This is a genomic window from Flavivirga aquimarina (assembly GCF_030540835.1).
GTDB lineage: Bacteria > Bacteroidota > Bacteroidia > Flavobacteriales > Flavobacteriaceae > Flavivirga > Flavivirga aquimarina.
On the sequence record NZ_JAUOEK010000117.1, the window covers coordinates 1 to 57,671 of the forward strand.

Sequence of the window (57,671 nt, forward strand, 5' to 3'; positions counted from 1 at the left end):
TCGTGAAATATGGTAAAACTGAATTCGTGTGAATTCGTGAAACCTGCCAGCCGGCAGGCTGGTTCGTGTCAAAAGTTTTTAGAAGCTGAAAGCGACATACACTAAAGTACATAGTTTTAACTCCATTTGAGACCAATAAAAAAAACCTAAGCAGAACACTTAGGTTTTTTACATTCAAAAATATTGTTATATAATAGCATCGTTTCCTTGTACGCCCGTACTAAGCCGTATGGCATCCTCAACGTTATAAATAAATATTTTACCGTCTCCTACTTTATTTTCAGAGGCATTTTTTTTAATAACATCAATACATTTTTCTAAATGGTTATCACTTATAACACAAATAATCATAACACGGCTATGTAAAATCATAGATTGTTCGGTTCCTCTATAGCGTTCAGAATAACTTGTTTGTAATCCAGTTCCTTTTACAGGAACAACCGTAATACAAGGAATTTCTGCTTCTTTTAGTCCACGTTGAACTGCTTTTAATTTTGAGGGTCTTATAATGGCTTCTACTTTTTTCATGTAAATGTTTTAAATTTCGTTTAAACTAATTATTCAAAAGTGGTATAAGCTTCAACACCAAAAGAAGCTGCATCAATACCTGCTGTTTCTTCAGAACGGTCTACTCGTATTCCTATTGTTTTCTTTAAAATAGTTAAAATAATAAAAGTAACCGCAAAAGAAAATATACCTATTACAAATACACCTGTAGCCTGAGTTATTAATAAATCTGTACCTCCGCCAAAAAACAATCCGCTTTCAGCAGCAAATAACCCAACGGCTATAGTACCAAAAAATCCATTTACTCCATGTACTGCAATAGCACCAACTGGGTCGTCAATCTGCATCTTATCAATAAAGATTACAGCCACATCTACTAAAACACCAGCTATCAACCCTATTATTATAGCAGAACCTGGTTCTACCACATTGCAACCAGCAGTAACAGCTACTAATCCTGCAAGCACACCATTTATAGTCATAGTTACATCAATTTGCCCATACTTAAAGTAAGTATATACGATTGTTGATATTCCACCAGCAGCCGAAGCTAAAAAAGTATTAGTTGCAACACTACCTATCAATTCCCAATTACCTACAGCTCCTAAGGTAGAGCCTGGATTAAAACCAAACCAACCAAACCAAAGAATAAATCCTCCAACAGCTGCCAAGGGTAAGTTATGACCTGGAATTGCTACAGGTTTACCATTTTGATCGTATTTGCCAATACGTGCTCCTAATACAATTGCTGCTGCTAAAGCTGCAAAACCTCCCATAGCATGAACTGCTGCAGAACCTGCAAAATCATTAAACCCTTTTACGGCTAACCACCCATTAGGGTTCCATACCCAATTTGCTACCAAAGGGTACAAAACTGCGCAAAATAGTATCACAAAAATGGCATACGCCCAAACTTTCATACGTTCTGCTACTGCACCAGAAACTATTGAAATAGCAGCTATTGCAAAACCTAATTGAATAAACCAAAATAATTTATTTGATACAGTTAGTCCCAGCCCTAAATCTGCATCTGTTATTCCTGTGTCAAATGCAAACCAACCATTAGATGCACCGTAGGCAATGCCAAAACCAACAGCGTAAAATGCTACGCCTCCAAAAGTAATATCTATAATGACCTTGGCTATGATACTCATGGCATTTTTTGCCCGTACAAAACCTGCTTCAAGTAAGGCAAAGCCTCCTTCCATTAAAAAAATAATTGCTGCGCATATTGAAACCCAAACGGTATCAATTGCTGAAATAATTTCTGTTTGCGCTATGGCAACAGTAGTAATATCTTGCATAAATTAGTGTTTTGATAAGTTAACAAATACTCAGTTTTTCATAAAAAAACACCAATATATAAAAAATAACCACTGCATTTTTTACGGATTTAATAAAAAAAAAAATCACTTTATTGATAAATCTCATTTTTCACTAAATCGTTAATTATTTTTTAACGTTTAAACAGGATAAGCTAAAAATCCATATCGAAATTGAACAAAAAAATCTCATGTAAAAAGCTGTACATTAATTTTAAAGTCTAATCATTTTATAGCTCTACCGCGAATTTGTGAAACAATAGGAATGAATGGAGAATACAAATTATAGCTTACTAATTTTAAACTACTAAACCCCGCCAGTTCTAATACCTGTTTAGTATCTCGATTGGTATGACAACCTTCAAAAAACCAATGCCATGGTTTATGCATTATATTCTGTATCCATCTTAAAATTGAATTCTTTTGAGCTTTTACATGTTCAATAAAAATAAATGTCCCAGATGGTTTTAATATGCGTTTAATTTGTTTTACACACTGTTCTGGACTCTTTACTGTACAAAGTACCAAGGTGCTAACAACAAAATCACAGGAATTATCAGCTAAATCGATTAACTCTCCTTTAATCGCTTTAATCTCTAAGTTAATACCATATTTATCAGCACTCTTTTTTAAATTGGCATGCATATGGATATTAGGTTCGATAGCTATTAAAGTTGTTCCTGGTTTTAAATAACGCATATTAGCTCCTGTTCCTGAACCGATTTCTACTACTGTTTCTGGATGGTTTCTAAAAAGTTGTCGTTTTGATTTTCCAAATAATCTATCCATATAACCAGATAATACTTTAAACATAAAGGCATTAATAGGACCACGAATAGCGTTATTTTTAAAGTCATTATTCATTTATCTGTATGTAACTTATTAATTAGATTTAAGTGCTGGACTCGATAATAAAGCATGACGCCCTAAATGGTTTTTTAAAACATAATGCATACGAGCAATTTGATCATTTGTAAATACATTCATTACTTCATCGTCGGACCAATTCATATAATTATTAACCATCACAGGGTCTCCTTCACATCCCGTAAAAGGGATATTATATACTGGTTTATGTACGGCAGGTGTGTCATCACAATAATCATTAGTCTCACAAGCTCCACCAGCCCAGGGGTGCAATAATCCTAAATAATGTCCCATTTCATGCGTTAGAGTTCTGCCGTACCTTGCTTGACAATCAATATCTGATTCTCCGAAATGATACCGACTAATTATAATGCCTTCTTTATCATCTGGCCCTGGAACTGCTAATAAATATGCTCCAGGTAAATCTATATCTGGCCCTGTGGCTAAGCCAAGGGCTAAACACATGGAATCTTCTGGTAAAGCTGTTGTCCAAATATTAATATATTGACTAGTATCCCAATAGTCATATTGTGCAAAATGATTTGTATTATAGCCTAGAGTTGGTACATCTACTTTATTTTGGTCTATCCTATTTATACCATTTATTGGGTTTCCATTTGGGTCTTGTTTTGCTAAAACAAACTCAATTTTTGAATCTCCTCCGTCTGGATGATCGTTGTAACCTCTGGTACCAAATTTTCTTCTGTAATCTTCATTAAGTATTTCAATCTGTCTATAAATGCGTTCTTCAGAAAGGTTTGCACCCTCGCCAACAGATTCTCCTTTATGCATAACATGAACAACCACCGGAAGATAAAACACCTCATCATCTGGGTTTATGATTATTTGGTTATCATCGTTTGAACAGGAGCCAAACAATAAAGATATTAGCGCCATAGCAAACAGGTTTTTAAAATAAATTTTATTAAGGGTTTTCATAATTTTAATGTAATAATTGAATTGATTGAATAATACGTTAGCTATGGGTTTGTAATTTCTTCTAAAACTCTATTACCCCATCCTCCATAACTACCTAAACTTTCACTATAATTAGCTAGTTCGGCATCACTATAAGCACAGCCATCATAGATTTCAATTCCTAATTCAACCATTTCCCATGAGTCTTCAACAAAATGCCAATTAAATGCATGTGTTGCATTCTTATTGTAACCGGAACTTCCCTTTTCAATTTTACCTAAAGGAAAAAGTCCTCTAGATGCTACAGGCAATTTTAACTGATCCAAACATTGCTCTATAACTATTGGGTTAGATGTTGCTGCCACAAATGAAGTGTCTTGCCAATTACCATGGCTGCTTTCTGGGCAACTATTAAATCTAAAATAACGTTTTGTTGATATATTCTTTTCGTCATCATTACTACAAGATGCTAGAAACAGACCTGTAGCACATAAAATTATACTTAAATTAAAAATTACTTTTTTCATATTTATTTTTTTAAAAGGTGTATTATTTCTTATTTGAAACATCTCTGAATAGCAGCATATCTATAATGCGATTGGAAGCTCCTAAATAATAACCTGTTTCATGCTCAAAATTTTTAGGGTTTTTAAATGTGCCGAATAACATGTCTATAATCGGTAAGTCTGTATAATTATATTTATGAATCCCTTTAGCATGATGAATAGTATGACTTTCTGGTCGTTGAATAATATAGCCTATCCATCTTGGAGTATGGATGTTTGCGTGCTGAAAAACACCCAAAAAAGTAAGTGATAGAATGATAATGGTGATGGCTTGAGGCGCTAGCCCCATTAAAAATGCAAAAGTAATTGAACCAACAAGAGATAACCCTATCATATCATTAATACTAAACATAAAAGCACTAGATACATCTAATCGTTCTGCACTGTGATGTATTTGATGAGAGATTCTAAACAAAAAATTTGATTTATGCATGCTTATATGCCATCCATATTGCACTAGTTCAAATAAAAACACACCCAAAACAACTTGTGCTGTTAAGCTTAAATTGCTAAAATCTACTAACTGAAAAGACGCAAAAAAATCGTCCCATAGTAAAGGTATATAGGTAGTAAGTAACATATAGGCTAAAAAGAATAGTAGGCCTCTAAGTTTCCAAAATTTAATACTTGGTAACGCTCTTGCAGGGAATAATTGTTCCCAAATAAATAAACCTCCAAAAATAGCATAAACGATTAACGATACTGGATCGGTTAAAATCTCTAAAGGACTTGGTAATTGTGACATAATAATTTCTAAATTCATAGCTTTTAAAGTTTTTTCACAAAATTACACGCTGTTTAAAAAGGAAACTAAAAATTGCCCTTGACCTATGTTAGGAAATTGATTTTTAAAGCGTTAACAAAGCACTAAAAAAAGGGTATATTTAAATATTCTTTATATTTGTTGTTGCTAACTTTTCTAATATTTATTAGAAAACCCAAATTATAACCTACTTACTATGAAATACTATACACTATTATTCGTATTATTTATTGCGTTTTCGTGTTCGGAAAAAGAGGATGATCTATCACCTCAAAGTGATGTGCCTGAACAAAATGAAAATGATCAAGACGACACCACTGATGACAATCAAGACAACAACACTACTACAGGCTTTGTTGATAATTTTGAGGGCACTGGAGCATTAGTTAATTACGTAACTAACAATGCATCGGCATTACCAGATGTATTAAGAGTATCGGGAAGATACAGTGCAGCGCTAACAGATAATACTGATAATAAAACGCTGCATTACAACCAAGATCAAGGTCGGTTAGATGCAAAATTAGTCACTTTTCCTTTTGAGTTTATTGCAAGGAATATTGGTATTGGTACTATAGAGAACTCACAAATAGCGCCTTCATCAGAAAATAATCCTTATAATTTTTCGGGTGTTCAAGTTCATGTAGAAGATTTTAATTCTATAAATTCATCTCATGTTGTTGTTGGACATAGAGGTGCTACAGGCTTTACAATTGAAGGAAAAAACACTTTAAATGGCGATTCTTCTGTAAATGATATTGGTGCAAACACAGTTCCAGAAGGAAGAGCTGACATACGTATTGTTGGTAACGAAAATAATACGCTTACTGTATATTGGCAACTCCCTAATCTAACAGGTAATAGTACTTCTGATGATTGGGTACTTTATAACGGAACTGGTAATTTACCAGGAACAGCTCCAACGTATGGCAATACTGTTTATGTTGGACTTATTACTTACGCTTTCTATACAACGGGTGTTCCTTTTGTGGGAACTTGCGATGCTATTGAAATTAAATAACAGAGTTAAAGTCATATCATATTTAAGAATGTATTTTTTTTCTAATTCTGCTTAAACTTTCTGGGTGAATCCCCAGATATTTAGCTATTTTATTAACTGGAATATTAGAGATATAATCTGGTTTGTTTTTAAACATTTCAACATAAATCTCTTCGGCTGTTTTTGTTAAAAGTGCTTTTTCTCTATTAGATTTTCTTATATAACCATGTTCGGTCATAATTCTTCCAAACTTATTTACATCAAATGAATCATTATAAGCTTGCATCAAATCTTCACGTTTAATGACTTCAACATCACAATCCATTAATGCCATTACCCGAACATCTCCGGGTTGTTGATTCAGAAAAGAAGTAAAACAGCAAAAAAACTCTTTTTCAAAAAAGAAGTCTATTATTTTTTCAGACACATAACTTTTTATAGTAATTTCGGCAATCCCCCTATTCATAAAATACAAAGAGTCCTCCACTTGTCCATATTCGGTAACGATCTCACCTTTTTTTAAAAAACTCTTTTTTACAGGAAAAGGTAAATCTTCGTATGAGGGTGTAGAGATATTTAAAGTTCTATTAAAAAATTCCAGAAAAGTCATTTTTAAAAACAGGTTTAGTTTTAGGGTTACAATTTAACTCAATATAAATAGTTGAGTGAATTTCTATAAAGCACAAATACAATATAATAGATGCTATTCTTAATTAATAGTTGCGTTAAATTATAAGAAATATGATATCAAAAAAAATCCCAAGCCAAAGCTCAGGATTTATTTTATAAATTAATATTGGTTTAAACTTTATCCCTCAGGATGCATAAAGCGTTGCTTAGCTAGCAACTCTTCTTCTGTTTCTACAACATCTTCATCTGGCACACAACAGTCTACAGGGCAAACCGCTGCACACTGTGGCTCATCATGAAAGCCTTTACATTCTGTACATTTATCGGGAACGATATAATAAATTTCATCACTTACAGGTTCTTGAGCCTCATCCGCATCTACTTCATTCCCATTCGTTAAGACAACAGTACCATCCAGACTTGTACCATCTTTATAACGCCAATCATCGGCGCCTTCATATATTGCTGTATTTGGACACTCCGGTTCGCAAGCACCACAATTTATACATTCATCTGTTATTATAATAGCCATACCTTATTTTTCTCTTGAGTTTGCTTAAATTTGCAAACACAAAAATAGCGCCAAAACCATTCATAACCAAATACAGAATGAATTTACAACAAAGAATTAACGCTTTTGTAAAATTAGGAGATTTTTTAAGCCAATTTTCTAACGAAGTGATTCTAAAAAAAGATAATATTGAACACAACGATATATTCTTTGATGGTTTTAAGCATCAATTAAAATTAGCCGAAGAACATAATGGTTGGTTTACAAAAGAAAATATTCGGTTTTCACTTGAAGGTTGGGTACAATCCTTAACACCAGACAACCTAAACACATGGCTAAAATCTTATCAAATTAATATAACCAAGCCTAAACAAGTTGCCATCATCATGGCCGGAAACATACCATTGGTAGGCTTTCATGATTTTTTGTCGGTACTCATTTCTGGACACCGTGTTTTAGTAAAACAATCATCAAACGATAAACACCTATTACCCTACTTGACAAAATATTTAGAATTTGTTGAACCGGGATTTAAAGGCCTCATAACATTTACCGAAGACAAAATAGAAAATTTTGATGCCGTAATAGCTACAGGAAGCAATAATACAGCACGTTATTTTGAACACTATTTTAAAAATAAACCGTCCATTATAAGAAACAACCGAAATTCGGTAGCTGTTTTAAACGGAAAAGAATCTACAGAAGAGCTCAAAACACTCTCCGAAGATATTTTTAGATATTATGGCTTAGGGTGTAGAAACGTATCTAAAATATTTGTTCCTAAAAATTACAATTTTGATGCTTTTTTTGAAGCGATGTACCATTGGCATCCCATAATTGAAAAAGCTAAGTATGCAAATAATTACGACTATAACAAAGCTGTATATTTAATGAGTGAATTTGATATGCTAGAAAATGGATTTTTAATGATAAAAGAAGATAAAAGCTATGCATCTCCTATCGCTACCGTTTTTTATGAATATTACGATTCTGCACAACAATTGAAAGAAAAATTAGACCTAGAAAAACAGCAAATACAATGTATTGTCTCTAATGGATTTACAGAAAATGAAATCTCTTTTGGAGCGACTCAAAAACCGCAGCTTTGGGATTATGCAGATCGAGTGGATTCTATTGAATTTTTATTATCAATTTGATGAAAAAATTATCAATTTTATAACATAAAATCCCTAATTAATTAGCAACTTTGCATCTTTAAATTTCATCTCATCCTTTAATCCTTCACCATGAGAATAAAGGTTGGAGTTAAAACTAATATTAACTAAAAATTCGCCCATAAAATTCCCTTTTTTAAGGAAAGGGTTAGGGATAGGAAAATGAAAAAACACAACTTCAGTGCAGGACCATCTATTTTACCACCAGAAGTATTATTAAAAGCTTCGCAAGCAGTTGTCGATTTAGACAATAGTGGTTTATCTCTAATCGAAATATCTCATAGAAGTAAAGCTTTTGTGGATATTATGGAAAATGCCAGAGCTTTAGCTTTAGAATTACTTGGTTTAGAAGGTAAAGGATATAAAGCTTTATTTTTACAAGGTGGTGCCAGTACGCAATTTTTAATGGTTGCATTAAATCTTTTAGAAAAAAGAGCAGGCTATTTAAATTCTGGTTCTTGGGCTGCTAAATCGATTAAAGAAGCTAAAATTTACGACGACATATACGAAGTAGGATCATCTAAAGACGCCAACTATAATTATATTCCTAAAGGTTATGAAATTCCTGAAGATTATGATTATTTCCATTGTACGTCAAACAATACCATTTACGGTACACAAATGAAATCGTTTCCAAAAACCGATATTCCTTTGGTTTGTGATATGAGCAGCGATATTTTTTCTCGTACTTTAGATTTTACTCAGTTTGATTTAATATATGCAGGTGCCCAAAAAAACATGGGACCTTCAGGAACTACTTTGGTAGTTGTTAAAGAAGATATTTTAGGGAAAGTATCTCGTAAAATCCCATCAATGATGGATTATAAAGTACATATAGACAAAGGAAGCATGTTCAACACGCCTCCAGTTTTTCCAGTTTATACATCCATGTTAACACTTCAATGGTTAAAAGATCTTGGTGGTATTGCTGCCATAGAGAAAGAAAACGAAAAGAAATCGCGTTTAATGTATTCTGAAATAGATTTAAACCCATTATTTAAAGGCTTTGCTGCTAAAGAAGATCGTTCGGACATGAACGCAACATTTACTTTAGAAAATGAAAACCTAAAAGAAACATTTGAAACGATGCTTAAAGAAGCAGGAATAAGTGCTGTAAACGGACACCGAAGTGTTGGCGGTTACAGAGCTTCTATGTACAATGCATTGCCACTAGATAGTGTTAAAGCGTTGGTTGAAGTGATGAGCGAATTAGAAAGTAAAGCTTAAAACAGTTTGCAGTAGGCAGTGGCAGTTTTCAGTGCTTACTCAAAACTTTAAAAAATTAATAGTCATTTTGAACAACTTGTGTTGAACATAGTCGAAGTAAGTATAAGAATCTTATTAAAAAAGATTGCCACGTCATACTTCCTCGCAATGACAAAAAAATAAAATTTAATAAGAAAGATTCCCTCCTTCGAGGGAATAACAAAAATAAAATTTCAATGAAAGTATTAGCAAATGACGGTGTTTCTCAAAGCGGAATTGATGCACTAGAAAAAGCAGGTTACGAGGTTATAACAACGACAGTAGCTCAAGAACAATTAATAAACTACATAAACGAAAAAGAGATTTCTGTTTTATTAGTTAGAAGTGCTACAACAGTTCGTAAAGATTTAATTGATGCTTGCCCTAACTTAAAAATCATTGGTCGTGGTGGTGTTGGTATGGACAATATTGATGTAGAATACGCTCGCGAAAAAGGACTATCTGTAATTAATACGCCAGCAGCTTCTTCGCATTCGGTTGCAGAATTGGTATTTGGTCATTTATACGGATTAGCACGTTTTTTACATAACTCTAACAGAGAAATGCCTCTTGAGGGAGATAGCAACTTTAAAGGCTTAAAGAAAGCCTATGCTAAAGGTACCGAATTAAAAGGAAAAACTTTAGGCGTGTTAGGTTTTGGTCGTATTGGTCAAGCTACAGCAAAAGTAGCTCTTGGAGCTGGTATGAAAGTAATTGCTTTCGATCCGTTCTTAGAAAAAGCTAATTTAGAATTAGACTTTTTTGACGGACAAAAAGTAAACTTCGATATTGAAACTATTTCTAAAGAAGATGTTTTAAAACAAGCCGATTTTATAACATTACATGTTCCCGCACAAAAAGAGTATGTTATTGATGAAGCTGAGTTTAACATTATGAAAGATGGTGTTATTATCGCAAATGCAGCTCGTGGAGGTGTCCTTAACGAAGTAGCCCTTGTTAAAGCTATTGAAAGTGGTAAAGTTGCCAGAGCAGCTTTAGATGTTTTTGAAAAAGAACCAAAACCAGAAATCCAGTTATTAATGAATCAAGCGTTATCATTAACACCGCATACAGGTGCTGCAACTAATGAAGCTCAAGATAGAATTGGTACAGAATTAGCGTCACAGATTATTAGTATTCTCGGATAGGTATTAAACCTGAGATTCCGCTAATCCCGATAGCTATCGGGACAACTATCTGTTTTGAATACATTACTTCGTAATTTTTCAAAACAGAATTTCACTAATAAAATGTGACTTAAAAGTTATATTTGAGTCCTAACTATATGTTGGGACTTTTTTTGTACCTTCAAAATCCATTTTTAACATATATAATTAAAAACAATAATCATGTCTGGAATTTTAGATTTATTAAACAGCGATCTGGGAAAAACTATTATTAATGGTGTTGCTGGTCAAACCAAACAACCACAAAGCAAAACGCAAGATGTTTTAACTATGGCATTACCTGTTTTAATGCAAGCAATGAAACGTAATACTTCTTCTCCCCAAGGCGCCGAAGGTTTATTAAGTGCATTAAACGGTAAACATGATGGGAGTATACTTGATAATTTAGGAGGCTTATTTAGCGGTGGTGTAGACGATAATGTTCTAAATGATGGGAGTAAAATATTAGGTCATGTTTTAGGTAGCAAACAACAAAATGTAGAAAACGCATTGGGAGCAAAAGCAGGTATGGATGCTGGTTCTGTTGGACAAATACTAAAAGTAGCGGCTCCTATTTTAATGGGTGTTTTAGGTAAACAATCCAGACAACAAAATGTTAGTAGTTCAAATGGAATAGGTGACTTATTAGGTGGATTACTAAGCGGAAACTCACCTCAGCAAGAACAAAGCTTTTTAGAGTCTATTCTTGATGCAGATGGAGATGGAAGTGTTATTGACGATGTAGCAGGCATGGTATTAGGTGGTAGCAAAAAGAAAGGCGGTCTAGGCGGGTTACTTGGCGGACTTTTTGGAGGAAAATAAGTTATTAAATTATATAAATACCAAAACGTCGAACATTGCTGTTTGACGTTTTTTTTGTTAAAACAACTCAAAAACAGCTATTTAAGGTATGATTTTTGTAAATTTATTTAAAAACTAACATATCTTAAAAGATGCTATAACTCAATGAGACTATTAGTTAACTCATTCTTGTTTTTATAAAAAAAAGTAGTAGCATACTTTTAAAGTATATTATCGAAATCCATTGAAAGTTATGAAAAAAGTTATTTACATAGTATTCCTCTCTGTATTTGTTTTTAATTGTAATACATATAAGCCTACTGCATCTCATAAAAACGAATCTGAAAAAGCCCTTGCAGAAGTAAACAGTGATACTGTTACCATTGCCAATGATGAGTTAGAATACGAAATTATTATTATTGAACCTGGTTTTAATACCTGGTTGGTAAGCGTTGCCAAACCCGAAGGTTATTATTCGCAACAATATCTGGAAAGCAGAAACAATATTTACGTCATAGAATGGAATCAAAGAGTACTTCAACCACAGCGTTTTAATCCTAATTTGTACGAAATGCGAATTGATTACGAATCTGGTATTGATTACGGTTATGATGTTAATTATAAGCTCTTTAATTACTTTATCTATTTTCAATTAACATATAATGAACGATTAGCCGGATTTGTTCCCAGAATTTAAAGTCTTTTATTTATTTTAGCAAATAAATTGCATTTGTGAAAAAATTAAAAGAACGTTGGGATATAGAATCTAATTGGCAATTTCTATTTCTTTTTTTGGGATTAATAGGTTTAACTTATTCATCTTATAAGCTATCGCTTTTGTTCGTTGAGCACTCTCATATATTATATTTATTTGTGATAAATCTCATAATATTTTTTTTGTTATTAAAACTAACACTTTATATTTTTTCTAAATTAGAAAAGAAATGGGAAGTAAGTTATAGATGGGAGATGATCAATATTTTTCTCGTATTTGCTATTACTGGATCTTCATCTGTATTTATTAGTAAACCAATAATTAAATTAATTGGAATTACAAAAGAAAATCTTTCGCCTGTACTATATTGGATACTATATATAGTTATTGGATTTATCTTTTACCAAATACTGCTTATATGTATAGGGTGGCTTTTTGGACAATATAAATTCTTCTGGAATTTCGAAAAGAAAATGCTTCGCCGAATAGGTTTTAAACGTTTTTTAGATTAGTGAATCAAATAAAACAACATATTATATTTAGAATAGCAACCTTATTACTGGTTGTTTCTTTATTAGTACCAACTGTTGTTAAATTTGCGCATATCTTTGCACATCACAAACACGAAGTTTGTTTAGGAGAAAAAGCAACACACTTACATGAAATCGATCTGGATTGTGAGTTTTACAAGTTCAAATTAAATAACCAATATTTATATACATTTAAATATAATGAGATAGTCAATATTTCATTTTATTTTAAAATTCCAATTTTAACATACAAATTTCTTGATAATCATCGGCAATTATCTTTTTCTCTTCGAGGTCCGCCTGCTTTAATTTAAAGTGTCTATTCTTTAAACTAAAACATATTTATAATAATGAAACATTATATATTGATTGTGGCTTGTTGTTTCATCAACATAGCTTACAGTCATAATTGCAACTCCAAGTTTTATGGAGAAGTTCATGATTTTCATGATGGTTCGCCTATTGTAGCTGCCACCATTTACATCGAAACACTTAATAAATATATTGTCACAGATATCAATGGAAAATTTTCTATTGACAGCCTCTGTGATGGTAAAATAATCGTTCATGTATCTCATTTAGCATGTGAGACAAAACGATTAGAAATTCAAATAAAAGGTGATACATTTTATGTAATTAATTTAGAACATCATATTGAAGAACTTAATGAAATTGAAGTTAAGGGAACATCAAGCACTAAATTGACCAAAACATCACAAGAAACACTTCTAAAAACGGAAGATATTGAACGTTTCAGTGCTTTTAACCTTGGTGATGCGTTAAAACAAATTAGTGGCGTATCGTCGATTAATACAGGTAATACCATAGTAAAACCAGTAATTAATGGTTTGCATAGTAGTCGAGTTCTAGTAATAACCAATGGTGTGCGTTTGCAAGACCAAGAATGGGGTATCGAACATGCACCAAATATAGACTTGAATGCTTCTGGTAGTATTAACGTAATAAAAGGTGCTAATGCATTAGCCTATGGTGGTGATGCTATTGGTGGTGTTGTTATTTTAAAACCTCCAAGTATTAGTTTAAAAGATTCGCTTTACGGAAAAACAATTATTAGTGGACAAACCAATGGCAGAGGTGTTAGTGTAAATTCATCAGTAACAAAAACCTATCAAAAAGGATGGTATGTTGGAGCTCAAGCTTCCATGAAACGCTTTGGTGATTTTGAAGCACCAGATTATATCCTTACTAATACTGGTTTGAATTCAAAAGGTTTTTCTGTAAATACAGGCTATAAAACTTTTGAGCAGGGGTTTAATATGTTTTATAGTTTTTTAAACAATGAAATAGGCATATTAAGAGCCTCACATATTGGAAATATTGAAGATTTAGTGAATGCTATTAATAGTCAACAACTATTAGTGACCGATGCTTTTAGCTATGATATCAATGCGCCTCGTCAAGATGTAACGCATCAGATTGTAAAAGCTGATTTTTACAAACGCTTTAAAAAGTTTGGACGCTTAGATGTACAATATGATTTTCAAAATAACAAACGTTTAGAATATGACTTGCGAATAGGTGATGATAGATTCAAGCCTGCTATTGATTTGACTTTAAAAACACACACCGTAAGAACAAATTTAAAAATAGATGCTAAAAGTAATATAACTCATGAATTTGGGGTTAATGTTGGCTATCAAAACAATTTTGCAAATCCTGATACGGACATAAGACGCTTGATTCCTGATTACGATAAATATGATGCCGGCTTTTTTGCTATTTCTAATTTAAGATTAAACGATAACATTAATTTAGATTTAGGCATTCGCTATGATTTTAATCGTATAGATGCCAAAAAATTCTATCTCACCAGTCGTTGGGAAGAACGTGGTTATGATGAAGACTTTGACGATATTGTAATCGAAGATGCGGGGAATCAATTGCTTACAAATCCCGTTTTTAATTATCACAATATATCTGCTTCAGCAGGAATGGCATATCAACTAAATGATAACAGTTCGTTTATATTCAATTATGGATTATCAAACAGAGCACCAAATTCATCTGAATTGTTTAGTGATGGCTTACACCATTCGGCAGCAAGAATAGAGTTGGGAGGTTTACATATAAAACAAGAAACATCAAACCGTGTTTCAGGTACTTATAAATATAACCATGATACGTTTTCTATCAACCTCGAGGGGTTTTATAATCACATAAACGATTATATTTTTATAGAGCCTACAGGAACAGAAGTCACTATTAGAGGGGAGTTCCCTGTTTGGAGTTATAACCAAACCAATGCATCATTATTTGGTTTAGATGTAACGGGGCAATACAACCTAAACGAACAATGGTTTTTAAATACTAAATCCTCATTTATAAAAGGTAGGGATTTAAGTAAAAAAGAGGGGTTGATTGATATGCCTTCGTTTAAAACTGTTAACATTTTAGGCTATTCAAACGAAAAATGGTTGCAACTTCATACCGAATTACAAAGTGAATTGGTATTGAGGCAAAATGATTTTCCGAATAACAACTTTGATGTTTATATAGCCACAACAGATAGTTCGGTTTTATTGGACATTAGTTCGCCACCCCCAACCTATCATTTGCTACATTTTCAAAGTGACATCACTCTAAATGTATCAAAAAAGACAAACCTGAATATAGGTTTAAACATAACTAACATTTTTAATACTTCTTATAGAGAATACCTTAATAGATTAAGGTATTTTGCCGATGATTTAGGAAGAAATATCATGTTACAAATAAAATTTAATTATTAATAAAAAGAACCATGAATACATTAAAAAATAATTTAAAAAGTGCCTTTTTAATCTTAGTATCAACGCTTACATTTATTGGATGCTCTAATGATGATGATCCAGAAATAGTCATTGAAGAAGAAGTTATTACCACAATGACAGCAACCTTAGTTCCTGTTGGAGGGGGCACCACCATAACTTTAATGACTCAAGATTTAGATGGTGATGGGCCAAATGAACCCGAAGTAACGGTTTCTGGAGATTTAGTTGCCAATACAACATATAATGGAAGTTTGGTATTATTAAATGAAACTAAAAATCCTGCCGAGGATATTACTGAAGAAATTGAAGAGTTAGATGATGAACATCAATTTTTCTTTCAGGCAACAAATAGTATAGCAACATTTGCTTACAGCGATACGGATGGTGATGGCAACCCTGTTGGGCTAAGTTTCACACTTACCACAGGAAGTGCTGGTACAGGTACTATTACCATTGTCTTAAGACATGAACCCAATAAAGGTGCTACTGGTGTTAGTGATGGAGATATAACTAATGCTGGTGGTTCAACCGATATTACGGAAACGTTTTCTGTAACAGTTATTTAATTTAACAACTTATTCTATAAAAAAAATCCCTTTCGAAATTGAAAGGGATTTTTTTTATTACTTAACTTCTAAAATCGTTTCTTGTATACTAAAAACATAGGTTTTAAGCTATACATTATATAATGCTAGAAATAGCAAAAACCGCTTCAACAATAATCTATTAATAACCTGGCCTAGCTAAGTCTAATAGCATATTCAATATAATAGAAATTTTAGTTTCGGATTTACTTACTTTATAAAGTAGAAAAAACTTATCTTAGGTTCTGTCTATCAAATCATATTTCTATTGAATAAATATTGTTTATTTATAGCATATCTTCTTCTTACTCTTAACATAAATGCTCAAAACGATAGCTTTGATGTGATGTTGGATAGCATCCAAGAATTAAGAAAGTTGTCTAAAAAGAAAAGTTTAAATCTCGATGACAGGCTTAAATATGCTGAACGGTCTAGTGAATTATCAAATGAAATAGGTATTGATTCTCTTATTCTTTTATCTAATGAGAAGGTAGCTTACCTCTATTCATTAAAAAAAGATTACGAATATTCAATAAAACTATACCGTAAAAATTTAAAATTAGCACATAAACTTAATGATTCTTTAAGTTATGCATACGCTGCTGCTGGTATCGCCTACGGATATAATTTTTACGGAGTACACATTGATAGTTCCCTTTTTTATTTCAAAAAATCAATAAAAATCTCCGAAAAAATAAATTATGCTAAATTAACTTTAATATCACTAAGAAACATTGCTTTATTACAAAAAGACAAACGTGATTATCTTGGTAGCGACATTAGCACTTTTAAAACAATTAACTTATTAAAAACACTTCCAAAAAGTGATGAAAATCTAGATAATTTATCGGATTGTTATAATAACCTTGGGCTCAATGCTAAATATTTAAAACTTTATGATAAAGCTATTGAATATCACCAAAAATCTTTATTAATTAATAATGAATTATCTGACAGGTATGAAAGTGAAAATGTCAATGATCTTAATAAGTTTGGAAACTATTTATATGCTAAAATCAATTTAGCGGAGGCTTATAAAGAAAAAGGGAATTATAAAAAAGCTTTATCTATATATGAAAGATTACTTGAAAACAAAGATTTATTAAAAAAAGACCCGCTGTCATATGTTGCCGTAATTAATAATAAAGCTTATAATTTATTTTTGTCAAAAAATAGCAATACAAAATACATTAAATCTCTTTTTAATAAAGCTTATAAAATTAGTGACAGCCTAAATGCTTTATATGAAATTACTGCTGGAGGTAACGATATGGCTGAGTTTTACCATGCTATCAATAAAAAAGACTCAGCTCTTATGCTTTCTAAAAGGTCATATGCTATTGGTAAACAGATTAAAAACTATTATGAAGTTTCCAGAGCCTTATTAATGCTTTCTAAACTAGAGGAAGGAGAAACAGGGAAGCAATATTTATACGAACATATAAAACTTAATGATAGCCTTCTTGATATTGAACGTGCTTCAAGAAACAAATTTGCCAGAATTCAATATGAAACTGATAACTACAAAGACGAAACCAAACGTTTAGCAACTCAAAACATTTTAATTGTTTCTATTGGACTTATCATCATTTTAGTTTCTGCTCTTATTTTTAGTATTAAAGTTCAAATTACTAAAAACGAACTATTACGCTTTGAGAGTGAGCAACAAAAAGCCAATGAAGAAATTTATACGCTCATGCTAAGGCAACAGTCAAAAATTGAGGAAGGACGCCTTATAGAGCGTCACCGTATCTCTGAAGAATTACATGATGGGATTTTAAATAGACTTCTGGGCTCTAGATTAGGATTAGAGTTTTTAACTATGGATAATCATAACAAAGAAAAATACCGTTTTTATATTGACGAAATTCAAACTATAGAAAAAGAAATAAGGAACCTCTCACATGAATTAAAGAATACAAAATTAGATGCCGATAAAGATTTTGTTGCGGTTCTAAAAGACTACATTAGTAATCAAAGTAATTTACATGCTTTTCAATACAATCTTCATCTAAAAGGAACCATTGCTTGGGACGACATTAATGATTATATAAAGGTTAATCTGTATCGGATTATTCAAGAGGCTATCCAAAATGTTATCAAACATGCTAAAGCAAAAACGATTACTATTAATTTCTATTTAAAGTCTAATAACTTATATGTAGATATTGCAGATGATGGTATTGGTTTTGGTCCAAATCTAAAAAGAAACGGTATCGGTTTATTGAATATAGAATCTAGAGTATCAAAGCTTAAAGGTAAACTAACAATTATATCTAAAATAAAAATTGGAACAATTTTAGTTATTCAAGTCCCTCTTTTTAAATCTCTATAATATCTTTTTTCTTATTAAAAACATAGGTGTATAGCCACATGAGTGTGAATGTTGGTATAACATCTAAACCTGGTAATGCCTCTTCAACAAACGTTATAATACCAGCTATTTTACCTGGTTTTCCTTTGTAAAGTTTTGTCATTAGCCAACCCGAAATAGGCGCCCATACAATATCTGAAAACTCGCCAACACCCGGAATTATAAAAGATGCATATCCAACAGCATCGAAAATAATACCAAGTATTAATTTTTTGTACTTATTCATTAAACAATATTTGATATCATAAAATACGCAAGAAACATACCAAAATCATTCACTGGCTACTTCCCTATCAACTTTAAAAATTCGTTTCTGGTTTCAATTTTTTCAAACTGCCCTCTAAACCCCGATGTTGTTGTAATAGAATTTTGTTTTTGCACCCCTCTCATCATCATACACATATGAGATGCTTCTATAACTACAGCAACACCTTGTGGTTTTAAAGTATCATTTATACAATCTAAAATTTGTTCTGTTAAACGCTCCTGTACCTGTAAACGCCTTGCAAAAACATCTACAATTCTTGGCAATTTACTTAACCCAACAATTTGTCCATTAGGGATATAGGCAATATGTACTTTTCCAAAAAAAGGTAATATATGGTGTTCACAAAGAGAATACAACTCAATATCCTTTACAATAACCATTTCATTATAAGATTCCTTAAACATAGCACTTTTAAGTATCTCAACAGGATCTTGATGGTATCCTTGAGTTAAAAACTGCATGGCTTTAGCTGCACGTTCCGGGGTCTTTAACAGTCCGTCACGACCAACATCTTCTCCTAAATCTTTAATAATGTCTTTGTACCTGTTCTTAACATCATCAGTTACTTGCATGTTGTATTCTTCAAACTTCTTATATGGCATATCCTCTTAATATATTTCTTAATTTCAAGAATTGTTTTTCATAATTTTTAAAGTTAAGTAAATTTTAGCTTTTAATTAGTAAAACTAAAAACTCTAAAAGATTCTTATTTCAAAGCACTAATATATTATTTGATCGATATTTAACATACTTTTTACTTCATTTTATAGATTTCAATGACCTAAAAGGTGTTTTTAGAAGAAAAGTAGCCCATAATCGTTGCTCATAAATCTATAAAGTAGTATTTTCAGCGTTCCAATTAATAAAAATGATTCAAGCAAAAAATATTCACAAGTATTACGGTGATTTACACGTACTAAAAGGTGTAGATATCCATATTGAAAAAGGTGAGGTTGTTTCTATTGTTGGCGCGTCTGGTGCTGGAAAAACAACCTTGTTACAAATACTGGGGACATTAGACAATGCTTCTACAGATGAAAATTTTCAGTTGCATATAAATAATATCAACATTAAGTCTCTTAATGATAAAGGGTTGGCGAAGTTTAGAAACGAACATATTGGTTTTATATTTCAGTTTCATCAGCTACTTCCGGAGTTTACAGCTTTAGAAAATGTGTGTTTACCAGCTTTTATAAAAGGCACTAATAAAGCCGATGCTGAAAAACGGGCTTTAGAACTTTTAGACTTTTTAGGTTTATCAAAGCGTTATAATCATAAACCAAATGAATTATCGGGCGGTGAGCAACAACGTGTGGCAGTTGCCAGAGCATTAATAAATAATCCCGATTTAATTTTTGCTGATGAACCCTCGGGCAATTTAGATAGCGAATCTGCAGAAATGTTGCACAGCTTGTTTTTTAAATTAAGAGATGAATTCGGTCAAACCTTTGTAATTGTTACCCATAATAAAGAATTAGCAGATCTAGCCGATAGAAAACTCACCATGGTAGATGGTAGGATTATAAGGTAATTTGAATTGTTTGTTATTGCTTAGGTTTATACTAAATATATCATTCCCCTCCATACAATTTATATACTTCTGAACCTGCACATAAAAATGCTCCTGTACCGTAAACTTCAGTTTTGTCTACCCAAGCACTACCCGGAGCAGCTCCAATAGGTTGAACATAACCTAACATACCTTCTTTTGTAACGTAACTAACCATAGCATTCCATCCTTTTTTTACTGCTGGTGTATAAGTTTGTTTATCTAAAATTCCATTGTTTAAACCCCATGCTAAGCCATAAATATAGAATGATGAACCACTTGTTTCAGGTGTAGGATAAGACGCTTGCTTCAATAAACTCATTGACCAGTGACCTTCTGAAGTCTGAATTACAAGTAGTTTTTTAGCCATTTTTTTGTAAATATTCAGAAAGTATTTGTATTCATCACTTTGTGGGTTCAACTCATTCAATATATTTACCAAACCGGCAAATACCCAGCCATTACCTCTTGACCAAAATATTTTTGTGCCGTCATCCAATTTGTCTATATAGCTTTGATCTCGGTAATACAAGTTTTCTTTTTTATCGAATAAAAAATCGGTTGTGGCCTTATATTCTGTCATCATAAAATCAAGGTATTTTTTTTCTCCTGTAATGTTATACAATTTTGCCCAAACTGGCGGTGACATAAATAAAGCATCACACCAGTTCCACCTATCTAGGTGATAAGGGCTTTTCCACTCTAAAGATGTTTGTGCAGGATGATACATAATGAAATCAAACTGCTCTATTGTTGGTTTAATCATATTCTCATCCATAAACTTACGATATAACTCAACATATAATTGACCTACGGCATGATCGTCTGCATGATATTTACGACGGTGTAACTTCCACTCGTGCTTTTCTCCTATTTCTTTAAGCCAATTATAATATTTCTCATCATCTGCCATATCTGCCCATTTTACTAAACCAACATACAATGCACCATTTGTCCAATCTAATGGATGGTGAGGTTTTTTATGTCCGCTATACAAATCTTCAAAATGATCAATTTGCCAATTAGCAACTTTTTTCATGATTTTTTTCACATCGGCTGGCTCTATGTTTTGGGCTTGAGATAAATCAGTAATTGTCAATACTACTAACAATGTTATAATCTTTAATATTTTCATCCTTTAATAATTGTTACTGGTTTAAAATTAATGACTTAATTATCTGAAAAACGAAGTTAATTTTTTAATTATAATTTTAATACTCTTAAAGATTATTATTTCACATTACTTATTAAGAATAACTACTTTTGTTTTTAAATTTTTTGAACTTTGAATAAAGCTGAACTTAAAGACTTTTTAGACGTTAAAGTTTCACAATACAATAACCTAAAGTTTATTGAAAGTGACCCTATACAAATCCCGCATCGGTTTAGTAAAAAAGAAGACATAGAAATCTCAGGCTTTTTAACAGCCACTATAGCTTGGGGAAATAGAAAAAGTATTATTAATAATGCGAAGCGTTTAATGGAATTGCTAGACAATTCTCCTTATGATTTTGTTTTAAATCATTCGGAAACTGATTTAGAAAAACTGAGCCCTTTTGTCCATAGAACTTTTAACGGTAATGACTGCATTCAGTTTATAAAATCCCTAAAGCACATTTATAAAAAACATGGTGGTTTAGAGTCAGTTTTTTCAAAACATGCGAAAACGGAATCACTACAAGTATCTATCTCAAAATTTAAATCAACATTCTTTGAAATTGAACATTTACAAAGAACACAAAAACACGTAAGTGATCCTTTAAAAAATTCTAGGTCACTACCTTTTTTTTTAAATAATTTAATTCCTACATCATTTAATGATATATAAATACTATATTTATTGATTCAAAAAACTCTCTCTAAATGAATCGAATTCGAGTAATTCTTGACGAAAAAGGCATAAAACAAACTTGGTTAGCCGAAAAGCTTAATAAAAGCTACAATATGGTAAATAGCTATGTGACAAATAAGAGGCAACCGAGTGTAGAAGTTTTATATCAAATAGCAGAACTATTGAATATTAGTGTGAAGGATTTATTAACTGACAACCAAGAGTTTAATGCAGATAATTAACAATAAAGACAGCCGATTACTAGATGTTTTAAAAACACTGGTGAATGAAAAATCCAATATTTATTTAAGTTGTAATTATTTCACATCATTTGCAGTTTTTGAGCTTACCGAAATCTTAAAAAAATCAAATAAAGTTGAAGTTTTACTCGATTACCAATTTCAGGATGAGGAAGATTTCAAATTTATTCATAACGATAATGAAAGCCAACTCAATTTAAAGTTGGACAGGAAGCATAGAATAAATCAAGTACTAGGTTTAATTGAAGATAAAATTCAATTTCGGAAAGGCAGTATTGGTAATCAAAACATTCTTATTGTTGAAAAAGAAGGAATATCTACTTGCTTTACCTTAACTCCAATGAATTTAGATTCTGTTAGTTTAGGAGTGCTACCTTCAGGCATACCAATCTTTATCAATTCATTTGAAGACATCAACAATCAATACTTAAGTTTATTTCAGAACTCGTGGAATAATAGTACGCAATCCTTAAATGACTTAGTTCTTGAGAAATTAGAAAAAGGCATTAGAGGTTATACAGGTGAAGAGATATATAAATACTGTATTCAAGAAATATTCCATTATTCTACCATTAGTGAACGAGCTGATGAAAAATTACAGAAAGTTGGCTTCAAAGATTCTAAAGTATGGAACTTACTGTATAATTTTCAAAAGGATGCCGTTATTGGAGCAATTGAAAAAATAGAAACCTATGGTGGTTGCATTATTGCAGATTCAGTAGGATTGGGTAAAACTTTTGAGGGGCTTGCGGTAATGAAATACTATCAATTGAGAAATAGTAGAATTCTAGTATTAGCACCTAAAAAGCTACGTGAAAATTGGACGGTTTATCAAATGAATGACAAACGTAATATTCTAGCAGAAGACCGTCTTAATTATGATGTATTAAACCATACAGACCTTTCAAGAGCTACGGGAAAATCAGGTGATATAGACCTAGAAATGATTAATTGGGGGAATTATGATTTGGTGGTTATAGATGAGTCACATAACTTCCGAAACAACCCTACAAAACGAGGTATAACTCGTTACAGACGTTTAATGAACGATGTTATCAAATCAAATATTCGCACCAAAGTTTTAATGTTATCTGCTACACCAGTCAATAACAAAATGAATGACTTAAAAAATCAGATAGCCTTTATAACGGAAGGTGATGACCAAGCATTCAGCTCTTATGGAATAGATAGCATTACTCAAGTCATGCGAGATTCTCAACGTAGGTTTACACAATGGTATCGTGATGATGACCCAGACGACCTTGATGTAAATGAGTTAATGGAAAGTTTAGATGGTGCATATTTTAGAATCCTAGATATGCTTACTATAGCAAGGTCTAGAAAACATATCGAAAAATATTATGACACTTCAAATATTGGTAAATTTCCAACTCGTTTAAAGCCAGATACGGTACATCCCGAAATTGATACCAAAGGAAAATTTAGAGATATTGGTCAAGTTTATGATGAGATAAGTACACTTACACTAGCCTCTTATACGCCTTTAGGATATGTAAGAGCAGATAAACGAGATTTCTATGAGGAAAAATACGATATGCAGACGTATACAGGTAGCGTATTTAGACAAGTAGACCGTGAACAGAGTTTGATATATTTAATGCGTGTGAACCTTTTAAAACGTCTAGAAAGCTCTATTCATTCCTTTAAATTAACTACAGAAAAGTTAATTGAATTGGTAAATGCTAATTTGAAGCAACTTAAAGACCATCAAAACGGAGAAACTGATTACGACCTCAACATTACAGATGTAGATATTGATGATACAGAACTGGAAGATTTATTAGTTGGTGGAAAAACCAAAGTATTAATTCAAGATATTGATACGATTCGTTGGAGACAGGATTTAGAACATGACAAGCGTATTTTAACAAAGTTATTAGGGAATATCAAATTAATTGATGTAGAACGGGATGCAAAACTTAAAGAATTAAAAGACCGCATTTCTGAAAAGGTAGACAAACAACCGTACAATAAAGGAAATAAAAAGGCTATCATTTTTACAGCTTTTGCTGATACTGCAAACTATTTGTACAAAGAATTAAGTGGTTGGTTAAAAGAAGAAAAAGGGCTCAATAGTGCTTTAGTAACAGGTTCTGGTAATAACAAAACCAATATGAAGGATTGTCTAAGCGACCTCAGCTCGATTTTGACCCATTTCTCACCTCGTTCAAAAAACAGAAAAGATATTTTTCCAGATGTCACCAGTGAGATAGATATTTTGTTTTGTACCGATTGTATTTCAGAAGGTCAAAATCTTCAAGACTGTGATTATCTAGTTAACTATGATATTCACTGGAATCCAGTACGTATTATTCAACGTTTTGGACGTATAGACCGTATAGGTTCTATTAATGAAAGCATCCAACTAGTAAACTTCTTCCCTTCAATGGAGTTAGACCAGTTTATAGATTTAGTGGCTCGTGTACAAGGTCGTATGGTAATGCTAGATGTATCTGCTACAGGTGAAGATAATGTGATTAGTAGGTCTAACCGTGAAATGCAAGACCTCGATTATCGTAAAAGACAATTAAAACAATTACAAAATCAAGTATTGGATTTAGAAGATATTGATGGAAATATTTCTATTACCGATATGACTTTTAATGATTTCAAGATTGATTTAGAAAAAAGTTCCGACCAGCAATTAGCAGATTTAAGCGATATTCCACCAGCATCTTATGCTGTGGTAAAATCTAATCTTTCTGAGGTTAAAGATGGTGTGATTTACTGCTTAAAAGATACAAGTGCAGATTACAAAGACAAGCTTAAAAATAACATATTATATCCATTCTTTTTAGTTTACATTAGTCTAGATGGTACACACATGGTTAAACCATCTCAATCGAAAAAAGCTCTAGATTATTTCCGTAAACTGTGTATGGGGCAAGATGGTGTATTAACAGATTTAGTGGCTCAATTTGAGAAAGAAACCAAGAATACCAAAAATATGACGGCTTACACCAAAGCTTTAAAAAATACCATACAAGAAGTTATTGGGGTTCAAGAAGAAATAGGATTAGATTCCCTAGCTAGTCAAGGTGGTACAACATTGTTTAGCAAAGCTATGAGTGATGAAGATTCGTTGGAATTAGTAAGTTATTTAATAATCAAATAAGTGGCGTTTCAATATAACAACATATTAAATATTCCTGAACGAAGCATTTTAGATAAACGCTTAACTAAAGCCTTTTTTCTAAAAAATTTCTCGTTATCTACTGCTGAAAAAAAGCTATTAAATAATAATATTCAAAGCATGACTTGGTTAGCAAGTATTAAACCAGCTACGATTAATATTCCTGCTATTATTAATTCAGATTATAATTATGAAGAAATTCAAATTATGGTGTGTACAATTGCGGATAATAAGCTAAACGAACTTGCAGAAAAATGTATGACATTATTTCAAAAGTATATTCCTTACCAGATGCTTGTTATTGTTGAAGATACTAATGAATTTAAAATCAATGTATGTGATAAGCGTATTAATAAAGCAGAAACAAATAAACGTACTATTGACCGTTTCTTTATAACAAATAATCTATCAAAACTTTATAAAAACAACCTCAGCGAATTATTTTTTAAGGCACTAGATTTTAAAAATTTAGATAAAACCAATCTGGAATTGCTTTATAAAAGCTATATACAAGCTGTAGTGCAATTTCAAGCTGCAAGTATTACAGGTAGCTACCAAAAGCGAACTAACAAACGTACTGCTGAAGATATGCAAAATCTTGAAGCTATAGAATTATTGGAGCGAGACATAATTTCATTAACAAGTCAGATAAAAAAAGAAAATCAACTGAATGAAAAAGTGCAGTTGAATATTAAAATACAAGAAAAACGTAAAGAGATACAATCTCTTAAAGATACACTAACCAAAGTATGAGCATGGATAAAATAGAAAAAGGTGATAGCCTTTCTCAAAGCGAAAACATTGTAGAAACTAATATTGATACACTTAAAAGTTTATTCCCTGAAGTTGTTACCGAAGGAAAAATAGATTTTAAAGTACTACAAGACCTTTTAGGTGAAGAATTAGAAGAAGGTGAAGAATACTACCGTTTTACATGGGCTGGAAAAGCCAATGCCAGACGTGAAGCCCAAAAACCTAGTACTGGTACATTACGTCCAGCTAAAGATGAGAGCGTAGATTGGGAAACCACCCAAAACTTATACATTGAGGGTGACAACCTTGAAGTACTTAAGCTGCTGCAAAAAAGCTATGCTGGTAAGGTTAAAATGATTTACATAGACCCACCTTATAATACTGGTAAAGACTTTGTATATAAAGATAATTACAAAGATAACTTACGCAATTATCAAGAGGTTACTGGGCAGATAGATGAAGAAGGTAATAAACTAAGTACTAATAGTGATAGTGATGGTCGTTATCATTCTAACTGGCTCAACATGATGTACCCTCGTTTACGTTTGGCTCGAAATTTATTGAAAGATGATGGAGTCATATTTATTAGTATTGATGATAATGAAGTAGAAAATTTAAGTAAAATTTCAAATGAGGTTTTTGGTGAAGAAAATTTCTTAACAAGATTTATTTGGAGAAGAAGAAAAACTCAAGCAAATCTAGCTAAACACATTGCGCCTGTCCACGATTATATTTTGGTCTATTCAAAAAATTCAAATAAATTAAAATTGAATAGAATTCCTTTTTCTGATGAATTTATAAAAAAATCATTTTCCAATCCTGATAATGATAAAAGAGGATTGTATCAAACAGGGCCTTTAGCTAGACCTGCTAATTCAAATAATAAGGAATATGAACTAGAGTTGCCGAATGGAAGAAAAGTTAAAGCAAAATGGTCTTGTTCGCAACAAACTTTCGATGAGTATGTAAAGGATAATAGACTTGTCATTCCTAGAAATGGAGAAGGAATGCCGAGGAAAAAGATTTTCCTATCTGAGTTAGAAGGATTATTACCTAATACTTGGTTGGATAATATTGCTTCTAATGACGATGCCGCTAAAGAAACTGCTGATATTTTCGGAACAAATGCTTATTTTTCTTACCCTAAACCTACTAAACTTATGGAGTTTTTGTTAAATTTTGGTTCATCAGCTGGTGATATTGTTTTAGATTTCTTTTCAGGTTCTGCCTCGCTTGGGCATGCGGTATATAACTTAGCAGATAAAAAAGAACCTAGAAAATATATTTTAGTTCAATTACCTGAAAAAATTGAGACTGCTAATCCTGCTTTTAAAGATGGATTTGAAACGATTTCAAGATTAGCGATTGAAAGGCTCAAAAGAGTATCAAAAAAAATAGGCAATAAGGAAGCTGACTTAGGTTATAAAGTATTTAAACTAGACACTTCGAATATTAAAGGTTGGGATGGTAAACCAGCAAATCTAGATGAAAGCCTTTTTGATGCCCAAGATAATATTAAAACAGACCGTACAGAACATGATGTATTGTATGAAATATTACTTAAATATGGTTTAGACCTCACCTTGCCTATTGAAGAAAAAGTAATTGAAAACAAGACAGTATTTAGTGTTGGATATGGAGCTTTATTTATTTGTTTAGCTGATACTATTACCAGTAAAGTAGCAGAAGGTATTGGTGCTTGGAAAGAAGAACTAAAACCAGAAGTTTGTAGAGTGGTGTTTAAAGACTCTGGCTTTACCGATGTTGAGAAAACCAATAGTGTACAAACACTTAAACGTTTTGGTATCACAGAAATAAAAAGCATCTAACGTCTATGAAGATTCAATTTGACAGTAGTTTAGACTACCAAAAAGATGCTATTAAAGCTATTACAGATGTATTTCAAGGTCAAGAAGTATGTGAGGCTAACTTTACGGTATACTCACCAGAATTTTTAGCTAAACAACAAAATATAGCTTTTAATGATATTGGTTACGGTAATCGTTTAACACTAACAGAAGGTAATATAGTTGAGAATGTTCAAAACATTCAACTTTCTAATGGTTTAAAACCTTCAGATAGAAGTGGTATCGATAGAAATCATCTAGATTTTACTATTGAAATGGAAACAGGTACAGGAAAAACCTATGTGTATCTACGTACTATTATGGAACTATACAGAAAATATGGTTTTTCAAAACACATTATTGTAGTGCCTTCTATTCCAATAAAAGAAGGTGTTTATAAATCACTTCAAATCACCCAAGAGCATTTTAAGCAATTATATGACAATATCAACTACAATTATTTTATATATGATAGTAGTAAACTAAATGAAGTTAGAGACTTTTCTACTAACGATGGTTTAGATATTATGGTCATTAATATCGATGCCTTTCGTAAAAGTTTCGAGAATCCAGATGATGCTAAAAAGAAAGCAAACATTATACACCGATATAATGATAAACTAGGTTATAAACCTTTAGACCTCATCAAAAACACCAATCCTGTCGTTTTTATTGATGAACCGCAAAGTACCATGAGTACACCTCTAGCTAAAAAAGCGGTACAAAGTTTAAATCCATTAGCCATATTACGTTATTCTGCTACACATAAGGAAAAAGTGAATTTAATGTATAAATTGGATGCTGTTGATGCTTATGATAAAAAGTTGGTGAAGCAAATTGAAGTGGGTTCTATCCAAACAGAAGGTATGAATAATCAAGCCTATATAGGTTTATTAGATGTACGTTCCAGAGGCGGTAATATTGATGCTCGTGTTGAGGTAGATGCTTTACAAGGTGGAAAGATTAAACGAGTAAAAAAATGGGTAAAACAAAATCAAGATTTAGAAGAACTTACTGGACGTATTGAATATGAAGGGTATATTATTAAAGATATCTATGTTCAAGATGGATATATAGATTTTACCAGTCGTGATGAAGAGTTAAAAGTTGGTCAAGCTATTGGTAGCGTTGATGATAAGCAAATTAAAACAGCTTTAATTAGTAAAACTATTGAGGCTCATCTAGATAAAGAACTTGTTCTTAATCTTCAAGGCATTAAGGTATTGAGCTTATTTTTTATTGATTCAGTTGGTAAATACCGTGTATACGATGAAGATGGAAATTCATCTTTAGGAGAATATGCCAAAATCTTTGAAAATGAATACCAGAGACTCATCAAGAAGACTAAATATGCTAGTCTTTTTGGAGAAATGAAAGATGTTGAGATAAATGCTTCAGAAGTGCATAATGGGTATTTCTCAATAGATAAGAAAAGTAAAGCCAGTAACAAAAAAGAAAAGTTTGAATATTTTAAAGATACTACTGGTAAAGTAAACGCTGATGAAGACACCTATAACCTCATCATGCGTGATAAGGAAAAATTATTGAGTTTTGATTCTAAGTTGAGGTTTATATTCTCACATTCGGCATTAAAAGAAGGATGGGATAATCCAAACGTTTTTCAGATATGTACATTAAAAGATGCTGGTAATTCAGATATAAGAAGACGGCAGGAAATTGGTCGTGGCTTACGTTTATGTGTAAATCAAGAAGGTGAACGCGTTTATGGTTTTGAGACTAATACGTTAACAGTAATGGCTACAGAATCTTATGTTGATTTTGTAGATAATCTTCAAAAAGAAATAGAAACTGATACAGGAATTCGATTTGGTATTTTAGAATCTCACAGTTTCAATAATGTTGTAATAAGTATTGATGGTGATGAAGTAAATTACTTAGGTCAAGAGAAATCAGAACAGTTATATGATTACCTCATCTTAAAAGGTTATATAGATACCAGAGGAAAAGTTCAAGATTTATTACGTGTTGCCATCAAAGAAGATAATGTTGAACTTCCTGAAGAGTTTACAGAAAGTGAACATATTGAAAAACAAATTTTAAGCAATCTAAAAGATGCTGCTGGAAAACTTCAAATTAAAAATCAAGATGATAAAAAGAGAGTTAAAGTAAACAGACGTATTCTTAATAGTCCTGAATTCAAAGAACTTTGGGAGCGTGTTAAATACAAAACAACATTTGCTGTAGACTTTGATTCAAGTAACCTTGTAAAAGAGTGTATAAGAGCTTTGGACGATAGATTAAAGATTACAAGAGGTAAGCTTCATTATACTAAAGTTAAGCTAGAAATGAACATTGGTGGACTTCAAGTTAATGAAGACCCAAAAACTTATTCTGAGAATGTTAAAGAAGAAGTTGATGTGTTACCAGACATTGTTGGATATCTTCAAAATGAAACACAATTAACACGAAGGTCTATTGTTAAGATTTTAACTGGTACAAATAAGCTTCCTTATTTTAAAATAAATCCTCAAAAATTCATTGAAGGTTGTATTGACATCATTAATGAACAAATGCGTTTACATATCATTGATGGTATTCAGTATAAAAAAATCGGAGATTCTGAGTATTACAGTCAAGAGCTATTCGAAAATGAAGAATTATTTGGGTATTTACAAAGTAATTTAAAGGAAAGCGAAAAATCACCTTATGACTATGTAGTTTATGATTCCACTATAGAATCTAAATTAGCAAACGACTTTGAAAATAGTGATAACATTTCTGTATATGCTAAACTTCCAAACTGGTTTAAAATAGATACACCATTAGGAACTTATAATCCTGATTGGGCTATCCTCTGGAAAGATGGTAATGATGAAAAACTATACTTTGTTGTAGAATCTAAAGGAACTACCTTATTGGGAGATTTAAGACCAAAAGAACAAGGGAAAATTGATTGTGGTAAAAAACACTTTAAAGCTTTAGATACTGAAATGATAGTAGCTGCTAATATGGAAGATGTAACGAATCAAGCTTTGATGAGGTAAAGTAGTTTAGTAATTTGAAAAAGAAAATTTATGAGTACGAATGCAAGTTTAAACAGGTCAAGAAAATTTTCAATATTGTAAATGAGAATAAATCACCGTTTCCTCATTTCGTTTTGATATCTGATAAATTGCATTCTTTCTCTGATTTTAAAGATATACCAGATGAATTATACTATCAGATTATTAAAGAAGGTAAACCGGAAAAAACACTTGTTTCTAAATACATCTAATATTCAAAGTATTGAAGCTCGTTTAAAAATTTATCTTAAAGATAATTTAAAATATCATTTTGGAGTTGTTGTCGAATTAAAAGGAAATTGTAATTCTCAAATAATGTTAAAATATTAATTTAAATAATTAGCTAGAAACCTTCAAAAACTCCTAAACCAAACAAGGCAAAATCGTATTTTACAGGGTCATTTGGGTCAAGATTCCTTAAAGCTGTATCTAATTCTGATAGAGCTTTACCGTCATTCTGTTTTCTTTTTAATAACCCCAACTTTCTAGCTACATTTCCTGAGTGTACATCTAAAGGACATGATAATGTTGATGGAGAAATGGATTTCCAAATTCCTAAATCTACACCAGCATTATCATTACGACAATTCCATCTAAGCCACATATTTAAACGTTTAGCAGCTGAACCTCTTAAAGGGTCGCTTATATGTTTAGTTGTTCTTTGTGGATGCTCAAGCTCGAAGAATATTTTTTTAAACTCAGATATAGCATATTGAGTAGAATTATTGATTACATTTTTTGAAATAATATGTTCTAGACCATTGTGATTAGAATATATATTCCTCAAGCTTTTCATAAAATAGCTCAAATCAGTACTATTGAACGTTCTATGTACGAACCCATCAAACTTTTCAAGGTTATCATCTGTATGATTCATAATGAAATCGTATGGTGAATTTCCCACCAATTCCATCATTCTATTAGCATTATTTATGATGCTTTTTCTATTACCCCAAGCAATAGTAGCAGCAAGAAAACCAGATATTTCCATATCTTCCTTTAGATTATACCGATGAGGTATTTGAAGTGGGTCGGAGTCTATAAAATCTAATTTATTGTATTTTTCTACTTTACTATCTAAGAATTCTTTAAGTTCGTTTTTTTGAAGTTTCATCATACTTACAAAGGTAAAGTTTAAATAATGTTATTTACTACCTTTTATACATTGAATAATATGTTTTTACGCTGGATGGTTCGAGACGATGATGCAGGTGTTGATTTTGGCATTTGGAAAAGTCTCTCTCCCTCTAAATTGTCGTGTCCTCTAGATGTACATTCTGGAAACGTAGCTAGAAAACTGGGATTATTAAAGCGTAAGCAAAATGATGCAAAAGCCCTATTAGAATTAGATACAGCCCTAAGAAAATTAGATGCCAATGATCCAGTTAAATACGATTTTGCTCTTTTCGGATTGGGTGTTTTTGAAGGGTTTTAACATTTGTTTTTCTTATCTTTAAATAATGAAGTGGTTTAAACTCTTTCAATTGGCTAAAAAATGATGCTTTTTTGCCCTTTTTTCGACTTTTTTCCCTCCGTAGCTATGCTATGCAACTCAAAAAAGGCTTTAAAAGAACAAAAAATCATTAATTTTCGCTTTAATCCAAAAAGTTTAAACCACTTCAATCAAATATTTAATACAATTTCAATGAAAAATTATTTACTTTTTCTATTTTCAATGTCTTCGCTAATAGCTTTATCACAAAGCAGAAAAATTCCAACAGACACAACTGTAGTAACGACTCATAACACAACAATTAAAGGAATTAATTTTTCATACACAGCAACTACAGGTACGCAACCTGTTTGGAATAAAAAAGATGAACCTATAGCCACGCTTTATTACACCTATTATGAACGTACAAATATTAAAAACAGAGCAAATAGACCATTAGTTATATCTTTTAATGGTGGTCCTGGGTCTGCATCTGTATGGATGCATATTGCTTATACAGGCCCCAAAGTATTAAATATTGATGATGAAGGTTACCCTATACAACCTTATGGTGTAAAAAACAACCCTAATTCTATTTTAGATGTTGCAGATATCGTATATGTAAACCCTGTTAACACAGGGTATTCAAGAATGATTGAAAACAAAAAAGGGGAGCTCCCAAAAAGAGAGACTTTTTTCGGCATTAATGCCGATATAAAATATTTAGCAGAATGGATAAATACATTTGTTACTAGAAAAAATCGTTGGGAGTCGCCTAAGTATATTATTGGAGAAAGTTATGGTGGTACTCGTGTTATGGGCTTAGCAAATGAATTACAAAGCAAACAATGGATGTATTTAAACGGTGTTATTTTAGTATCTCCTGCAGATTATAAGCTTTATGCCACATCGCAACCTGTATATTCTGCTTTAAACTTACCCTATTTTACTGCGGCAGCATGGTATCAAAAAGTACTACCTCCTACTTTGCAACAAAAAGATTTATTAGATATTTTACCAGAATCTGAAACTTATGCTATTCAAACTTTAATGCCGGCATTAGCCAAAGGTGGTTTTATTTCTGAAAATGAAAAACTAGAAGTTGCTAAAAAAATGGCTTACTATTCTGGTTTGAGTGAAACTGCTATTTTGCAAAATAACTTAGATATCCCAACTAGCTTTTTTTGGAAAGAATTGCTGAGAAATAAAACAGGACAGACTATTGGCCGATTAGATTCTAGGTATTTAGGAATTGATAAAACTGAAACTGGTGATAGCCCCGATTATAGCCCCGAATTAACATCATGGTTACATTCGTTTACACCTGCAATAAACTACTACATAAAAGAGCATCTTAATTTCAAAACAGATGTTAAATATAATATGTTTGGAGATGTACACCCTTGGGATAGAAGAAATAATAACACCAGAGAGGACTTACGAAAAGCTATGGCCCAAAACCCTTATTTAAAAGTGTTAGTCCAATCAGGGTATTACGATGGAGCCACTACATATTTTGGTGCTAAATATACCATGTGGCAAGTAGACCCAAGTGGTAAGATGAAAGACCGTTTCTCTTTTAAAGGTTACAGAAGTGGGCATATGATGTACTTACGCCATGAGGACTTAATTTCTGCTAATGATGATTTACGAGCTTTTATAAAGAGTTCATTATCTAAAGGAAAATCGGCTAAGTATTAATCTTATACTTTATTCTTTTTAAGAAAAAACAAATAAAAAACGATTGACAAACAGTATGTTCGCCAATCGTTTTTATAAAATATATTAAAAAGTATTATCCTTTTAACCAAGCCTCGCGTAATGCTTTTTGAGCATCAGTAACATCTGCTTTTTCAATAATGGTTTTGCCAGCAACATAACCTTGCGTAGTCGTTGTTTTTATAACTATTTCTTCGCCACTTCTTTCTAATGTTAGTTCAATATCTTTTCCTGGTTTCCACATAAAAACCTTTTGTAAAACATCATTGGCATTTTGCAATGTTAGAGCTTCACCCCCAACAGACTTTATAACATCGTTTGCTTGTATACCTTGTTCTTCCCAAAAACTGTTCTTTAATGCCATATCTGTAAAAAATATAGTGCCTTTTTGTGGGTCTGCACTTACAATAGGAATACCGTCCATTAATATATAATTAGCTTCTACCCTACCTTCTCCAATTTCTAAACCAACTTTCTCGAAAAATACATTATAATCTATTGGTATATCTCCAATAACATGAGTATCGAAAAACTCACGTAATGAAGGGTACGTCATAGCTACAATTTCATCTATAAGTTTATCATCTTCAAACGGTTTATTTTTTCCATATTTATTTGATAACTCTTTCATTAAAGATAAAATACCTCTATTACCATTGCTTTCTTCACGCATTAAAATATCAATACACATACCTATTAATGCGCCTTTTTGATACACATTTAAATACTCATCCTTATAAGGAGCTTTTAAAACATTTTCACTCATTATAGTAAAACTCATAGCATCATTCATTTGTTTAGATTGCTGAATTTTACTCATAATTTTATTGTAAAAATCGGCTTCTTTAACAAGTCCTTGATCTACTTGGAATAACGTTGCAAAATACTCGGTTACACCTTCATACATCCATAAATGCTTAGAGAAAGTGGGATTATTATAATCAAAATAATGAACATCTTCAGAATGTACACTTAAAGGAGTTACTATATGAAAAAACTCATGAGACACAACATCTGTCATACTTTCTGCCAAAGCATCCTCAGGCATAGATTCCGGCAATACCACTACAGTTGATGTATGATGCTCTAAAGCACCATAACCTTTTGGAGAATCTTCATCGCCTTCAGATAAATACAAATAAATATCATAACGCGGTGTTGTATTGATGTCTCCCAAATACGTTTTTTGGGCTTGCATCATTTTAAATACCGTCTCTTTTAAAGATTTAGCAGAATGAATTTTATTAGGCGAATAAACGCTTAATACAATTTTAATATCGCCTACCTTAAATTCTTCAACATCTAAATTACCATACATCATAGGGTTATCGGTAATATCAAAATATCTTGTAGCAAAATAACTTGTTGTTATATTTTTTCCATCTTCGCTAGTCTTAGAACCTACATTTTGTAATGCAGAAGTACGTTTAAAATCTGTAGAAGCTGTTACATCTAACTTATACTGATTGTTTTTTAAAGAATCAAAGTAGCCAATAAATCCATGTAAATTTAACACATAATTATCGGGTTCGATATTCGTTCCAGAAGGTGAAAAAGGGGTGTCCTTTCCTATACCACCTTCAACTTCTGTATCATAAGTATCATTAACCCAATAAGTAATTTTATCCAATTGCTTTGCATTACTAATAGACCAAGTGTTAGTATCTACTTTATTTACTGGCAAGTCATTCCCCTGATAATCAATAGCTTTAAAATCATCAATATACTTACCAAAATCACTTACCGAATAGGTTCCTTGTATTACTTTTGGTAAACGGTATGTTACAGTTTCCACAGTAAAACGTCCCGGATCGATAGTTACCGGTGCTTTATCATTATCAATACCTGCTAAGTTTATCGATGTTGTTATTGGCAAACTTGTTGCTAAATCATTTTTTGTATTCTTTGTAGAACTACAACTTGCTAGTAAAATGCTTGCTAATAACGCAGCAAATGTCTTAGTATTCATTTAATTAATTTTAGTTTTTTTATAGACGCACAAAATACTACTATGTTACGGGCTCTTTTCTTAAGGTTATGTTAAAAAGATAAATTATATTCGCCCAATGCAAACCCCTTTAGTTAGTATACTCATACCTTTTAAGAATACAGAAGCCTTTATAAAAGCCTGTTTGGTTTCTGTATTAAATCAAACATATACGCATTGGGAATTGCTTATAGTTGATGATGCTTCTTCTGATTCTAGTTTTAATATCGTTAAAGAATTTGCTGAAAATGATGATAGAATCACTCTTTTAAAGAACTCCGGGTCGGGGATTATTGATGCTTTACGATTCGCTTTTAAACATAGCAAAGGGGCATTTATTACACGAATGGATAGTGACGATATCATGCATTCCAACAAATTGGAAGTGTTAGTAACCAATTTATTAAAACACGGAAAGCAACATATAGCTGTCGGTTTAGTAAACTATTTTTCTGAAGATGGCATTAAAGAAGGTTATAAAAACTATGAGATTTGGTTAAATAACTTAACCAAAACAGGACGCAATTATTCTGAAATTTATAAAGAATGTGTGATTCCGTCGCCTTGTTGGATGGCTCACAGAAACGACTTAATAGCCTGTGATGCTTTTAACCCCAATAGATACCCCGAAGATTACGATTTAGCGTTTAGATTTTATAAACACCAATATAAATGTATTCCTTGTGATACCGTTATTCATGATTGGAGAGATTATAGTTCGCGAACTTCAAGAACTCATGAACATTATGCCGAGAATCATTTTATAGATATAAAACTACGTTACTTTTTAGAGTTAGATTATAATCCAGACAAATCACTTGTTATTTGGGGGGCCGGAAACAAAGGGAAAACGGTTGCCAAAACACTTATTAAAAAGGCTGTCCCTTTTCAGTGGATTTGCGATAACCCCAATAAAATTGGAAGAGATATTTACGGTAGTGTATTAAAACCTTTTAGTGCCTTAAAAAACATTAAGAATCCTCAAAGTATTATTACGGTTGCTAATAAAGAAGCACAAACAGAGATTAGAGATTATATGAATACACTAAACTTGAAGAATGTTTGCGATTATGTTTTCTTCTGTTAAGAGCAATAAAATCAACTAACAGGCAAAAATGTCGTGAAAATGTCGCAAATAAACCGTTATCAAAAGATAGGTTTCATAAGTAATTTTGGCAATAATTAAACTAAATTAATTATGAACGAAATAGGAATAAAAATTAGAGAAGTTAGAAAAATAAAAGGGTTATCTCAAGAAGAATTAGCAGATATTGCAAAAGTAAATTTGAGAACGATACAACGAATAGAGAATAATAAAAATGAACCTAGAGGAAAAACACTTCATTTAATTTGTCAAGCTTTAGATTTAAATGCAGAGGATATTTTAGATTACGGAAAACAAAGCGATAAAAATTATTTAATTTATTTTCATTTATCTGTTTTATCATTTTTAATTATTCCTACTGGAAATATAATTATTCCCTTTATTTTATGGATGACTAAAAAAGATAAAATTATTGGATTAAAAAACACTGGAGCCAATCTCTTAAATTTTCAAATTATTTGGACGTTAATTACTTATTCTATAATAATTTTTGGTGGGTTTCTTAAAATTATACATTTTGAAATTGGTCCAGGGAATTTTATACTTTCATTCTATGCACTTATTATCCTTTGTCCTATAAATATTATTTTGCCAATAATTTTTGCTATTAAAATTAGAAGAGGGAAAATAAAAGCTTTTTATCCAAACATTATTAAATTAATAAAATAATAATTTCTTAATAGAAGAACCTTATTTTTCATTCTATTCAATACTTTGAAAATGAAAAAAAATATGTAGCTTTGACAAATCTAAAATGAATGCAGTTTAAACACCCAGAACTTCTTTACGCTTTATTTTTACTGCTTATTCCTATAATTGTTCACTTATTTCAATTACGAAAATTTCAAAAAGTGGCTTTTACTAATGTGGCCTTTTTAAAAGAAGCAACATTACAAACCCGTAAAAGCTCTCAAATAAAAAAGTGGCTAATTCTCTGTACAAGATTATTACTTCTTGCAGCTATTGTTTTTGCATTCGCACAGCCCTTTACGTCTAAATCTGATGCCTTTAAAACTAAAAAAGAAACAGTTATTTATTTAGATAATTCATTTAGTTTACAAGCAAAAGGAAATCAAGGGGCTCTTTTAAAACGTGCCATTCAGGATATTATTAGTAACGTATCTGAAAGTGAAAACATCTCGTTGCTTACTAATGATAACACTTACAAAAACACGACCATAAAAGCTATTAAAAACGATTTACTGCAATTAGGGTACTCATCTAATAAATTAACATCACAAGCTGCTCTATTAAAAAGTAACACGATTTTTAGCAAACAAAAAAACACGTTAAGACATCTGGTTTTTATTTCCGATTTCCAACAAGATGCAGCTAATTTCAATCCAAAAGTAGATTCGCTAACGAATCTTCATTTGGTAAAGTTACAGCCTATAAGTACTAGTAACGTCACTATTGATAGTGTTTATATTTCTAAAAAAACCGCAACCGCTATAGAGTTAAAAGTACTTTTAAAGAACAGCGGAAGTGCTATTGAAAGTCTACCTGTTTCACTATTTAGCAATGATAATTTAATTGCTAAAACTTCGGTAGCTATTGAAGGTGATGCTGAAACCATATTTTCACTTCCCGTTAATGAAGTTATTAATGGAAAAATTATAATTGACGATTCTAATTTACAATTTGACAATAGTTTATTTTTCAATATTAACAATGGCACAAAGGCTAATGTACTTTCTATAAATGCCGTAAATGATTCCTTTTTAAAACGTATTTATACCGAAAATGAATTCAATTATACTGCCACTATAGAAAATCAATTAAACTATAATATTATTGATCAACAGCATCTCATTATTTTAAATGAGTTACAGACCATTCCAAATGCCTTAGTGTCTGCTTTAAAACAATTTACTAAACAAAGCGGCATACTCATTATAATTCCTTCAAAAAACATAAATAAACAATCTTACAATCAATTATTAGCAAATCATAGTTCTAATTTTAACAACCTACTCTTAACCGAAAAACGTATTACAACCATTAATTATGCGCATCCTTTGTATAACAATGATGTGTTTGAAAAACAAGTGAGTAATTTTCAATACCCTAAAGTGACAAGTTTTTATGGTGTTTCGTCTAACGGCACTAATGTCTTACAATTTGAAGATGGCAAACCATTTTTATATCAAAACAAGAATGTCTATATATTTACTGCCGCTTTAAACAATGAGAATTCAAATTTTATAAATTCGCCATTAATTGTACCGACACTTTATAACATAGGAAAGCACAGTCTAAAAACACCAAACTTATATTATACTATTGGACAGGAAAACACATTTGATGTTGATACACAATTACAACAAGATGACATTTTATCGTTAGTTAATAATGGTATTAATATAATTCCCAGACAGCAATACTTTAACAATAAAGTAGTTGTAAGCACTTCTAAAGATCCATCGATAGCTAATACTTATACAATAAAGAATAAAAACGAAAACATTAAGAACATTAGCTATAATTATAATAGGGATGAAAGCAATTTAACTTACAGGAACCTTTCTCCTTCAAAAAATATAACAGTTAGCGATTCAATTATCGAAATTTTTAACACTTTAAAAAGTGATACAAAAATTAACGCCTTATGGAAATGGTTTGTTATTTTTGCACTAGCATTATTGATTATTGAAATGGGCATCTTAAAATACTTTAAATGAACATACTTATAAAATCTGCTACCATAATAGATTCAAAAAGCGAGTTCCATAACAAAACTCAAGATTTATTAATTGAAAATGGTAAGATTTCAAAGATTGCCACTAAGATTAAAAACACCAATAATTATCAAGAGGTTAAGTTAGACAATCTACATATTTCGCAAGGTTGGTTTGATAGTAGTGTATGTTTTGGTGAGCCTGGGTTTGAAGAACGCGAAACCATAAAAAATGGGCTTAAAACCGCGGCATCTGCAGGTTTTACCGCTGCTGCTTTAAATGCCAACACATACCCTGTTTTAGATTCTAATTCTGATATTACTTTTGTTAACACAAAATCGCATAATAACGCTGTATCGCTATTACCTATCGGGTCATTAACACTAGGTGGTAAAGGTGAAGATTTGGCAGAACTTTATGATATGCACTCGGCAGGGGCTGTTGCATTTTACGATTACAAAAAACCGATTTCTAATCCTAACCTTATGAAAATTGCCTTGCAATATGCGAGTAATTTTGATGGATTGGTCTGTTCGTTTCCACAAGAAAGTAAAATTTCCGGGCATGGTGTTATGAATGAAAATATAACTAGTACCTCACTAGGCTTAAAAGGTAATCCTGCTTTGGCAGAAGAATTACAGGTAGCTCGCGATTTATTTTTATTAGAATATACAGGTGGAAAATTGCATATTCCTACTATTTCTACAGCGACTTCTGTAGCACTTATAAGAGAAGCCAAAAAGAAAAAACTAGACGTTACTTGTAGCGCTGCTATACATAATTTATATTTTACAGATACCGTATTAAAAGATTTTAATACACACTTTAAGGTACTACCACCACTTCGTACTCAAGAAGATGTAGATGCTTTAATTGAAGGTATTAAAGATAGTACTATAGACATGGTAACGAGTGATCATAATCCTATAGATATTGAACAAAAGAAGATAGAATTTGATCATGCCGAATATGGAACCATAGGGCTGGAAAGTGCCTTCGGGGCTTTACAAGCTATTTTTTCGACTAAGAAAACCATAGATATTTTAACTAAAGGAAAAACACGATTTGCTCTAGAACAAGCACCTATTAATATTGGTAATAAAGCGAACATAACACTTTTTAATCCAGATACTAAATATTCCTTTTCTCAAAATAACATCGTTTCAAAATCAAAGAATGCCATTTTCGAGGGAGAGGCTTTAAAAGGAACCGTTTATGGGATCATCTCGAATAACAAAGTTTCATTAAACAAATAAAAATGACTGAGCAAGATATTGAAGTAGGAAGAAATAATGCTATAATTAGTTATCTAACTATATTTGGCACCATAATCGCCTTTTATTTAAATAATGAAAACAAAAGTGAATTTTCTAGTTTTCATATACGGCAAGCATTAGGTTTATGGCTCACATTTTTTGCTCTTGGTTATATTATTGGAAGCTTTGACAGTTGGGCTATCTCCTCTGGTTTTTATATGTTTTTTGCTGTACTTTTTATATATGGTTTTGGAAGTGCATTAGGAAGAAAAGCACAAACAGTTCCTCTTGTTGGAAACTTCTATCAAAAAATATTTGCAAATCTTGGTAAATAAATGATTAACAATACACTCTCATTACATCACATAGTTCGCGAATCTACATTAACAGAAAATGCACCGCTATTAATTATGATGCATGGTTACGGTAGTGATGAAAACGATCTGTTTTCATTTGCCAACGAATTACCTGAAGAATTTTTTATTATTTCGGTAAGAGCGCCTTATACCATGCAACCTTTTGGAAATGCCTGGTATGCTATTAATTTTGATGCAGAAAAGGGTAAATGGAACGATAATGAACAAGCTATAGAATCTCGCGATTTAATTTCAAAGTTTATTGACGAAGCTATAGATTCTTACCCTGTAGATAAAAATAATGTATCGCTTTTAGGATTTAGCCAAGGGAGTATTTTAAGCTATGCCATCGCTTTAACTTATCCAGAGAAAATTAAAAACATAGTCGCTTTGAGTGGTTATATTAGCAAGGATATTCTTCCCGAAGATACTACTAAAGACTACTCGCATTTAAACTTTTATTGTTCTCATGGAAATGTAGATCAGGTGATTCCTGTTGATTGGGCACGACAAACTGCACCGTATTTAAGTAGCCTCAATATAAAACATCAATATTCGGAATTTCCTGTGGGTCATGGTGTGGCTCCGCAAAATTTTTATGAGTTTAAAAATTGGCTAATAAACAACTTATAATATTTTTCGTACCTTTTTAGTCTTAAAAAGACTTAAATGAAACGATTACCAACTTATATTATTAGCCTACTTCTACTTATAAGTAATAAGGCTATCTCTCAAAACATTAATGATTTAAAAGACATTAATTCTCAAATTTGGAGCAATTTCTCCAAAGCTTTCGAAACTGTAGATTATCAATTATTTGAAAGTTTACATAGTAACGACTTAGTGAGAGTTAACGGTGGTGACTACAAATCTATTAGAAATAAAGAAGCTTATTTAGAAGGTTATAAGGAACGTTGGAAAAACAGTTCTTTAAAACAAACTATTTCTTTTAGGTTTTTTGAACGGATTTATAAAGATGGCCTAGCGTCTGAGCGTGGTATTTATAAATTTACCATAAATCCAGGTGAAAAAAACCAAAAATCATATTACGGTAAATTCCATGTTATCTTAAGAAAGGAAGAAGGACATTGGAAAATACTAGTCGATTATGACTCAATAGAAAATGAATCTATTAATGAAGCATCATACAATAATTGCTTTGCTTTGAATGACTTTGAAAACATTAAGTAAGCACAAGGTTTCAGATGATTAACGCTGGTTTTAAAATAGTATTAAGATGATATCATACCACATTAAGTATGATGTAATTGTATACAAAACTCAAAACACCTTATAAAAATTCGGCGCTAATAAAATAATGCTTTTATAATTCTTAATACGTTGCAATGAATAGGTCTGCAAGGTTTATTTTTCTACAGTATATTTAGAAATAATACTGGAAAACATCTATATATTAAGAATTGATTACGAGCCTAAACCCTTCTCCGTGTATATTTAGTATTTCTACTTTTTCATCAAGTTTTAAATACTTACGTAACTTGGCTATATACACATCCATACTACGAGATGTAAAATAATTATCATCGCGCCATATTTTGGTTAATGCTAATTCTCGTGGCATTAAATCGTTTTCATGCAATGCCAATAAACGCAATAATTCATTTTCTTTAGGCGATAATTTCACAGGTTCTCCACCGTTAAAACGTAGGAAACGTAATTTTGAATTTAAATCAAAACCACCTATTTTAAATTCAAATTGTTTACTATCAGAAATAGTTTCTGTGGCTTTACGCTGTATGATAGCTTTAATTTTCATTAACAATACTTCGCTATCAAAAGGCTTGTTTAAATAATCGTCTGCACCAACTTTATAGCCTCTTAAAACATCTTCTTTCATTGTTTTAGCAGTTAGAAAAACAATAGGTACATCTGTGTTTTTTTCTCTAATTTCTTTAGCTAGTGTAAATCCATCTTTATAAGGCATCATAACATCCAGAATACATAAATCAAAATCATCTTTCTTGAATTTCTCGAACCCTTCCATGCCATTTTTAGCATGAATCACTTCATAATCATTCATTATTAAATAATCCTTAAGAACGGTTCCGAAATTAGGATCGTCTTCTACTAATAAAATTTTCTTTTTTTGCTCTTCCATAATTTATGATATTAGTGGAAGCTTTATAGTGAATATGCTTCCTTTATCTTTTTCACTTTCTACAGATACATGTCCTTGATGATCTTCAACGATGCGTTTAACGTAAGCTAAACCTAAACCGTGACCTTTAACGTTATGAATATTTCCTGTGTGTTCTCTATAAAATTTTTCAAACACTTTTTTAGAGGCTGCTTTACTCATACCACTGCCATGATCTTTTACTTTTAATAAAATATTTGTACCAATATTTTCAGTATATATTTCTATTTCTGGTGCGTTTGGAGAATACTTTATAGCATTATCCAACATATTAACAATAACATTAGTAAAATGGGTTTCATTAGCTAAAATCGAAGACCTATCTGCTTCAAAAAATGTTTTAATGTAACCTTGCCTGTCTTCAACTATTAGTTTTACATGTGCAATAGCATCTTCAACCAAATCGTGCAACTTAACTCTATCTTTACTAATATTAAGTTCGTTTTTTTCTAATTTAGATATTCTCAATACATTTTCAACTTGAGCATGCATACGTTTATTCTCTTCTTTTATCATAGTGAGGTAACGTATTACCCTATCTTTGTCATCTATAACTTTTGGGTTTTTAATAGCATCTAAAGCCAAATTTATAGTTGCTATTGGTGTTTTAAACTCATGCGTCATATTATTAATAAAGTCAGTCTTTATTTCAGATATTTTTCGCTGTTTTAAAAGTTGATACAAAGCACTTGAATATGCTATGATTATTATAGATGTGAAAATTACCGATAATAATATCATACCTATTATGGATGATAATATATACCCTCCATCATCAGGAAAATTAACCAAAAGCTTATAAAGGCTTTGATTGTTTTCATCATAAAAAATAGGCACACTATAAGTAGAAGCATCGTTCTCAAAACTATTGCTACGCACTTTAGTTGCTAAATCACCATCATAAATAGCAAATTCAAAGTCTATATTGATATCATCTTTTCTAAGTCTATCAGACAATAAATCTCGAATTTCTTTCTCGGAAACCCTTTTATGTATAGGAGTTCTTTTATAAATTTCTTTAAAACTCTTTTCAAAACTTAACCGTTGTGCTTCATCCATACTCCCACTCCTAATAATCTTAGTAATAGGGCTTTGTAGGATATCTTTTTCAGATAAATCAATATTGCTGTAAATCTCAGTACTAGACTTACCTGTTATACTTTTAAAATCTATACTATCAATATCTAAACCAATGTCAAGGAGCGACGAAGAAAATTTAAAATTTTCTTCAATAATATTATTACTATAAACAAGCATTTCGTTTGTGCTGTTATTCTTCTGATAAATTAACAACTGAGAAACCGCTTCTTCATCAACTTTTTTATCTTTATCTAAGCTTAAATATTTCGAGAAATATTTTTCCGATTCATTATTTTCTATAGTGTTAGAAGCATAACTAAGTGCGCCTTTAACAATAAACTTAAATCGTTCTTTTTCGTTTTCAACAGAATTATTTATATAATAAGCTTGAATAGATATAATACCAATAAGTGATAAACTCATTAGTATTATTAATAGGATGAATATTTTTTTGTTCACTATTCAAAATTAACATTTTAACATTTATGACACTTCCCTTTTAACCTTACATTAACAAAAATGATAAAAAGGCTTTTTTCTTAAATTATTTTAAGAAGATCTTTATGAATATTGATTACTTGATTTTTAGTAACCTCAAGGTCGATATTATCAATTACATAATCCGAATACTTGATTTTTTCTTCATCTGTCCATTGGTTTTTCATAATGGCTTGAATCTTATCTTTAGTTGTATTATCACGATTTAAAAGACGCTTTATCCGTAAGTCTTTTGGGGCAGTAACCGTAATAACATAATCACATGCTTTATGACCACCATTTTCAAATAAAATAGCCACTTCTTTTATAACATAAGGAGCGTCTTGTTTTAACACCCATTTTTCAAAATGTTTCGCTACTCTAGGGTGGACAATCTCATTCATTTTTTGTAAATACCCCTTATCGTTAAATATAACATCTGCTATAAAACGCTTGTTTAATTTGTTATCAACATAGGCTTTATCTCCAAATAATTGAATAAGCTTTCTCTTAATAATTTTAGACTTATGCATAAGGTTTTTTGCTTCAACATCTGCTATATAAACGGGTATTCCAAGTTCCTCAAACTGTTTGGCTACTGTTGTTTTTCCGCTTCCTATACCTCCTGTAAGTCCTACAATAATCATTTTGTAATTATAAATTCTATACGCTGCTGACTAATTTTAACATTTTTAGCAGTCTTAGGGTATTTTTCTAATTCCGGAACTAAAAGTGATTGATTACCCTTAGTTTTATTATAATCGCAAACGACTTTAAAATCTTTATTTGTGACCGAATTAAAATGGCTTAAACTAATATAATAAGAAACATTTACTTCTTTTGGAAAATGCTTTATCTTTATACCTTTAGGAACATTAATAATATTTACTGGTATTTTTAGTGTGCCTTCTGTAAACTTTTCTACATCTGCCTTTATAACCACACTATTAGTAGAAAATTTTAAATCGGAAGTATTTTCGGGAAACTTTAGCTTAGTCGTTTCTGTTAAATTTAGCTTTACATCATTAAAAGTAATATCTTCTGTTTCTATATGATTAATTTTAGACACTAGTACATTTGGACCTATAACCATAATTGAATCGGGTTCTGAAACCAGTTTATCTGAGATATCGTAACCGGGACTAAAATTGATAGTGGCATTTAATTTAACCGGGATTTTTTTAACCAAGTTTACATCATATCTAAAAGTTAATTTGTCTGGAAACATATTAAGTAATTCTACTTGTTCATCAAACTGTGTATTTTTCAGATAAGCTTTAGATTTATTCCATAAAAAAACATCTTTTTTTTTGTCGACATCGTGACTAAAATCTATCTTAATTTTTGGTTTAGAAATATAATACTTGAGCCATTTAAAACCATGTGTTTTTAAAGTGATATTTAGCGTCACAGAATCATTTAAAATAACATTCTCTTCAGGTAAATTTACCTTTTCAATACCAAAAGCCATCGTATTTGTATACTCTTTTGATAACTTAGAAAATATCAAAATAATAAAAGCAAACAACAAAAACAGAATAAACACATTTATCCTTTTGTTTTTTATTGATGCTAATATTTTAGATTTTAACTTTTTTATCATTTCGATTTAAAAAATAACTCAGGAAAATAAGCTTCCGGCTTTTTATTACGTATTGAGACTGCAAACGTTGACTTTAAAAACCCATAACCATATCCGAAAAACTGAATAATAATGGCAACTACAGAAAGTATTGAAACCCAAAAACTTTTTGTATTTATTAAAGCTAATACTAATGCTACGAAAAAATACGACATATAGACTACCAAACCCAAATTAAAATTTAAAAAAGCGAGTCCTAATGACATTATAAATCCTAAACAAAAAATGGTAGGAAACCAATAGGTTATTTTTTTTGTAGATGGATGCCAATTATTAAGAATAGGACGTACCAGTCCAAATTTATGTACTTGTTTATAAAACTTACGCCATGAAATACGACGTTTATGATATACAAAAGCTTCCGGTATCAACTTAGTTTTATAGCCTAAATCCCAAAGTCTGATAGATAAGTCGGGGTCTTCTCCCGGATGAATCCTTCCAAACCCTTTTGAAGCTATAAAAGCTTCTTTTGAAAGCCCCATATTAAAGCTTCGTGGTTGAAACGTATCTACACTATTTTTATTTCCTCTAATACCTCCAGTAGTAATAAATGAGGTCATTGAAAAGTTTATGGCTTTTTGAAGGCTTGTAAACGAATCGTGTGCAGCATCTGGCCCTCCAAAACAATCTACATATTTATTTTTTAAGCTTTTTACGACTTCTTTAATATAGTTTTTTGGTAAAATACAATCGGAATCTAAAATGATAAAATAGTTTCCTTTGGCATGTTTCATACCAAAATTTCTTGAATCCCCCGGCCCTGAGTTTTCTTTAAAAAAATAAGATATATCTAGTTTCTCCTTATAAGTATCAACGACCTCTTTAGACGATATAGTTGAGCCGTCTTCTACAATAACTATTTCAAAGGGTATATTACCCTGTAATAGTTCAAAACTCTGTAATAGTTCTTGTATTTCGTCCGGACGATTATAAACAGGAATAATAAAAGAAAACTGTAATTGCATAAAACAAATGTAACAAAAAAGCCACCGTTTGGGGACATCTTTAAAAAAGACACGAATTACACAAATTTATACGAATCTACTAATAAGACCTGCCAGGTTTTTAAAACCTGGCAGGTCTTATCTATTCTTAAAATTAATGTTTTTGTATACTTAATCTTCTTTCATAAAGGTTTCCATAACAGCATCACTAACCCCCATATTACTAAAACCTCCATCGTGGAATAGGTTTTGAAGTGAGACACGTTTGGTTAAATCACTAAACAATGAAACCGTATAATTAGCACAATCTAATGCTGTTGCATTACCTAAAGGTGACATTTTATTAGCATAAGCTATAAAACCGTCAAAACCTTTAACACCACTCCCTGCTGTTGTTGGTGTTGGTGATTGAGAAATGGTATTTACTCGTACCTTTTTATCACGTCCGAAGAAATACCCGAAACTACGAGCAATACTTTCTAAATACGCTTTATTATCGGCCATATCGTTATAATCTGGAAAAACACGTTGGGCTGCCATATAAGTTAACGCTACAATACTTCCCCATTCATTCATGGCATCTGCTTTGTATAATGTTTGCATAACTTTGTGAAAAGACATGGCAGAAACATCTGTTCCTTTTTGAGTCCATGCATAATTCTGATCTGTATAATGTTTTCCTTTTCTAACATTAATAGACATTCCTATTGAATGCAAAACAAAATCTATTTTACCACCTAGAATCTCCATTGATTTTTCAACTAGATTTTGTAAATCTTCTTCAGAAGTTGCATCTGCAGGAATAATTTGAGAACCTGTTTTTTCAGCTAATTCATTTATTTGCCCCATACGCATAGCTACTGGTGCATTTGTTAATACAAATGTTCCACCTTCTTCATGCACTCGTTCTGCTGTTTTCCATGCAATTGAATTAGAATCTAATGCTCCAAAAATGATTCCTTTTTTTCCTTTCAATAAATTATACATACTTTTTTGTTTATGCCCCTTTGTCCTCCGGACATTTCCCCATGGAGGAAAATCGGGTAATTGTTCTCTTTATTAATTTTAAAGCCCAAAAGTACTAAACTTTAAACTTTAATTTTTTTAAACTTTAAACTTTTTTTAATTCAATAATTCTTTTGCATGTGCAATAGCAGATGAAGACATCTCTATACCTCCTAACATTTGTGCTATTTCTACAATTCGTTCATCATGATTGAGCTTTACAAGATTGGTTTGTGTCATATTATTTACATCGTCTTTATAAACCTTAAAATGCGAATGTCCTTTCGCTGCAATTTGCGGTAAATGTGTAATAGAAAACACTTGCATTGTTTTACTCATCTGTAACATAATATCTCCCATTTTGTTTGATATTTCTCCAGAAACTCCAGTATCAATTTCGTCAAACATAATGGTAGGTAATTTTATATATTTTGATAAAATTGATTTTATTGCCAACATAATTCTAGATAACTCACCACCCGAAGCTGCTTTTTTAAGCTCGTTAAAGTTCCCTCCTTTATTTGCCGAAAACAAAAATGATAAGACATCTTTTCCGTTAGCAAAAAAAGAATCGCTATAAATTGTTTCTATTTTAAATTGTGCATTTGGCATCCCTAAGCCTACCAAAATACTTTCTAATTGCTTTTTTAATTTTGGAATTGCTTCAATCCGTTTGTTATGGATTGTTTTAGAAATAGTATTTAATTCTACTGTTTTAGAATTGATTTCTAATTGTTTTTTCTGAATGGTATCATCTAAATTTTCTGTTACCGATACTTTTTCTTCAAGTATATTTTTTATTTTAATTAATTCTGAAACATCTTCCGCAGTATGTTTTTGCAGCAAATTATGAAGTGTTTTTAATTTAGAATCAACCGTTTCTAATCTCATAGGGTCTACTTCTAAATTATCTTTTAATGTATTAACTTCACTAAATACATCGTCCATCTCTATTAAACTACTGGTAACTCTATTAAACAAATCTTCATATTTAGATGAAAATCCGGATAGTTTTTGAAAGGTATTCTTTAATGTTGTCAATGTAGCTAAAGCTCCTACTCCTTCTTCATTTAATACATGATAAGCTTCATCTAATTTCTCTTTTATGCCTTCTATATTATTAAGTGTTTCGTATTCTTCTTCTAAATTTTCTAATTCTCCATCTACTAAATTAGCTTCAACCAATTCGTTTAATAAAAACGTATTGTAATCATGTTCTTTTATTGCTTCTGCCTGAAAGGCTAAAAGTTCTTTCAGCTCTTTTTGAAGTATTTTATAACCTTTTAATTCATCATTATAAGTCTTCAAAACGCTATCATTGTTTGCAAGTGCATCTATTACCTGAAACTGAAATTCGTTACTGGTTAGCTCTAAGGTTTGATGTTGCGAATGTATATCAATTAAACGCTCTCCTAATAATTGTAAACTACTTAAATTAACGGGAGAATCGTTTATAAATGCTCTCGATTTTCCAGAAGGTAATATCTCTCTTCGAATAATAGTTTGTAATTCGTAGTCGATATCTTCAGCTTTAAAAAGTGATTTTAAATTATAATCGGAAATATCAAAAACTGCTTCAATAATACATTTTTGAGTTTCATCTTTTAAACTATTTAGATCGGCTCGTTTTCCCAGTATTAACGACAACCCTCCTAATAGTATTGATTTGCCTGCACCTGTCTCTCCTGTAATTATAGATAAGCCATCGTTAAAATCGACATGAAGCGTATCTATTAAAGCATAATTTTTTATTGAAAGTGATGTTAACAATGTTGGTTTTTAGTATTTAATTTACGGAAATAAATATAATAAAAGCGTTTTATATATAGTCTAACTCAAAACTTAATATTTTGCCATTTGCTATTATGCATTGGCGCTACTTTTTGAAGTGTTTCTTTAACACTGGCTATATTTACATTAGGGCCATCGCTAAAAATTAGTTGTATTTCATCTGCTTTGGCATCAAAAAAGGTACGTAGTATAAAAGAATTTGGCCTACGTCTATTCATGGCTTCAAATTGTTGTAAAGAAGCCGCAACCTTTTCTTTTCCTGTTTTTGTATTCTCACTCATAACATCCAAACCTTCCCTATGATACATGTATAAAACGTCTCTATATTCTTTAAAAGTTGGAGACAGGACATTATCTATAAGGGCAAATCTACTTTGTAAACCGTCTTCTACTTTCCACCCTTTAAAGTTACTTTGTTGCGAATAATTTGTAATAATTCGTGCTTGTGTATAATAAGCATCACCTCCTTTGCTGGAAAAACTGTCAGCATCTAATGCCAAAATCATATAAACATGGAATGCTAATACCGACACTAAATTAGATTCGAATTGATTGGGATTAAAAATTAAATTTTGAAATTCTAAATACCTGAAATTAAAATCTTTATCATTAAAATTATAAATTGGTGTGCTAAACGATGAACCGAAAACGGGACGTGATGATTGTACTTGTATAGACGCTTGAAAGGTTTCTCCGCTATAACTAGTAACATTAATAACCATACTACAATCAATGCGTTCTTGTGTTTTAAATGTTTTTTTAGTCCACTTCGTATTGTTTATAAACTCATTTAACTGTTTCTCTAAAGTTTTAAAAATTGGAAAATTTTCGTTACCTGTTTGTTGTGCATTTACAACAAGGTTACAATTTAGTTCTTGCGAAACGCCTTTAATTCCCAGACAAAATATTAAAACAACTAGAATATTACGCATGTATTTGTTCTATAATTTTATTTAATAAGTCTTTAGCTACCTCTGCTTTAGATTTTAATTTAAACGCTGTAATAGTTTCTTTATCATCAATAAAAGTAACTTTATTAGTATTGCTTTTAAAACCTGCTCCTTTATCTTTTAACGAATTTAAAACAATTAAATTTAAATTCTTTCTTTTTAATTTGCCTTTTGCATTTTTAAGTTCATCATTAGTTTCTAATGCAAACCCCACTAAATATTGGTTATTTTTAATGGCTCCCAAAGATGCTAAAATATCTTTTGTTTTTTCTAACTCTAAAGTTAACGTTGGATCCTTCTTTTTTATTTTTTGAGATGCAACTTCTTTTGGTTTAAAATCTGCTACAGCTGCCGAAAGTATGGCGATATCTACATCTTTATAATAAGTATGTACAGATTCGTACATATCTTGTGCGCTAATAACTGGAATTACCTGTATTAAAGTATGTGATACTTTTTGATGTGTTGGCCCTGTAACTAAAACTACTTCTGCTCCAAGGTTTGCTGCTGCTTTGGCTATTTCAAACCCCATTTTACCACTTGAATGGTTTCCTATAAAACGAACCGGATCTATTGCCTCGTAAGTTGGACCTGCTGTTATAAGTACTTTTTTTCCTTTTAAGGGAAGTTTATCTAAAATATCATTTTCAATAAAAGTAACAATGTCTTCTGGTTCTGCCATTCTACCTTCTCCTACCAAACCGCTTGCTAATTCACCACTTGTAGCAGGTATCATGATGTTTCCAAAAGCCTTTAACGTATTAAAAGAACTAGCTGTACTTGGGTGTTTATACATATCCAAATCCATAGCTGGTGCAAAATACACAGGGCATTTTGCCGACAAATAGGTTGCTAACAGTAAATTATCACTTGTACCGCTTGCCATTTTAGAAAGTGTATTGGCTGTTGCTGGAGCAATTATAAAAACATCGGCCCATAAGCCTAAGTCGACATGATTATTCCATGTAGCGTTATCCTGCCTGCCGGCAGGCATGGCATCTTCTTCATTTGTAAAAGATGAGTAAACGGGATGTTTTGAAAGTGTTGATAAGGTTAAAGGCGTTATAAAATCTTTAGATGCCGGCGTCATAACTACTTTTACGTTAGCACCTGCTTTTATAAATAACCTTACTAATGAAGCTGTTTTATAAGCGGCAATACCGGCACTTATGCCTAATAGTATGTTTTTGCCGCTTAATATTGACATTTTAAAAATTATTCTTGAGAATCTTCCTCTGTATTTCTAAAATAAATTTTATCAGTTAACCATTCTTGAACAGCTAATGCATGAGGTTTTGGTAATTTTTCGTAAAATTTAGAAACCTCAATTTGCTCTTTGTTTTCAAAGATTTCTTCAAGACTATCGTTATATGTTGCAAATTCTTCTAACTTATCGATAAGCTCTTTTTTAATCTCTGTATTAATTTGCTCTGCACGTCTTGCGATTATAGAAATTGACTCATAGATGTTATCTGTTGGTTCGTCAATTTGATTTCTGTCGTATGTTACAGAATTAACCGGAGCATTTGTTTTTTTTAAATCTATTCCCATAGTTATTTTAACTTTTAGTGCTGTATTTTTTTAATTCTTCTTCTAATACTACTGCCATATTATTGGCTTCTTCTATGTACTTTGAGTTACTATATGCGTTTTTAAATGACATATAATATTCTTTTGCAGTTTCAAGACGATCTTTTTTTAAGGGTACTATTGTCCCATCAAGCGCTCTTTTTAGCTCTCTACTATTAATAGCTAATTGGTAAGCAGAATCAAATCTATAAAATAAAGCGTCTTCACGTAAGATTGATCCTGGGAATTCAAAAAGAAAATTATCAAAAGATGTTATTGCGGCATTGAAATCTTTAGTATATCCCGGAGCTATCTCTCCATATTGTTTGGCTATACTAAACGCCTTTTTTTCTAGCTTAAAATCTAATTCTTGAACTAATTTATTTGCTTCTGCAAGGTACTCAGATTCTGGAAATAAATTTATAAACTCTTGAAGCTTTTCAATAGCACCTTTTGTTTCTGTTTGGTCTTTACTATAAACAGGAGACAACATGTATTTACTTTTTGCACTTAAAAAAAAAGCTTCTTCTAATTTCTCACTTTTCGGATAACTTGATGCAAAGCGTTCAAATTGGTAACCAGCAACATAGTAATCATTCATTTTATAAAAAGAATTAGCATACAAATACATGAGCTTTTCTGCTTGTGGCTTCCCTCTATAACTTGGCACTATTTGAGCAAAAAGTCTATTAGCTTTTGAAAATTTACCTTCATTATATAGGGCTTCACCTATTTTGAACTTAGTAGCTATATCTTCATTTTTTAACGCCTTCTGAAATTCGCTACAACTGCTAAAAACAGCAAGCATTATTAATATGTAAAAAAGTTTTCTCATTTGTTATTCTTCACTGTTTCAAAAAAATAGGATACTATTTGCTTTTTAATCATGCCCAGCACATATGATTTTTAAACAGACTGCAAAATTAAGTTATTAATATGGATTTTAAAAATATTATTTTAAAGCTAAATTAATTGCTTAAAGTCAGTAATCATAAGGTTTAAGTAATATTTAACAATCTTAAAATTTATTTACAAAATTTCTTATCTTTTCTTTCAATTCATTAGATGCCGGAACCAACGGTAATCTTACACTATCTTGGCATAAATTTAGTGCTTCAAAAACAGCTTTTATTCCTGCTGGATTATTTTCCTCAAAAATATAGCCAATGACATCCATTAATTTAAAATGAAATTTATAAGCTTCTTTAGCATCCCCTTTTAAACCTAAACGTATCATTTCTGAAAAATCCTTAGGGAATGCCTGACCTATAACAGATATCACTCCCGCGCCTCCTGCCAAAACAATACCTAAAGCCAAATCATCATCGCCCGAAATAATTAAAAAATCTTCCGGCTTGTTCTTTAATAACTCTAAATATTGCGATACATTGTTTCCTGCTTCTTTAATACCTATAATATTATTGAAATCGTTAGCCAATCTTATGGTCGTTTCTACTTCCATATTTTTTGAAGTTCTACCCGGAACATTATATAAAATAACATCTACCGGAGATGCTTCCGAAATAGCTTTAAAATGCTGATAAATTCCTTCTTGAGTTGGTTTACTATAATATGGAGACACCGATAAAACAGCATCTATGTTGCTTAAATCTGTTGCTTTTATTTCTGCAATAACTTCAGCTGTATTACTTCCGCCTATCCCTAAAACCATAGGCACTCGACCATTATTAGTATCTGCTATGGTTTTTATTACTTCCTTTTTCTCTTGTTTAGTAAGTGTAACACTCTCTCCTGTCGTTCCACAAATCACTAGATAATCGGTGCCGTTATCAATATTGAAATTTACAATATTTGCTAAAGCACTATGGTCTACACTTAAATCTGATTTAAAAGGTGTAACCAAAGCAACCCCAGTTCCCACAAACTTCCTATTCATTCTTAATTTTATTTAATATAGTTAGGTATTTAATTGTCTCTTCTTTAAATACGTTAAATTCTTTTAGTTTTGTTTTAATAATTAAATCATTTAAACGCTCATCACTTTGTACAATTCCAATTTTAAATTGGGCTTTAGACTTCGCAGTAATCATCTTTAGTTCTAAAACATCTTCTGCATAATAACTAATTAAAGCATCATATTTGGTATCTAAAAACGTCTGTAATTCTACATTTTTTATGACACCTTTCCAGCCGAAATCTTTAGGACCAAAACAAACATCCCATGTTGTTAGAGTACCTTTATCGTTTTCAGAATAGGCAATAATCTTTAATTTATTATCGCGAATTTTTAAAAAATCGGCAAACTTTCTAAACAGCTCAAAGTCATCTATTTCATCAATATTCAAGATAACACCTAAGCTTTCAACTTTCTTATCAGTAACATTTACTTGTCTTTCTGATAACAATTTGTTTAAGTGTTTTTTGTTAGATTTTTCTTTAAAACCTTTTAAAATCATTTATCTTTATCCTTTGCGCAAAGGTAGCAAAAGTACATTCAAAATATTCGTTTAATATATGAGGTTAACACATTTAATTTTTTTGTTATATTTTTTTAGTCTTTTTAATTGCAAACAGACTAATTTAGGGTTAACAAAAATTGAAGGAAAGCAAATTCAGATTACAGACACTTTACCTATTGATTCTAAAATAGAGTCCTATATAAAACCCTTTAGAGATCATATTCAAAAAGATTTAGATAGTGTTTTAGCTTATTCTCCTAATAGTTATTCTAAGTCTAATGGCTCTTTTAATACTGCTATTGGTAATTTTATGGCAGATGCTATTTACAGTGAAGCTAACCCTGTTTTTAAAAGCAGAACTGGTAAAGACATAGATATGGTTCTACTTAATCTTGGTGGTATACGGTCTATTTTACCAAAAGGCAATATAACAAAAAGAACGGCATATAAAATAATGCCTTTTGAAAACAGTATCGTAGTAGTCGCTTTAAAAGGAAATCAAGTAGACAGTTTGGTGAATTACTTATGTAGGGTAAAACGAGCACACCCGATCGCTAAACTTAAACTAACAATAAACGAAAATGATAAAATAGTTGAAGCCAAAATAAAAGGCAAAGACATTGAACTTGATAAAGTATATTATGTTGCCACTAACGATTATTTATATAGTGGTGGTGATAATATGTCTTTTTTTAAACCGAATGACAGTCTTTATGTTTTAAATTATAAAGTTAGAAATGCCCTAATAGATAACTTTAAAAAAGTTGATACCATTAATCCTGTAATTGACGACAGATTCATTCAAATAAAATAAAAATGAAACGTAGAGATTTTATACAACAAGCATCTGTAGGAACGGCATTAGTAACACTAAGTGGATTAGGTTTACAATCTTTTTCAAACGCTGCTACATCTAAAAAAATAACGATTCTACATACCAACGATGTGCATAGTCATATTGACCCTTTTGGCTCAGATGATGCTAGAAATGCTAATAAAGGAGGGGTTGCCAGAAGAGCTAGTTTAATTGAATTTATTAGAAATGAAAATCCAAATACACTTTTACTAGATGCTGGAGATATTTTTCAAGGCACTCCTTATTTTAATTATTACGGTGGCGAATTGGAATTTAAATTAATGAGCAAACTAAAGTATGACGCTGCCACTATAGGTAATCATGATTTTGATAATGGCATTGATGGCTTATATGCTCAATTAGAACATGCCGAATTTCAATTTGTTTCTGCTAATTATGACTTTTCAAATACTATAATGGACACGCATACTAAACCTTATAAAATATTTAAAAAGGACGGTCTTAAAATTGGTGTTTTTGGGCTTGGTATTGAACTACACGGTTTAGTTGATCCGGCTATGTTTAAAGAGACTAAATATTTAGATCCTATCGAGATTGCTCAAGATATGTCTAGAATTTTAAAAACAGAAAAACAATGTGATTTAATAATTTGCTTATCTCATTTAGGATATAATTATAGGAACAACCCAAACAAAATAAGTGATTTAAAATTAGGGGAAGCCACAAAAAATATCGATCTAATTATTGGTGGACATACCCATACATTTTTATCGAAACCAACAATCGTTAAAAACATAGAAGGAAAAAATATGCTTGTAAACCAAGTAGGCTGTTATGGTATTAATCTTGGAAAAATTGACTTTTACTTTGATTCTAACAAAAACATGTCGGCAAATGGTACCTCAATAATTGTTTAAGCTGAGATTATTTTATTATCTGAGTAAAATGCTTTTTTTATCTCCAAAATATTTTTTTTCGATTTATTATCTGCTATAACATATTTAAAGATAAAATAAAGCCCAATTCCATAAAGTACCCTATATAACATTTCAAAACTCCAATGATACAAATAGTAAAGGTTAACATAGTTTAAAATAGTAGAAAAAGCTATAAAAATTACTGCGACTAAAAACAATATAGATTGTCTTGATTGTG

The 57,671-nt window shown here is 31.3% G+C and carries 53 protein-coding genes and 2 pseudogenes (1 of these 55 running past the window's edge); 28 read left to right on the top strand and 27 right to left on the bottom strand.

The features are described from left to right. Nucleotides 1-186: 186 nt before the first annotated feature. From Q4Q35_RS10030 to Q4Q35_RS10055, 6 genes are all read right to left on the bottom strand, one after another. Entirely contained in the window at nucleotides 187-528 is a 342-nt protein-coding gene (locus tag Q4Q35_RS10030) for a P-II family nitrogen regulator (RefSeq protein WP_303277836.1), read from the bottom strand. 29 nt (nucleotides 529-557) lie between these two features. Continuing rightward, nucleotides 558-1,811, bottom strand: coding sequence for an ammonium transporter (locus Q4Q35_RS10035; protein WP_303277837.1), 1,254 nt, complete (start codon nucleotides 1,809-1,811; stop codon nucleotides 558-560). 243 nt (nucleotides 1,812-2,054) lie between these two features. Beyond that, the gene (locus Q4Q35_RS10040) at nucleotides 2,055-2,693 is read right to left on the bottom strand and encodes a class I SAM-dependent methyltransferase (RefSeq protein WP_303277838.1); all 639 of its coding nucleotides are present in this window, start codon (nucleotides 2,691-2,693) and stop codon (nucleotides 2,055-2,057) included. 18 nt (nucleotides 2,694-2,711) lie between these two features. Next, nucleotides 2,712-3,635, bottom strand: a complete 924-nt coding sequence (locus Q4Q35_RS10045; protein WP_303277839.1) for a M43 family zinc metalloprotease — start codon at nucleotides 3,633-3,635, stop codon at nucleotides 2,712-2,714. Between the two features lie 41 nt (nucleotides 3,636-3,676). Continuing rightward, a complete protein-coding gene (locus Q4Q35_RS10050; RefSeq protein ID WP_303277840.1) occupies nucleotides 3,677-4,141 on the bottom strand; it encodes a BP74-related protein in 465 nt (154 codons plus the stop codon). 22 nt (nucleotides 4,142-4,163) lie between these two features. After that, nucleotides 4,164-4,943: a sterol desaturase family protein gene (locus tag Q4Q35_RS10055; RefSeq protein ID WP_303277841.1), complete on the bottom strand. Its 780-nt coding sequence runs from the start codon at nucleotides 4,941-4,943 to the stop codon at nucleotides 4,164-4,166. Nucleotides 4,944-5,139: 196 nt separating this feature from the next. Here Q4Q35_RS10055 and Q4Q35_RS10060 point away from each other — a divergent pair, with 196 nt between their 5' ends. Further along, entirely contained in the window at nucleotides 5,140-5,964 is an 825-nt protein-coding gene (locus Q4Q35_RS10060; protein WP_303277842.1) for a hypothetical protein, read from the top strand. A 22-nt stretch (nucleotides 5,965-5,986) separates the two neighbouring features. On the opposite strand, the gene Q4Q35_RS10065 is transcribed toward Q4Q35_RS10060, so the two are convergent. Beyond that, nucleotides 5,987-6,553 (bottom strand): Crp/Fnr family transcriptional regulator, encoded by a 567-nt coding sequence (locus tag Q4Q35_RS10065; protein WP_303277843.1) that lies wholly within the window; start codon nucleotides 6,551-6,553, stop codon nucleotides 5,987-5,989. Between the two features lie 198 nt (nucleotides 6,554-6,751). Continuing rightward, nucleotides 6,752-7,105: a 4Fe-4S dicluster domain-containing protein gene (locus tag Q4Q35_RS10070; RefSeq protein WP_303277844.1), complete on the bottom strand. Its 354-nt coding sequence runs from the start codon at nucleotides 7,103-7,105 to the stop codon at nucleotides 6,752-6,754. Between the two features lie 77 nt (nucleotides 7,106-7,182). Between Q4Q35_RS10070 and Q4Q35_RS10075 the strand changes: the two genes are divergently transcribed. The 9 genes from Q4Q35_RS10075 (at nucleotide 7,183) to Q4Q35_RS10115 (ending at nucleotide 18,406) form a co-directional block, all read left to right on the top strand. After that, nucleotides 7,183-8,241 (top strand): acyl-CoA reductase, encoded by a 1,059-nt coding sequence (locus Q4Q35_RS10075; protein ID WP_303277845.1) that lies wholly within the window; start codon nucleotides 7,183-7,185, stop codon nucleotides 8,239-8,241. Between the two features lie 180 nt (nucleotides 8,242-8,421). Then, the gene (serC, locus tag Q4Q35_RS10080) at nucleotides 8,422-9,486 is read left to right on the top strand and encodes a 3-phosphoserine/phosphohydroxythreonine transaminase (protein WP_303277846.1); all 1,065 of its coding nucleotides are present in this window, start codon (nucleotides 8,422-8,424) and stop codon (nucleotides 9,484-9,486) included. 215 nt (nucleotides 9,487-9,701) lie between these two features. Next, a complete protein-coding gene (locus Q4Q35_RS10085; protein ID WP_303277847.1) occupies nucleotides 9,702-10,652 on the top strand; it encodes a D-2-hydroxyacid dehydrogenase in 951 nt (316 codons plus the stop codon). A 201-nt stretch (nucleotides 10,653-10,853) separates the two neighbouring features. Further along, nucleotides 10,854-11,492: a DUF937 domain-containing protein gene (locus Q4Q35_RS10090; RefSeq protein WP_303277848.1), complete on the top strand. Its 639-nt coding sequence runs from the start codon at nucleotides 10,854-10,856 to the stop codon at nucleotides 11,490-11,492. 232 nt (nucleotides 11,493-11,724) lie between these two features. Beyond that, nucleotides 11,725-12,168, top strand: a complete 444-nt coding sequence (locus tag Q4Q35_RS10095; protein ID WP_303277849.1) for a DUF6146 family protein — start codon at nucleotides 11,725-11,727, stop codon at nucleotides 12,166-12,168. Nucleotides 12,169-12,203: 35 nt separating this feature from the next. Continuing rightward, the gene (locus tag Q4Q35_RS10100; protein WP_303277850.1) at nucleotides 12,204-12,698 is read left to right on the top strand and encodes a DUF6787 family protein; all 495 of its coding nucleotides are present in this window, start codon (nucleotides 12,204-12,206) and stop codon (nucleotides 12,696-12,698) included. 368 nt (nucleotides 12,699-13,066) lie between these two features. Next, nucleotides 13,067-15,466, top strand: a complete 2,400-nt coding sequence (locus tag Q4Q35_RS10105) for a TonB-dependent receptor (RefSeq protein WP_303277851.1) — start codon at nucleotides 13,067-13,069, stop codon at nucleotides 15,464-15,466. A gap of 11 nt (nucleotides 15,467-15,477) precedes the next feature. Continuing rightward, nucleotides 15,478-16,053: a type 1 periplasmic binding fold superfamily protein gene (locus Q4Q35_RS10110; RefSeq protein ID WP_303277852.1), complete on the top strand. Its 576-nt coding sequence runs from the start codon at nucleotides 15,478-15,480 to the stop codon at nucleotides 16,051-16,053. Nucleotides 16,054-16,339: 286 nt separating this feature from the next. Next, the gene (locus tag Q4Q35_RS10115) at nucleotides 16,340-18,406 is read left to right on the top strand and encodes an ATP-binding protein (protein ID WP_303277853.1); all 2,067 of its coding nucleotides are present in this window, start codon (nucleotides 16,340-16,342) and stop codon (nucleotides 18,404-18,406) included. On the opposite strand, the gene Q4Q35_RS10120 is transcribed toward Q4Q35_RS10115, so the two are convergent. Further along, on the bottom strand, nucleotides 18,393-18,671 hold the full coding sequence (locus Q4Q35_RS10120; RefSeq protein ID WP_303277854.1) for a hypothetical protein: 279 nt from the start codon (nucleotides 18,669-18,671) through the stop codon (nucleotides 18,393-18,395). The two genes, Q4Q35_RS10115 and Q4Q35_RS10120, sit on opposite strands and share 14 nt — an antisense overlap. Before the next feature lie 56 nt (nucleotides 18,672-18,727). Continuing rightward, nucleotides 18,728-19,315, bottom strand: coding sequence for a GTP cyclohydrolase I FolE (folE, locus tag Q4Q35_RS10125; RefSeq protein ID WP_303277855.1), 588 nt, complete (start codon nucleotides 19,313-19,315; stop codon nucleotides 18,728-18,730). A 266-nt stretch (nucleotides 19,316-19,581) separates the two neighbouring features. Between folE and Q4Q35_RS10130 the strand changes: the two genes are divergently transcribed. Then, nucleotides 19,582-20,244, top strand: a complete 663-nt coding sequence (locus Q4Q35_RS10130; RefSeq protein ID WP_303277856.1) for an ABC transporter ATP-binding protein — start codon at nucleotides 19,582-19,584, stop codon at nucleotides 20,242-20,244. 40 nt (nucleotides 20,245-20,284) lie between these two features. On the opposite strand, the gene Q4Q35_RS10135 is transcribed toward Q4Q35_RS10130, so the two are convergent. After that, nucleotides 20,285-21,397, bottom strand: a complete 1,113-nt coding sequence (locus tag Q4Q35_RS10135) for a glycoside hydrolase family 88/105 protein (protein ID WP_303277857.1) — start codon at nucleotides 21,395-21,397, stop codon at nucleotides 20,285-20,287. Between the two features lie 150 nt (nucleotides 21,398-21,547). On the opposite strand from Q4Q35_RS10135, the pseudogene Q4Q35_RS10140 reads away from it, so the two are divergent. From Q4Q35_RS10140 to Q4Q35_RS10165, 6 genes and pseudogenes are all read left to right on the top strand, one after another. Next, a pseudogene (locus tag Q4Q35_RS10140) lies at nucleotides 21,548-22,033 on the top strand (DUF2400 domain-containing protein); the annotation flags it as partial. A 92-nt stretch (nucleotides 22,034-22,125) separates the two neighbouring features. Beyond that, nucleotides 22,126-22,335, top strand: coding sequence for a helix-turn-helix domain-containing protein (locus tag Q4Q35_RS10145; protein ID WP_303277858.1), 210 nt, complete (start codon nucleotides 22,126-22,128; stop codon nucleotides 22,333-22,335). Further along, nucleotides 22,322-25,489, top strand: coding sequence for a DEAD/DEAH box helicase (locus Q4Q35_RS10150; RefSeq protein WP_303277859.1), 3,168 nt, complete (start codon nucleotides 22,322-22,324; stop codon nucleotides 25,487-25,489). The genes Q4Q35_RS10145 and Q4Q35_RS10150 overlap by 14 nt, the downstream gene beginning before the upstream one ends. Beyond that, complete coding sequence (locus Q4Q35_RS10155) at nucleotides 25,490-26,260, top strand: DUF4391 domain-containing protein (RefSeq protein WP_303277860.1); 771 nt, start codon at nucleotides 25,490-25,492, stop codon at nucleotides 26,258-26,260. A gap of 2 nt (nucleotides 26,261-26,262) precedes the next feature. Further along, nucleotides 26,263-28,089 carry a site-specific DNA-methyltransferase gene (locus Q4Q35_RS10160; protein WP_303277861.1) on the top strand — a complete coding sequence of 609 codons (1,827 nt, stop codon included), beginning with the start codon at nucleotides 26,263-26,265 and terminating at the stop codon, nucleotides 28,087-28,089. Between the two features lie 5 nt (nucleotides 28,090-28,094). After that, nucleotides 28,095-31,112: a type III restriction-modification system endonuclease gene (locus tag Q4Q35_RS10165; RefSeq protein ID WP_303277862.1), complete on the top strand. Its 3,018-nt coding sequence runs from the start codon at nucleotides 28,095-28,097 to the stop codon at nucleotides 31,110-31,112. Nucleotides 31,113-31,473: 361 nt separating this feature from the next. Here Q4Q35_RS10165 and Q4Q35_RS10170 read toward each other — a convergent pair whose 3' ends face one another. Further along, complete coding sequence (locus Q4Q35_RS10170) at nucleotides 31,474-32,247, bottom strand: TIGR02757 family protein (RefSeq protein WP_303277863.1); 774 nt, start codon at nucleotides 32,245-32,247, stop codon at nucleotides 31,474-31,476. A 54-nt stretch (nucleotides 32,248-32,301) separates the two neighbouring features. Here Q4Q35_RS10170 and Q4Q35_RS10175 point away from each other — a divergent pair. Beyond that, nucleotides 32,302-32,565 (top strand): annotated as a pseudogene (locus tag Q4Q35_RS10175) (DUF2400 family protein); the annotation flags it as partial. Between the two features lie 210 nt (nucleotides 32,566-32,775). Continuing rightward, a complete protein-coding gene (locus Q4Q35_RS10180) occupies nucleotides 32,776-34,263 on the top strand; it encodes a S10 family peptidase (protein WP_303277864.1) in 1,488 nt (495 codons plus the stop codon). 94 nt (nucleotides 34,264-34,357) lie between these two features. Here Q4Q35_RS10180 and Q4Q35_RS10185 read toward each other — a convergent pair whose 3' ends face one another. Beyond that, nucleotides 34,358-36,250, bottom strand: a complete 1,893-nt coding sequence (locus Q4Q35_RS10185) for a M61 family metallopeptidase (RefSeq protein ID WP_303277865.1) — start codon at nucleotides 36,248-36,250, stop codon at nucleotides 34,358-34,360. A 97-nt stretch (nucleotides 36,251-36,347) separates the two neighbouring features. Between Q4Q35_RS10185 and Q4Q35_RS10190 the strand changes: the two genes are divergently transcribed. From Q4Q35_RS10190 to Q4Q35_RS10220, 7 genes are all read left to right on the top strand, one after another. After that, nucleotides 36,348-37,355 (top strand): glycosyltransferase family 2 protein, encoded by a 1,008-nt coding sequence (locus Q4Q35_RS10190; RefSeq protein ID WP_303277866.1) that lies wholly within the window; start codon nucleotides 36,348-36,350, stop codon nucleotides 37,353-37,355. A 111-nt stretch (nucleotides 37,356-37,466) separates the two neighbouring features. After that, nucleotides 37,467-38,042, top strand: coding sequence for a helix-turn-helix domain-containing protein (locus Q4Q35_RS10195; RefSeq protein WP_303277867.1), 576 nt, complete (start codon nucleotides 37,467-37,469; stop codon nucleotides 38,040-38,042). An 89-nt stretch (nucleotides 38,043-38,131) separates the two neighbouring features. Continuing rightward, nucleotides 38,132-40,054, top strand: coding sequence for a BatA domain-containing protein (locus Q4Q35_RS10200; RefSeq protein ID WP_303277868.1), 1,923 nt, complete (start codon nucleotides 38,132-38,134; stop codon nucleotides 40,052-40,054). After that, nucleotides 40,051-41,307: a dihydroorotase gene (locus Q4Q35_RS10205; RefSeq protein ID WP_303277869.1), complete on the top strand. Its 1,257-nt coding sequence runs from the start codon at nucleotides 40,051-40,053 to the stop codon at nucleotides 41,305-41,307. Before Q4Q35_RS10200 ends, Q4Q35_RS10205 begins: the two co-directional genes overlap by 4 nt. Before the next feature lie 2 nt (nucleotides 41,308-41,309). Then, nucleotides 41,310-41,642, top strand: coding sequence for a hypothetical protein (locus Q4Q35_RS10210; protein WP_303277870.1), 333 nt, complete (start codon nucleotides 41,310-41,312; stop codon nucleotides 41,640-41,642). Continuing rightward, nucleotides 41,643-42,296 carry an alpha/beta hydrolase gene (locus tag Q4Q35_RS10215; protein WP_303277871.1) on the top strand — a complete coding sequence of 218 codons (654 nt, stop codon included), beginning with the start codon at nucleotides 41,643-41,645 and terminating at the stop codon, nucleotides 42,294-42,296. Between the two features lie 36 nt (nucleotides 42,297-42,332). Continuing rightward, nucleotides 42,333-42,854 (top strand): nuclear transport factor 2 family protein, encoded by a 522-nt coding sequence (locus Q4Q35_RS10220; RefSeq protein ID WP_303277872.1) that lies wholly within the window; start codon nucleotides 42,333-42,335, stop codon nucleotides 42,852-42,854. A gap of 223 nt (nucleotides 42,855-43,077) precedes the next feature. On the opposite strand, the gene Q4Q35_RS10225 is transcribed toward Q4Q35_RS10220, so the two are convergent. The 13 genes from Q4Q35_RS10225 to Q4Q35_RS10285 all read right to left on the bottom strand — a co-directional run bounded on the left by Q4Q35_RS10225 (nucleotide 43,078) and on the right by Q4Q35_RS10285 (nucleotide 55,696). Beyond that, nucleotides 43,078-43,782 carry a response regulator transcription factor gene (locus tag Q4Q35_RS10225; RefSeq protein ID WP_303277873.1) on the bottom strand — a complete coding sequence of 235 codons (705 nt, stop codon included), beginning with the start codon at nucleotides 43,780-43,782 and terminating at the stop codon, nucleotides 43,078-43,080. 3 nt (nucleotides 43,783-43,785) lie between these two features. After that, nucleotides 43,786-45,324, bottom strand: coding sequence for a sensor histidine kinase (locus tag Q4Q35_RS10230; RefSeq protein ID WP_303277874.1), 1,539 nt, complete (start codon nucleotides 45,322-45,324; stop codon nucleotides 43,786-43,788). 116 nt (nucleotides 45,325-45,440) lie between these two features. Then, nucleotides 45,441-46,025, bottom strand: coding sequence for a dephospho-CoA kinase (coaE, locus tag Q4Q35_RS10235; RefSeq protein ID WP_303277875.1), 585 nt, complete (start codon nucleotides 46,023-46,025; stop codon nucleotides 45,441-45,443). Continuing rightward, a complete protein-coding gene (locus Q4Q35_RS10240) occupies nucleotides 46,022-46,981 on the bottom strand; it encodes a CdaR family protein (protein WP_303277876.1) in 960 nt (319 codons plus the stop codon). The genes coaE and Q4Q35_RS10240 overlap by 4 nt, the downstream gene beginning before the upstream one ends. Next, nucleotides 46,978-47,985: a glycosyltransferase family 2 protein gene (locus Q4Q35_RS10245; RefSeq protein ID WP_303277877.1), complete on the bottom strand. Its 1,008-nt coding sequence runs from the start codon at nucleotides 47,983-47,985 to the stop codon at nucleotides 46,978-46,980. The genes Q4Q35_RS10240 and Q4Q35_RS10245 overlap by 4 nt, the downstream gene beginning before the upstream one ends. Nucleotides 47,986-48,135: 150 nt before the next feature. Next, on the bottom strand, nucleotides 48,136-48,951 hold the full coding sequence (locus tag Q4Q35_RS10250) for an enoyl-ACP reductase FabI (RefSeq protein WP_303277878.1): 816 nt from the start codon (nucleotides 48,949-48,951) through the stop codon (nucleotides 48,136-48,138). A gap of 135 nt (nucleotides 48,952-49,086) precedes the next feature. Beyond that, on the bottom strand, nucleotides 49,087-50,739 hold the full coding sequence (gene recN / locus Q4Q35_RS10255; protein WP_303277879.1) for a DNA repair protein RecN: 1,653 nt from the start codon (nucleotides 50,737-50,739) through the stop codon (nucleotides 49,087-49,089). Nucleotides 50,740-50,804: 65 nt separating this feature from the next. Continuing rightward, complete coding sequence (porD, locus tag Q4Q35_RS10260) at nucleotides 50,805-51,692, bottom strand: type IX secretion system protein PorD (RefSeq protein ID WP_303277880.1); 888 nt, start codon at nucleotides 51,690-51,692, stop codon at nucleotides 50,805-50,807. Beyond that, a complete protein-coding gene (coaBC, locus tag Q4Q35_RS10265) occupies nucleotides 51,685-52,917 on the bottom strand; it encodes a bifunctional phosphopantothenoylcysteine decarboxylase/phosphopantothenate--cysteine ligase CoaBC (RefSeq protein ID WP_303277881.1) in 1,233 nt (410 codons plus the stop codon). The genes porD and coaBC overlap by 8 nt, the downstream gene beginning before the upstream one ends. Before the next feature lie 8 nt (nucleotides 52,918-52,925). Next, entirely contained in the window at nucleotides 52,926-53,255 is a 330-nt protein-coding gene (locus tag Q4Q35_RS10270; protein WP_303277918.1) for a DNA-directed RNA polymerase subunit omega, read from the bottom strand. 13 nt (nucleotides 53,256-53,268) lie between these two features. Next, a complete protein-coding gene (locus tag Q4Q35_RS10275) occupies nucleotides 53,269-54,114 on the bottom strand; it encodes an outer membrane protein assembly factor BamD (protein ID WP_303277882.1) in 846 nt (281 codons plus the stop codon). 183 nt (nucleotides 54,115-54,297) lie between these two features. After that, entirely contained in the window at nucleotides 54,298-55,176 is an 879-nt protein-coding gene (gene dapA / locus Q4Q35_RS10280; protein WP_303277883.1) for a 4-hydroxy-tetrahydrodipicolinate synthase, read from the bottom strand. Further along, nucleotides 55,169-55,696, bottom strand: a complete 528-nt coding sequence (locus Q4Q35_RS10285) for a DUF6913 domain-containing protein (RefSeq protein WP_303277884.1) — start codon at nucleotides 55,694-55,696, stop codon at nucleotides 55,169-55,171. The genes dapA and Q4Q35_RS10285 overlap by 8 nt, the downstream gene beginning before the upstream one ends. A gap of 58 nt (nucleotides 55,697-55,754) precedes the next feature. Between Q4Q35_RS10285 and Q4Q35_RS10290 the strand changes: the two genes are divergently transcribed. Further along, nucleotides 55,755-56,513, top strand: a complete 759-nt coding sequence (locus Q4Q35_RS10290; protein WP_303277885.1) for a 5'-nucleotidase C-terminal domain-containing protein — start codon at nucleotides 55,755-55,757, stop codon at nucleotides 56,511-56,513. Between the two features lie 2 nt (nucleotides 56,514-56,515). Continuing rightward, on the top strand, nucleotides 56,516-57,433 hold the full coding sequence (locus Q4Q35_RS10295; protein ID WP_303277886.1) for a bifunctional metallophosphatase/5'-nucleotidase: 918 nt from the start codon (nucleotides 56,516-56,518) through the stop codon (nucleotides 57,431-57,433). On the opposite strand, the gene Q4Q35_RS10300 is transcribed toward Q4Q35_RS10295, so the two are convergent. Further along, nucleotides 57,430-57,671, bottom strand: partial view of a hypothetical protein gene (locus Q4Q35_RS10300; protein ID WP_303277887.1) — the final stretch only. It continues 397 nt past the right edge of the window; the window shows 242 of its 639 coding nt (coding positions 398-639); the start codon falls outside the window, past its right edge; the stop codon is at nucleotides 57,430-57,432. The two genes, Q4Q35_RS10295 and Q4Q35_RS10300, sit on opposite strands and share 4 nt — an antisense overlap.

Coding starts and splice junctions, on each gene's coding strand:
- Q4Q35_RS10215 (WP_303277871.1), top strand. CDS start 41,643: ATGATTAACAATACACTCTCATTACATCACATAGTTCGCGAATCTACA.
- Q4Q35_RS10035 (WP_303277837.1), bottom strand. CDS start 1,811: ATGCAAGATATTACTACTGTTGCCATAGCGCAAACAGAAATTATTTCA.
- Q4Q35_RS10225 (WP_303277873.1), bottom strand. CDS start 43,782: ATGGAAGAGCAAAAAAAGAAAATTTTATTAGTAGAAGACGATCCTAAT.
- Q4Q35_RS10180 (WP_303277864.1), top strand. CDS start 32,776: ATGAAAAATTATTTACTTTTTCTATTTTCAATGTCTTCGCTAATAGCT.
- Q4Q35_RS10040 (WP_303277838.1), bottom strand. CDS start 2,693: ATGAATAATGACTTTAAAAATAACGCTATTCGTGGTCCTATTAATGCC.
- Q4Q35_RS10060 (WP_303277842.1), top strand. CDS start 5,140: ATGAAATACTATACACTATTATTCGTATTATTTATTGCGTTTTCGTGT.
- Q4Q35_RS10210 (WP_303277870.1), top strand. CDS start 41,310: ATGACTGAGCAAGATATTGAAGTAGGAAGAAATAATGCTATAATTAGT.
- Q4Q35_RS10170 (WP_303277863.1), bottom strand. CDS start 32,247: ATGATGAAACTTCAAAAAAACGAACTTAAAGAATTCTTAGATAGTAAA.
- Q4Q35_RS10095 (WP_303277849.1), top strand. CDS start 11,725: ATGAAAAAAGTTATTTACATAGTATTCCTCTCTGTATTTGTTTTTAAT.
- Q4Q35_RS10245 (WP_303277877.1), bottom strand. CDS start 47,985: ATGCAATTACAGTTTTCTTTTATTATTCCTGTTTATAATCGTCCGGAC.
- serC (WP_303277846.1), top strand. CDS start 8,422: ATGAAAAAACACAACTTCAGTGCAGGACCATCTATTTTACCACCAGAA.
- Q4Q35_RS10230 (WP_303277874.1), bottom strand. CDS start 45,324: ATGAGTTTATCACTTATTGGTATTATATCTATTCAAGCTTATTATATA.
- Q4Q35_RS10190 (WP_303277866.1), top strand. CDS start 36,348: ATGCAAACCCCTTTAGTTAGTATACTCATACCTTTTAAGAATACAGAA.
- Q4Q35_RS10295 (WP_303277886.1), top strand. CDS start 56,516: ATGAAACGTAGAGATTTTATACAACAAGCATCTGTAGGAACGGCATTA.
- Q4Q35_RS10030 (WP_303277836.1), bottom strand. CDS start 528: ATGAAAAAAGTAGAAGCCATTATAAGACCCTCAAAATTAAAAGCAGTT.
- Q4Q35_RS10200 (WP_303277868.1), top strand. CDS start 38,132: ATGCAGTTTAAACACCCAGAACTTCTTTACGCTTTATTTTTACTGCTT.
- Q4Q35_RS10090 (WP_303277848.1), top strand. CDS start 10,854: ATGTCTGGAATTTTAGATTTATTAAACAGCGATCTGGGAAAAACTATT.
- Q4Q35_RS10165 (WP_303277862.1), top strand. CDS start 28,095: ATGAAGATTCAATTTGACAGTAGTTTAGACTACCAAAAAGATGCTATT.
- Q4Q35_RS10275 (WP_303277882.1), bottom strand. CDS start 54,114: ATGAGAAAACTTTTTTACATATTAATAATGCTTGCTGTTTTTAGCAGT.
- Q4Q35_RS10250 (WP_303277878.1), bottom strand. CDS start 48,951: ATGTATAATTTATTGAAAGGAAAAAAAGGAATCATTTTTGGAGCATTA.
- Q4Q35_RS10150 (WP_303277859.1), top strand. CDS start 22,322: ATGCAGATAATTAACAATAAAGACAGCCGATTACTAGATGTTTTAAAA.
- Q4Q35_RS10145 (WP_303277858.1), top strand. CDS start 22,126: ATGAATCGAATTCGAGTAATTCTTGACGAAAAAGGCATAAAACAAACT.
- coaE (WP_303277875.1), bottom strand. CDS start 46,025: ATGATTATTGTAGGACTTACAGGAGGTATAGGAAGCGGAAAAACAACA.
- Q4Q35_RS10290 (WP_303277885.1), top strand. CDS start 55,755: ATGAGGTTAACACATTTAATTTTTTTGTTATATTTTTTTAGTCTTTTT.
- Q4Q35_RS10075 (WP_303277845.1), top strand. CDS start 7,183: ATGAATTTACAACAAAGAATTAACGCTTTTGTAAAATTAGGAGATTTT.
- Q4Q35_RS10085 (WP_303277847.1), top strand. CDS start 9,702: ATGAAAGTATTAGCAAATGACGGTGTTTCTCAAAGCGGAATTGATGCA.
- Q4Q35_RS10120 (WP_303277854.1), bottom strand. CDS start 18,671: ATGAATAAGTACAAAAAATTAATACTTGGTATTATTTTCGATGCTGTT.
- Q4Q35_RS10160 (WP_303277861.1), top strand. CDS start 26,263: ATGGATAAAATAGAAAAAGGTGATAGCCTTTCTCAAAGCGAAAACATT.
- dapA (WP_303277883.1), bottom strand. CDS start 55,176: ATGAATAGGAAGTTTGTGGGAACTGGGGTTGCTTTGGTTACACCTTTT.
- Q4Q35_RS10130 (WP_303277856.1), top strand. CDS start 19,582: ATGATTCAAGCAAAAAATATTCACAAGTATTACGGTGATTTACACGTA.
- Q4Q35_RS10285 (WP_303277884.1), bottom strand. CDS start 55,696: ATGATTTTAAAAGGTTTTAAAGAAAAATCTAACAAAAAACACTTAAAC.
- Q4Q35_RS10110 (WP_303277852.1), top strand. CDS start 15,478: ATGAATACATTAAAAAATAATTTAAAAAGTGCCTTTTTAATCTTAGTA.
- Q4Q35_RS10185 (WP_303277865.1), bottom strand. CDS start 36,250: ATGAATACTAAGACATTTGCTGCGTTATTAGCAAGCATTTTACTAGCA.
- Q4Q35_RS10045 (WP_303277839.1), bottom strand. CDS start 3,635: ATGAAAACCCTTAATAAAATTTATTTTAAAAACCTGTTTGCTATGGCG.
- coaBC (WP_303277881.1), bottom strand. CDS start 52,917: ATGTCAATATTAAGCGGCAAAAACATACTATTAGGCATAAGTGCCGGT.
- Q4Q35_RS10220 (WP_303277872.1), top strand. CDS start 42,333: ATGAAACGATTACCAACTTATATTATTAGCCTACTTCTACTTATAAGT.
- Q4Q35_RS10105 (WP_303277851.1), top strand. CDS start 13,067: ATGAAACATTATATATTGATTGTGGCTTGTTGTTTCATCAACATAGCT.
- Q4Q35_RS10055 (WP_303277841.1), bottom strand. CDS start 4,943: ATGAATTTAGAAATTATTATGTCACAATTACCAAGTCCTTTAGAGATT.
- Q4Q35_RS10065 (WP_303277843.1), bottom strand. CDS start 6,553: ATGACTTTTCTGGAATTTTTTAATAGAACTTTAAATATCTCTACACCC.
- Q4Q35_RS10135 (WP_303277857.1), bottom strand. CDS start 21,397: ATGAAAATATTAAAGATTATAACATTGTTAGTAGTATTGACAATTACT.
- folE (WP_303277855.1), bottom strand. CDS start 19,315: ATGCCATATAAGAAGTTTGAAGAATACAACATGCAAGTAACTGATGAT.
- Q4Q35_RS10050 (WP_303277840.1), bottom strand. CDS start 4,141: ATGAAAAAAGTAATTTTTAATTTAAGTATAATTTTATGTGCTACAGGT.
- Q4Q35_RS10240 (WP_303277876.1), bottom strand. CDS start 46,981: ATGATAAAAAAGTTAAAATCTAAAATATTAGCATCAATAAAAAACAAA.
- Q4Q35_RS10205 (WP_303277869.1), top strand. CDS start 40,051: ATGAACATACTTATAAAATCTGCTACCATAATAGATTCAAAAAGCGAG.
- porD (WP_303277880.1), bottom strand. CDS start 51,692: ATGCGTAATATTCTAGTTGTTTTAATATTTTGTCTGGGAATTAAAGGC.
- Q4Q35_RS10070 (WP_303277844.1), bottom strand. CDS start 7,105: ATGGCTATTATAATAACAGATGAATGTATAAATTGTGGTGCTTGCGAA.
- Q4Q35_RS10195 (WP_303277867.1), top strand. CDS start 37,467: ATGAACGAAATAGGAATAAAAATTAGAGAAGTTAGAAAAATAAAAGGG.